This window comes from Actinoplanes sp. NPDC026670 (assembly GCF_040638175.1).
Taxonomy (GTDB): Bacteria; Actinomycetota; Actinomycetes; order Mycobacteriales; family Micromonosporaceae; genus Actinoplanes.
On sequence record NZ_JBEZXU010000001.1, the window covers coordinates 302,699 to 359,604 of the forward strand.

Here is a 56,906-nt window from a genome sequence, read left to right on the forward strand (position 1 = left end):
TCCGCGGCCTTCATCGGTACTCCCCGATCCGCGGCCGGAACCCGAGCCCGACAGTGACGATCAGGCCGGCCGTGAGCAGCACGAACCCGGCCGTCAAGCCGGTCAGTGCGCCCTCCGCACTCTCGGCCTGTGCGTCCACCTGCTGATTGCCGGCGGCCAGCGCGCCGGTGAGCGCCCTGTCCAGCCGGGCGAACACCGCCGGAAGCGCCTGGTCACCGGGCGCTGTCGCCAGCTCGACGGCCTTGTTCCAGTCGCCGCCGTTGTCCGCCGCCCGCACCTGGAGGTGCAGCGTGCGCCACTGGTCGGCCTCGGTGCGGGCCTGCTCGATGAACGCCCGGTCGTCGTCCTCGGCCTGGGCCAGCGCCGTCGCGAGCAGCCCGCCCTTGCCGTCCACCCCGATCAGCTCGTCCATCTTGGCCACGAACTGCGTCTCGAACCCGGCCCCGCCACCGCGGGCGACGAGCGTCAGCGACTCGTTGGCCCGCGCCTGCAACGCCGCCCGGCCCGAGTTGGCCAGCACCGACACCTGCTCGGCCGGGCTGCCGGGCCCGGTCTCCAGCCGTCCGGTCGAGGCGCCGAGCGCGACCAGCGACCAGAGCAGCGCCAGGGCGGTGATCCCGCTCGCCCCGGCCAGCCCCAGGTTGAACGTGCGCCGGCTCCGGCGGGCCACCAGCACCTGCGCCGCGAGCAGCGCCCCGGCCAGCAGAACCCCGAAGAACGCGGTCAGCCAGGGGAGACCGTCGGCCCCCTCCTGCTCGCCGACCAGCCGTCGCTGGGTGCTGTCGAAGACCCCCGCGGCGGCCGGGAGGATCGTCTGCTGCATCAGCCCCGACGCCTCCCGCAGGTAGGCCCCGCCCAGCGGCACCCCGAGACGCTGGTTGGACCGGGCCGTCTCGATCAGGCCGGTGTAGACCGGCAGCTGAGCGGCCACCACCCGCAGCCGGGCCGTCTCGTCGTCGTCGGCGTCCCGCAGCGCGATCGTCAGCGCCGAACTGGCCTGCGCGATGTCGTCGAGATAGCGCGCGCGCAGGCCGGCCGACTCGCCACCGGTCGACAGGAACGCGGTCGCGGCGGTGGCGTCGGCGTCGGCCAGCGACCGGTACAGCGTCTGCGCGTCGACACTGATCGGCGCCTTCACCTCGGAGACGTCGGTGAGCAGCGCGGACCGCTCCCGCACGTCGGCCAGCGCGGCGGCGCCGGTGGCCAGAGCCAGCACCACCAGCCCGGCCGCGACCAGCCAGTAGAGCCGCGGCGTCGACAGCCGGCGGCCACCACTCTCGGGTGGCGCCAGTCGTCTTGCAGGCGCGAGTTGGGTCGGCACGCACACCCCCGGTTGCTCCATGTGGGACGGCCACGATACGGCGACACCGCCACGGTAGGGAACCGCGTCCACACCCTCGGAGACCGTCAGCCGTCGCTGACGGCGGGAATGCCGCTCGGATGAGCGCTCTGAGCGACGGCCGGCGGGCTCAGACTGCCGCGAGGTCCCGGGCCGCCAGGTAGCCGAACGTCATCGCCGGGCCCAGGGTGGCGCCGGCGCCCGCGTAGCCACGGCCCATCACCGAGGCACTCGTGTTGCCGGCCGCGTACAGACCGGGCACCGGGGACCCGTCCTCGCGCAGCACCCGGGCCCGCTCGTCGGTGCGCAGCCCGCCCTTGGTCCCCAGATCACCGGGCACCAGCGAGAACGCCAGGAACGGCGGCCGTGCCAGGGCGCCCAGGCAGGGGTTCGGCCGTTGCCGCGGATCGCCGTAGTACCTGTCGTACGCCGAATCGCCCCGCCCGAAATCCTCGTCCCGCCCGCTCGACGCGAACCCGTTGAACCGCTCCACGGTCGCCCGCAGCGCGTCGGCCGGCACCCCGATCCGCCCGGCCAGCTCGTCGAGGGTGTCCGCCCGGTGGGCGATCCCGGCGTCGAACCAGCGCCTCGGCAGTGGGGCCCGCGGCGCCCGCCCGGCGAACAGATACCGGTCCCGGTACGACCGGTCGGTCACCAGCCAGGCCGGCAGATGCGGGCCGGAGCCGGTGCGCCCCAGCATGGTGTGGACCACGTCGACGTACGGCGCCGCCTCGTTCACGAACCGCCGCCCGGTCCCGTCGACGACCAGGCTGCCCGGCAGGTTGCGCTCGGCCAGGCAGAAGTAGGCCCCGCCGGTCAGCGGCAGCGACGGTCCCCACCAGGCCTCGTCCATCAGGTCCAGGGCCGCCCCGAGCCGCTGCCCCTCCTCGATGCCGAGCCCGGTGTTCCCGGCCGCGCCGACGGTCCACGCGGTGCTCAGGTCCTGATGCTCCCGGCGCATCCGCTCGTTGTGGTCGAACCCGCCGCACGCCAGCACCACCCCACGCCGGGCCCGCAGCACGCCGTCGGGGGTCTCGACACCGGTGACCCGGCCGCCGGACACGTGCAGGGCGGTCATCGGCGTACCCAATCGCACCGGAACCCCCGCCGACCGCAACCCGGCCCGCAGCCCCGCCGCCAGCGCCTGCCCCATGGTGAGCCGCCGCCCCCGGAACCGCCCGGCGGCCAGCTTGATCGCGGTCAGCGCCGACCGTGGATGCCGCAGCCCGAGCGACAGCCAGCGATAGTCGACGGCGGTCACCGCCATCCCGTTCGGCGCGGCCCGGTACGGCGGGGCGAGCGCGCCGACGTCCTCGGCGACCAGGCGGACATCCAGTGGGCGCGGCTCCAGGGTGCGGCCCTCGGCCAGCCCGCCCGGCGCCTCCGGGTGATAGTCCGGGTAGCCCGGCACCCGGGCGAACTCCAGCGGCGTGTGCGCGGTGACGAAGGCCAGCACGTCCGGCCCGTGCTCCAGCAGCGCGTCCCGTCGGGCGGCGGGCACCTCGTCACCTGCAACGTGTTTCAGGTACGTGCTCGCCTCCGGGCCGGGCAGCCACAGGCCTCCGCCGGACCGGGCGGTCGAGCCGCCGTACACCTCGGCGCCGTCCATGACGACAACGCTGAGCCCATGGTGTGCGGCGGTGAGCGCGGCGGTCATCCCGGCCGCGCCGCTGCCCACCACGACGACGTCGAATTCCTCTTCGCGCAACACTAGAACAGGTTATAGTTATCCGGTCGCCGACGCCATTCTCCCGGAGGCCCGCATGTACGTCGTGGTGGTGGGCTCGGGCGCGGCCGGTGTCTGCGCGGCCATCGAGGCTGCCGAATCCGGCGCCGACGTGCTGGTGATCGACCGCTTCACCGGCGGCGGCGCCACCGCCATCTCCGGCGGCATCGTCTACGCCGGCGGTGGCACCCGCCAGCAGCGCGCCGCGGGCGTCACCGACACCCCCGACGCCATGTACGAATACCTCCGCCACGAGGTCCGCGACGCCGTCGCCCCGGCCACCCTGCGCCGCTTCTGCGACGAATCCGCGGACATGCTGGCCTGGCTCGAGGACCGGGGCGTGCCGTTCGATGCGAGCCTGTGCCCGTACAAGACGTCCTACCCGACCGACCGCCACTACCTCTACCAGTCGGGCAGCGAACACGCCTACCCGGACCCGGCCCCGCGCGGGCACCGGACCCGCGCCCCCGGCACCTCCGGCGGCACCCTCCACGCCCGCCTGGCGGCGGCCGCCGCAGCGCGACGAGTCCGTTTCCTCCCGCAATCCCAAGCCGTTTCGCTTCTGTTCTCGGCAAACCCCTCCGCCGGTACGCCCACCGCGCCCCAAACGCACCACGCGGTTCCCGCCGAGCCGGCCCGTCCCGAGCACCACGACCCTCGCGCGGAGGAACCGGGCAACGGCGCGATTCCCGCCCCCTCCCCGGAGAACCAGCCCGCACCCGCGGCTCCAGGTTCCCCCGCACCCGTGGTTCCAGGTTCGCCCGCACCCGTGGTTCCAGGTTCGCCCGCACCCGTGGTTCCAGGTTCCCCCGCACCCGTGGTTCCAGGTTCCCCCGCACCCGCGGTTCCAGATTCCCCCGCACCCACCGTTCCGGGTTCGCCCGGTCCCGCGTCCGCCAGTCCCTCCGGCTCGTCGTCACCGCTGACTCAGCGCGTCGAAGGCAGCGCTGACGACCAGCCGGCGGTGACCGGGGTGGTCTGCCGGACACTGCGCGACGCGCCGGGACTGGCGAGGGGCGCGCACCGGTGGCTGCACCGCTGGTCGGTCAAGCCCGGGATGTATGTGCCGGGCCTCGGGCGGGTGCTGCATCGGGGCGTCGCCTGGATCGAACGGCGATATGGGCGGGAGCTACCGATCCGGGCCGACGCGGTGGTGCTCGCGGCCGGGGGTTTCGTCTTCGACCGGACGATGATGCGGGAGCACGCGCCCACCTACCGCGGGCTGCGGCTGGGCACTCCGGGGGATGACGGATCCGGGATCCGGCTCGGTACCTCGGCCGGCGCGGGCACCAGGTTTCTCGACCGGGTCACGATCTGGCGGTTCCTCACGCCGCCGTCCGCGCTGCTCGGTGGGGTTCTCGTGGACCGGAACGGACGGCGGGTCTTCGACGAGTCCCGTTACGGCGCGGCCATCGGCGACGCGATCCGGGCCTGCCCCGGCGGGAGGGCGTGGCTGCTCGTCGACGCGGATCTGCTCCGTGCGGCCCGGCGGCAGCTTCCCTCGCAGACGCTGTGGTTCCAACGCTGGCAGAGCCGGTGGTTGTTCACCGCCCGCCGGGTCTCAGCGCCGACCCTCGCCGAACTCGCCCGCCGAACCGGAATCGACGAGACCAACCTGACCGAGACCGTGACCGCGAACAACGCCGCGGCCGCCAACGCCGCCAACGCCGGCGCCGCCAACGCCGCGAACTCCCCCGACCGTGCCGCCGCCGACCGTGCCGCCGCCGACCGTGCCGCCGCCGACCGTGCCGCCGCCGATCGCGTCGCCGCCGATCGCGTCGTCGGCGGCAACGACGGCCCCGCCGCTGACGACGCTCGGGTGGGGCGGGATGTCGTCGGTAAGCCTGTGGAGTTTGTTCGAGGACTGGTCAACGGGCCGTTCTCGGCCATCGACGTGTCGTTGCGGGCGTCCCCGGCACCGATGCTCACCCTCGGCGGCCTGACCGTCGACGAGGAGAGCGGTCAGGTGCTGCGCCCGGACGGCACGTCGATCGCCGGGCTCTACGCGGCCGGGCGCACGGCCGTCGGGATTTGTTCCGGCTCCTACGTCAGTGGACTCTCGCTGGCCGACTGTGTGTTCTCCGGCCGACGCGCAGGCCGCCACGCCGCGACCGCACCCGCCGAGGGCGTCCCCGCGCCCGCCGCGCCGTCGGCCTCCACCACTGCCGTGCCCACCGAGCCGGCGGCCCCTGCCACCACCATGCCTGCGGCCTCCGACGCCACCGCGCCTGCCGGGTCGGCGGCACCCACCCCCACCGTGCCCGCGGCTTCCGGTGTCGCCGCCGCTTTGATTCCAGAGTCGGGAGAGAACGATGATCGACGAGACTGAACTCGGGATTCTGGCGGACCGGCTTCGCGACGCGGAGCGGGATCGGGCGCCGATTGCGCCGCTGGTCTCGGATTTTCCGGGGCTCACCGCCGACGACGCCTATGCGATTCAGTTGCACAACATCCGGCGGCGCAGCGCACCGATCGTCGGGCACAAGGTGGGGCTCTCGTCGAAGGCCATGCAGGAGATGATGGGGGTGGACGAGCCCGACTACGGGCACCTGCTGGCCGATATGCGGCTCTCCGAGGACGCGGCCGTCGACGCGGAACGGTTCTGCTATCCGCGGGTGGAGATCGAAGTAGCGTTTCTGCTCGGCGACGATCTGCCCGGTGAAGAATGCACCGAGGACGATGTTCTCGCCGCCACGGCCGCATTCGCACCGTCCATTGAGCTGATCGACAGCCGGATCGCCGACTGGCGGATCAGTCTGCCCGACACGATCGCGGACAACGCCTCCTCCGCCGGATTCGTGGTGGGCGCTCAGCGCGTACCGCCGAAGGAAATTGATCCTCGCGGCATCGCCGCGGTTTTGTGGCGTGGGAATGAGCAGGTGGCGGCCGGGCGGTCGGATGCCGTGCTCGGAAATCCGGTGACCGCGGTCGCGTGGCTGGCGCGGACCGTCGCGAAGTTCGGGGTCCGGTTGAAAGCGGGCCACCTGATTCTGCCGGGGGCGTGCGCGCGGGCCGTCGATGCGCGGCCGGGTGATGAATTCCGGGCCGAATTCACCGGTCTCGGCGAAGTCCGATTGGCATTCGGCGACCGGGAAACCGAAGCCGCTGCGGAAGGAAGGGGTCGGGAATGACGTTGAGCGCGGCGATCGTCGGGTCCGGGAACATCGGGACGGATCTGATGTACAAACTGCTCCGGTCGCCGGTGATCGAGCCTCGATGGATGGTCGGCATCGACCCGGAGAGCGCCGGGCTGCGGCGGGCGGCGGACGCCGGGCTGGCCGTCAGCAGCGCCGGGGTGGACTGGTTGCTGAGTCAGGATCCGCTGCCTGACCTGGTATTCGAGGCGACGTCGGCGGGTGTGCACCGGGCGAACGCGCCGCGCTACGCGGAGGCCGGGATCCGGGCGATCGATCTGACGCCGGCGGCGGTCGGGCCGGCCGTGGTGCCCGAGGTGAACCTCGGCGGGCACCGGGACGCGCCGAACCTGAACCTGATCACCTGTGGCGGGCAGGCGACGATCCCGATGGTGCACGCGGTGTCACGGGTGACGCCGGTCCACTACGCGGAGATCGTGGCCACCGTCGCGTCCCGCTCGGCCGGGCCGGGGACCAGGGCGAACATCGACGAGTTCACCCGGACGACGAGCCGCGGGCTGGAGACGATCGGGGGAGCGGCGCGGGGCAAGGCGATCATCGTGCTGAACCCGGCCGAGCCGCCGCTGATCATGCGGGACACGATCTTCTGCGCGGTGTCGCCGGACGCCGACCAGGCCGCGATCACCAAGTCCGTCGTGGACCTGGTGTCGGCCGTCGCGACCTACGTGCCGGGCTATCGGCTGCTGGACGAGCCACAGTTCGACACGGTCGGTGACCGGGTACGGGTGGGGATCTTCATCGAGGTCGAGGGCGCGGGCGACTTCATGCCGGCCTACGCGGGGAATCTGGACATCATGACCGCTGCGGCTACCAGGGTGGGTGAGGAACTTGCTCGACCTCAGGATCACTGACTCGTCGTTGCGAGACGGGTCGCACGCCAAACGGCACCAGTTCACCGTCGGTGAGGTGACCGCGATCGTGGCCGCCCTCGACGACGCGGGTGTGCCGGTCATCGAGGTCACCCACGGCGACGGGCTGGGTGGGTCGTCGTTCACCTACGGGTTCAGTCACACCCCGGAGCAGGAGCTGATCAGCGCGGCGGTCGGTGCCGCCACCCGCGCGAAGATCGCCTTCCTGATGCTGCCCGGTGTGGGGGTGCTCGACGACATCCGGGCCGCGGCCGGGAACGGCGCCACGGTCTGCCGGATCGCCACCCACTGCACTGAGGCCGACATCGCCGTCCAGCATTTCGGGATCGCCCGTGACCTGGGCCTGGAGACGGTCGGCTTCCTGATGATGGCGCATTCGATCCCGCCGGAACGGCTCGCCGAACAGGCCCGGATCATGGCGGACGCCGGCTGCGAATGTGTTTACGTGGTCGACTCGGCGGGGGCGCTCGTGCTCGACCAGGTCGGTGACCGGGTCGCCGCGCTCGTCGCCGAACTCGGTGCGGACGCGCAGGTCGGCTTCCACGGGCACGAGAACCTGGGGCTCGGGGTGGCCAACTCGATCCTGGCCTATCGGGCCGGGGCCCGGCAGATCGACGGCAGCACCCGCAGGTTCGGGGCCGGCGCCGGGAACACGCCCGTCGAGGCGTTCGTCGGTGTCTGCGACAAGCTGGGCATCCGGACCGGCGTGGACTTCTTCAAGATCGTCGACGCGGCCGAGGACGTGGTGCGCCCGGCGATGGCCGACGAGTGCAAACTCGACCGGATGGCTCTGATCATGGGGTACGCCGGGGTCTACTCCAGTTTCCTCATGCACGCCTACACGCAGGCCGAACGGTACGGCGTGTCCGGCGCGGAGATCCTGGTCAAGGCGGGGGAGCGGCGGCTCGTCGGCGGCCAGGAGGACCAGCTGATCACGATCGCCCGGGAGTTGTCCGCGCGCTGAGCCGGTGGGGTGTCCCGGTGGACGGGCCACCCCACCCGGATCGTGTGTACGCACCGGGTTCTGGTCACTGTCAGTAGTAGGTGACCGAAACCGAGTCGGTCACCGGAAGCGCCTGGCAGGCCAGGATGTAGCCCTCCGCGAAGTCCTCCTCCTCGAGGATCTCGTTGTTGACCAGGGTGACCTCACCGCTCACCACCCGGACCGCGCACGCTCCGCATTGACCCTGCCGGCACGAATACGGCGGATTGAGACCCGCGTCGATGATCACGTCGAGGAGCCGCTTGCCCGGCGCCCACGGCAGCACGTGGGTCTGCCCGTCGATCGCCACCTCAGCGACCGCCGCCGGCCCGCCCGTCGGCTCGGCCTGAGCGCCCGCGGGCTCCGCCTCGAACTGTCCCGTGCCGAACTGTCCCGGCCCGGACCGGTTCGTCGCGGACTGGTCCGCCTCGAATCGTTCGATCCGGATGCGGGAGGCCGGCACGCCCGCCGATTGCAGCGCCTTCTCGGCGACCGCGACGAACGCCTCCGGCCCGCAGACGAAGGCCTCCCTCTCGGTGTAGGGCAGGAGCAGCTCTTTCAGGGAGTCGGCAGTCGGAATGCCCCGCTCGCTGTCCAGCCAGTGGATGACCGGTAGCAGGCCGTCGAGCCGCGCCCCGAAGATGATCGACTCCGCGTCCCGGTTGGCGTAGACGAGAACCGGATCGCCACGCAGCGCCTTGACGATTCCCATGATCGGCGTGATGCCCGAACCCGCCGCCAGGAACAGCAGGTCGTCGTCGAACGAATCAGGCGTGAAAGCCCCGGACGGGCCCGCCATGTCGAGGGTGTCGCCGGCGCGGACGTGGTCACAGATCCAGTTCGAGACCTGGCCGCCGGGCACCCGTTTCACGGTCACCACGGGCAGGTCGTCGACGCCCGGCGCGCTGGACAGCGAGTAGCAGCGTGGCCCGGCCGGGGTCCGAACCGTCAGGTACTGGCCAGGCCGGTAGTCGAAGGTGGTGTCGAGCACCAGGGAACAGGCGTCCGCGGTCTCCGGGATCACCGCGGCGATCCGGACAGGGCGGAAATGCGGCATCAGCTCACCTCCAGACGACCCTCGCGAACCGCCCGGTCGATGCTTGCCCGCAGCTCCGGGCAGGTGGGGACGAGCGCGGGCGGACGTCCGGCGGTGGCCGCCGCCTCGGCGAGCCGGTCGCACGCCGGCCCGGACCACTGCACGCTCGTCTGCATCGCGCTGCGTTTCCCGGCCCGGACCGGAAGCCCGCAGGCCTCACACCGCACCTCGGCGAGCCCACCGGCCAGATACTCCTGCCGCTCGTCCCGGTCCGGTTGGACGAGGCCCCGGCCGTCGCTGTCGGCGGGGGCCGGCTGCCGCTTGTCGCCGGCGGTGAGGGCTGGTTGCTGATCGGTGCTTCCGGCGGCGTTGTGACCGGTGACCCGGTGGCCGATGGCCGTCATGAGGCGGCGGCCCGGGCCTGGTTGGCGGCGACCTCGGCCTCCCACGTCTCGACCGCCCGCGTGGTGTCCACCTCGAACTCGTAGCGCGCCACCATGTCGTCGGTGATGTCCTCGACGTCGACGTAGAACTGCTCATACCACCGGCGGAGCTGGTAGACCGGCCCGTCCTCGGCGCACAGCAGCGGGTTGTCGATGCGCGACTTGTTCTTCCAGATCTCCACATCCTGGAGGAACCCGACGCCGATGCCCTTGGCGAACTTGGCCGCCGCCTTGGCCGCCTGCTCGGTGCTGAGCCCCGGCAGCCGTTTCATGGACAGGCCCCACTGGAGGACGAACGAATCCGGGGTGACCGGGTAGTGGCAGTTGATCAGCACCGACTCGATGTTGATGCCGTGCCAGTCGTTGTACAGGTAATCGATCATGTAGGCCGGTCCGTAGTAGGCCGCCTCCGACCGCAGTGTTGCGTCACCGGACTGGCTGGCCGAGGCCGGCACGTCCGGCCGCGGCCGGGTCTCCAGGAACTGCGCCGCCACGTGCCCCTCCATCACGTTCTTGAAGAACGTCGGGAAGGCGAAGTGGATGTAGAAGAAGTGCGCCATGTCGACGACGTTGTCGATGATCTCCCGGCAGTTGGCGCCCTCGATGAGCACCGAATCCCAGGTCCAGTCGCTCCACTCGTCGGAGAAGGCGCCCTCGATCCGCGGGATCGCCACCTCGGGCGGCGGCGGGTTGCCCTGTGGATCGTTCCAGACGAACAACTGCCTGTTCTGTTCACAGGTCGTCCACGACCGGGTCCGTGCGCGCATCGGGATCCGGTGCGCGTAGGGCACCTCGACACAGCGGCCCTCCCCGTTCCACCGCCAATCGTGGAACGGGCAGGCGATCGTGTCGCCCTTGATCGTGCCCTGGGTGAGGTCGCCACCCATGTGCCGGCAGTAGCCGTCGAGCACGCTGATCCGGCCCTGGGAATCGGCGAACACCACGAGCTTCGTGCCGAACGCCTGGATCGCGTGCGGCTGCCCGTCGCGGAACGTGTCGGCGAGCCCCAGGCAGTGCCACCCCCGGGCGAACCTCGCCGGCGGTCTCCCGGCATCGATGGTGCGCGGTTGCTGGCTGATGCTCATGTCCCACTCCTGGTCCCTAGGTAGAACGTGTTCTAGTATAGGGGTCGCTCGACACGCGGCCAACCAGCCTGGAGGGATCACATGGAAGCGGTCCTCGCCGGAGTTCAAGAACTGTTACCTGTTCTGCGAGAGCGTGCTCAGGAGACCGAGGATCGGCGCGCGCTCGCCCCGGAAACGGTCAAAGCCCTCGCCGAGACCGGCTTCTTCCGCCTCCTGCAACCCGCCCGGTTCGGCGGCCACGAGGCGCACCCGCTCGACTTCCTGACCGCGGTCCGCGACATCGCCTCGGCCTGCGGGTCGACCGGCTGGGTCGCCTCGGTCATCGGGGTGCACAACTGGCAGCTGGGGCTTTTCCCGGACCGGGCCCAGCAGGACGTCTGGGGCGCCGACCCCGGCACCCGGATGTCCTCGTCCTACGCGCCGACCGGGAAGATCACCCGGGTCGACGGCGGATACCGGGTCAACGGCCGCTGGAGTTTCTCCTCCGGCTGCGACCACGCCACCTGGGTGCTGCTCGGCGGCATCGTCCCGCCGGGCGACGACGGCACACCCGCAGACTTCTGCACCTTCCTGCTGCCGGCCTCGGATTACACGATTGAGGACGTCTGGCACACCGTCGGACTGCGTGGCACCGGCAGCAACGACATCGTCGTCGACAACGCCTTCGTCCCGGCGTATCGCGCGCTCAGCTTCAACGACACCGCCCGCTGTGTCTGCCCCGGCCAGGAGCAGAACCCGGGACCGCTTTACCGCATCCCCTACGCCTCGATCTTCACCTACGCGATCACCACCCCGATCATCGGCATGGCGACCGGCGCCTACCGGGCCCACGTCGACTACACCCGCGACCGGGTCCGGGCCGCATACGCCGGAGTCAAAGCGGCCGAGGACCCGCACTCGCAGGTCCGCGTCGCCGAGGCCGCGGCCGACATCGACTCCGCCTGGTACGCCGTGCAGGCCAACATGCGCGAGCTCATGGAACTCACCACCGCCGGCACCAAGCTGCCAATGCCGCTGCGGCTGCGGGTCCGCCGCGACCAGGTCCGCGGGACCGCCCTGGCGATCCGTGCCGTCGACCGCCTCTTCGAGAACTCCGGCGGCCGGGCGCTCGCGATCGGCACCCCGATCCAGCGTTTCTGGCGCGACGCCCACTCCGGCCGGGTGCACGCGATCAACGACCCGGAACGAGCCCTCTCCATGTACGGCCGAGGCGAGTTCGGCCTGCCCCTCAACGACGCGATGGTCTAGCGATGACCGACCGCACCGCAGCGAAGCAAGGGTATGGCCGAGGAGGAGACGAATGACGCTGGCTTTCCACCGCGAGGGCGCCGGATCACCCGTGGTCCTGCTGCACGGGGGCGGACCGGGGGCGTCGGCCATGAGCAATTTCGGCCGCACGATCCCCGCGCTCGCCGGGCACTTCGACATCCTCGCGGTCGACCAGCCCGGATACGGCGGGTCGCTGGGTGACCCGATCACCGGGCAGTACTTCACCCACGCCGCCACCGAACTGGCCGCGCTCCTCGACAAACTCGGCATCGACCGGGTCGACCTGATCGGGAACTCGCTCGGCGGCGGAACCGCAGTCCGGTTTGCTCTGATGCACCCCGGGCGCGCCCGCCGGCTCCTCCTCATGGGACCCGGCGGACTGTCACTGAACGTCTTCTCCGCCGACCCGACCGAAGGGGTCAAACGCCTCGGCGCGTTCGGGCGGAACCCCAGTCGTGAAAGGTTGGCGGCCTTTCTCCGTACCCTCGTCTTCGATCCGTCCTTGATCTCTGACGATCTGATCGAGGAACGTTTCCGGGCCGCTGTCGACCCGGCGGCGATGCGCGCCATGCGCGAGATGGGCGCCTCCTTCAGCAACCCGGAGACAGCCGAGGAAGGGCTGCTCTGGCGCGAAGCCCACCGGCTGCGCCACGAGACCCTGCTCGTCTGGGGCCGTGAGGACCGGGTCAACCCGCTCGACGGCGCCCTGGTCGCCCTCAAGGTCCTGCGGAACGCCCGCCTGCACGTTTTCGGAGGCTGCGGCCACTGGGCCCACCTGGAGAAATTCGACGAATTCAATCGACTTGCCATCGATTTCCTCACCCCCTGACCTGCTCTTCATCTCGTCTATCGCGCCCGCCCCGACTTCTGGTTCTGTGAGAGGGGACACCGCCCGTGAGCAACCTCATCCGATCCCTCGGCTACCTGCGCGTCGAAGCCACCGACCTGCCCGCCTGGCGTGACTTCGGCGTCAAGGTGCTCGGCATGACCGAGGGCCGCGGCCCCGACCCGCAGGCCGTCTACCTGCGCATGGACGAGCTGCCGGCGCGCATCGTGGTGGTGCCCGGCGAACGCGACAGGCTCGCCGCGTCCGGCTGGGAGCTCGCCGACCCGGCCGCGCTCACCCGGCTCGTCGGCGTCCTCGACGAAGCCGGCATCGCCGTCAAACCGGCCGGCGCCGACGAACTCGCCGACCGCCGGGTCTCCCACCTGATCAGCGTCGACGACCCGGCCGGCAACCGCCTCGAATTCTTCTGCGGCGCCGCCCTCGACAGCCGGCCGTCGCTCAGCTCGTACGGCACCCGGTTCGTCACCGGCGGCCAGGGCATGGGCCACGTCGTCCTGCCGGCCCGCGACGACGTCGCGTCGCTGCGGTTCTGGGGCGAGGTCCTCGGGTTCCGGCTGCGCGACTCGATGCGCCTCGTCCCCGAACACCTCGGGCTGCCGCCCAGCGACAAACCCCTGTGGATGCGGTTCCTCGGCTGCGGCCCCCGGCACCACAGTGTCGCTCTCGCCCCGATTCCGGCGCCGACCGGACTCGTACACCTGATGATCGAAACCGAGACCCTCGACGACGTCGGCCGGGCCATCGACCGTTGCGCCCGCAACAAGGCCCCGATGATCTCGAGCCTGGGCCGGCACGCCAACGACGAGATGGTCTCCTTCTACGTCCGGACCCCGAGCGGATTCGACATCGAGTACGGCTACGGCGGCCTCACCGTCGACGACGAGACGTGGGTCGCCCGCCAGACCACCGCACACAGCGTCTGGGGCCACCGGTTCTTCGCCGGCGGCGGGCATTGACCACCCACCCGTCCGTGCCGGTGTCGCCGGCCGCCGGTTTCCGGAGGGTCTTCGGCCACTTCGGAACCGGCGTCACCGTCATCACCACGGCCGACGCCGACGGGCCCGCCGGCTTCGCGTGCCAGGCGTTCGCGCCGCTCTCGCTCGACCCGCCGCTGGTGCTCTTCTGCCCGCAGAGCGGCTCGGACACCTGGCGCCGGATCCGGGCGTCCGGGATCTTCTGCGTCAACATCCTGGCCGCCGACCAGCGCGACGTCTCACGGCTCTTCGGCACCCGCGGCGCGGACCGGTTCGCCGCCCTAGGCTGGGCGCCGGCGCCGTCCGGGGCACCCGTCCTGGACGGCGTCCTGACCTGGGCGGACTGCCTGGTCGAGGCGGTCCATCCGGGCGGCGATCACGCCATCGTCACCGGCCTGGTGACCACGCTCGGGCCGTGCCGCGACGTGACACCGCTGCTCTTCCATCGCAGCCGGTACACCACGACGACCCCGACCTCACCCTACGAACCACCGGAGGTCGTCGACACCCTCCTGTCCTGGCCCCGCCACACCGACTGGATGTGACACCTGGATAGACGACAACTTTCCCAAGGCCTATAGTCTCATGCAAGGCCCGCCGGGGTCGATCGCCGCTGGGGAGGTGTCTGCGTGGGTAGGCTGCGGGAACGAGCAATCGTCCGTGAGGGAGGCCGTTCCGTGAGCGCTGAGTCAGCGATCGAGTGGAACCGCCCACCCGCGGAGGGATTTACCGCCGATGACCTGGATCGGATCCCCGATCTTCCGCCGCACACTGAGCTCATCGACGGAAGTCTCGTTCTGGTGAGTCCGCAGAAGGCGTTTCACTCGTTGATGCTCGACCTGCTGACTCATTCTCTGCGTTCGTCGGCGCCGCGACCGGAGTTCCTGGTCCGGCGTGACATGTCAGTGGTTCTGGGCCGGAAACAGAGGCCGGAGCCCGACGTGGTCGTCGTGCGCGCTGATGCTGAGGCGAGTCTGTCGGCCACGTGGTATCCGGCTGACGCCGTCGTGCTCGCCATCGAGGTCGTGTCCCCCGAGTCCGAGTTCCGTGATCGCTCCCGCAAGCCGCAGCTCTACGCCGAGGCCGGCATTCCGTTCTTCTGGCGGGTCGAGGCGGTCGAGGGCAAGCCGGTTGTTCACGCGTATCAGCGTGACCCGGAAACCGCCGCTTACGTGGCGCTGGGCATCTTCCACGACCGGGTGCTGGTCACGGTGCCGTTCCCGATCGACATCGACCTCACCGAGATCGAGCGCATGTGATGCTCAGTTGCAGTGTGAAAAGCCGCTCTCGAAGACCAGCCCGCCGATCGTTCCGCCCCATCGCACGCACTTGCCCGCGGCCTCGGCGCTGACCGGTCCGGCGTAATACTGGAAGCTGCCCTTGTCGGCGACCGGTGAGCCGCCTTTCACTTCCAGTCCGGCGGACATCGCGGTCTTCTTGTCCAGCGTGTTGGCTTTGATGGTGACCACGCAGTTCATCCCGCCTTCCGCCTGATAGAGCAGGTAGATCGTGCCGCGCAGCACCCCGGCGCCCGTCTCCAGCTTCTTCGAGTCGATCACCTGGTAGCCGTCGCCGCAGAGGCCGACCGGGTCGTCGTAGGGGTTCGTCGCCGGCTCGGTGGACCCGGGGTCGGTGGTCTCCTCCGGGTCGGTCGTCGCGGTGGCGGTCGGCTGGCCGGTGGCGGCCGGCTCGGTTGCCGGGTCCTCGGCCGCGCGTGTGGTGGAGCCGGCCTTCGGGGACGACTTCGGACGGCCGGTCGTCTGGCCGCGCGGCTTGTCGCTCGGGCCATCCAACTGGACCTGTTGCCCGCCGGCATCCTGCGGCTCGATCGCCTGGTTCGGGTTGTCCGGCCCACTGTTGAGGATGATCCCGATACCGGAGAGCAGCGCCACCACGGCTGCCGCCGCGAGCGCCACGGTGACATTGCGCCGCCGCCGCGAAACCGTCGCGCCCGGCCCGGTCACCCCACCCGTCGTGGTGCCGCCGGACCCGTGTCCAGGCGTTTCGTCGAACATCGCCCCAGCCGCGATCCCGCTGCCGGGCGTGCCGCCGAAGGTGGCCCCTGATCCGATTCCGCTCCTGGGCGCGCCGCCGACGGCCGCGGCCCCGACAGATGCGGCCCCGACAGATGCGGTGCCCGGCGTGAAACCTGATCCGTTCGAGGGCTGCCCCGCCGCCGGGAAACCGCCGGTGCCGGCGGGCCGCTGCGTCGGAATCCGGCCATTCGGTGACCCAGCCGGAAGGCCGGCACCAGCCGGAAGGCCGGCACCAGGCGGAAAGCCGGCACCAGGGGGAGAGCCGATACCAGGCGGAAAGGCAGCGCCGGCAGGGAAACCAGCGCCGGCAGGGGGCGCCGGCCGGGAGGGCGCCGCCGCCGCCGCGAGCGCCGCCGAAGCCAACGCCGAAGCGCTGGGAAACCGCCGGCCCGGATCCTTGGCCAGCGCCCGCATGACCACCGCCGCCACGGCGGGCGGCACATCCGGCGGCAGGACCGGCGGCTGACCGTGCACCAGCTGGGCGAGAACGGCGAGCGGATTGTCCCCCACATAGGGCGGCCGCCCGGTGAGGCAACTGAACGCCACGGCGCCGACCGCATACATGTCCGTGGCCGCCGTGACCGGGCGGCCCTCAGCCTGTTCCGGCGCCATGTAGTGTGCGCTGCCCAGGACCACGTTGGTGCCGGTGAGACCGGTGATCCCGGTGGACCGGGCGACCCCGAAGTCGACGAGGACGATGGCGCCGGCCGGCCGTACCAGAAGATTGCTGGGTTTGACGTCGCGGTGAATGATGCCGGCGTCGTGGGCGGCCTGAAGCGCGTCGGCGACCTGCGCGACCGCGGCCATCGTCTCGGCGGGGGAGAGCCGGCCGGCCTGCTGGATCTTCGCCGACAGTGGCGTGCCGTCGATGAACTCCATCACCAGGAAGTCCAGCCGGTGCGCGCCGACCTGCGCGTTCTCGCCGTAGTCGTAGACCTGCACGATCCCGGGGTGCCGCAGCGCCGCCATCATCCGGGCCTCGGAACGGAACCGGGTGATGAAGTCCGAGTCGGACATAAGCGCCGGGAGCAGCACCTTCACCGCGATGTCGCGTTGTAGCAGCAGGTCGTTGCCGCGCCACACCTCACCCATGCCACCGGCGGCGATTCGCTGGGTCAGCCGATAGCGGCCGTTGAGCACGTCTCCCGGTGATAGCACCGGATCATGCTAGTCGGGTCAGGACAGCAGTGTGGGGGTGAGTCGCGCGACATGGGATTCCGGCGAACCGTACATCTGCGCGGTCACCCAGGCCCGCCGCAGGAATCGGTGGGCGTCGTGTTCCCAGGTTATCGCGATGCCGCCGTGCATCTGCACCATCTCGGCGGCGACCGCCCGCAACGTCTCCGAGCAGGTCACCTTCGCGGCGGCGGCGAGCAGCGAGGCGTCGGCGGAACCGTCGGCGACCGCCTGCACGGCTGCTTCCGAGGCCGACCGGGCGGCCTGGACCCGCACGTAGGCTTCGGCGAGCCGATGCTGGAGCACCTGGAACGACCCGATCGGCCGCCCGAACTGGTGGCGCTCCTGAACATAGGCGACGGTAAGTTCGAGGGCACGTTCGGCGGTGCCGAGCTGCTCGGCGGAGAGCGCGGCGCAGGCGATGTCCCGCAGTTCCGGAGTCTGCTGGGAGCGCAACCTGCTCGTCGCCCGGGTCAGGTCCAGCGATTCGGTGACCTCGATCTCACCGTCGATCTCGAACAGGGCGCCGTCCCGCACGACCAGCACGGTGTCGGCCGGGAACACGCATCCCGCCCAGGCGGCGGTCACGGTCCGTTCACCGGAGCAGATCGCCGGCAGCAACCGGGCACGGGCGTCCTCGTCGCCGAATTCGAGCAGCGCGTGCACGGCCAGCACGGTTCCCAGCATCGGCGCCGGGCTCAGCACCCGCCCGAGCTCCTCCAGCACGACCGCGGCCTCACCGAGCGTAGCGCCGGAACCGCCGTACTCCTCGGGCACGGTCAGCCCGGCGACGCCGATCTCCTTGCACAGCCGCGGCCACAGGCCATCCGCCGCGATCTGCCCGCCGAGCAGCCCACGCACCGCCGCCCGCAACGCCGCCCGCTCTTCGAACATCATTCAAAACCTTCCTCTTCGGTACGCTCCACACCCGGCCCCGCCGAACCCTGCCCGTCCCGTGGTGACACCGCGACACCGTCCCGGCGCCGGACCGCGAGGCGACTTCCGGGCGGAGGCGGTTGGTCACCGCCCACCCCGTTCCCGATTCCGCCGAGCTCCGCCCCGGTGAGTTCGGTGAGCAGCCGGCGGCGGTGCCAGTCGGCGGTGCCCCAGGACAGGTGCAGCGCCCGCACCCGGGTGAGGTAGCGCCCGAGCCCGTGTTCCCGCGTGTACCCGATCGCCCCGTGCACCTGGAGCGCCGTCCGTGCCGCGAGCAGTGCCGCCTCCCCGCAGGCGACCTTCGCCGCCGACACGTCCCGGGCCGCGCTGGTGAGGCGCGACGGCGTGCCCCCGCCCGCAGAGGTCAGGGCCACGGCGGCCGCGTAGAGCAGCGGGCGGGCGAACGTCAGCGCCACCGCCACGTCGGCCAGCTGGTGGCGGACCGCCTGAAACGCGCCGATCGGGCGGCCGAACTGGGTGCGGGTCCTGGCGTAGCCGACGGCCATCGCGAGCAGGGCGTTGCCGGCGCCGAGGAGCTGGGCGGCGCAGGCGAGCGTCCCGAGGTCGAGCGCCCGCTGGACCGGGGCGCCGGATTCGACCTCCTCGCCCGGGGCGATCTCGGCCAGCCGCCGGGCCGCGTCCAGGGAACGGTGGATCTTCACGGCGCTTCCCACCCGTACCGCATGGTGATCGGTGAGCAGGAGGAGATCGGCCACATCGCCGTCGGCGGCAAAGGGCAGCAATGGTGGCGCAGCCACCGAGGCGAGGATCCGGCCGTCGGCGAGTTCCGGAAGCCAGCGGCCGGAGGCGAGCAGGGTCGGGGCGGCGGCGACGGATTCGGCGACCGGTCCGGGAACGGCGTGCCGGCCGAGCACCTCGCAGACGATGACCAGGTCGTCGATGCCGGCTTCGAGGCCGCCGAACCGTTCCGGGACGAGCAGGCCGGTCACTCCGGCGTCGCTGAGCGACGACCACAGGTCGCGGCCCGGAGCGGTGTCGCCGTCCGCCCAGGCCGCCGCCACCGCCGGAACGTCCGCCCTGGTCAGCAGGGTGTCCAGCACCTCGGCGAACCGGCGCTGCTCGTCGGACGGGGTGAGCCTCATCGGGGGAGGCCGAGTTCGCGGTGGCCGAGGATGTCGCGCTGGATCTCGCTGGTTCCGGCATAGATCGGCCCGGCCAGCGAGAACAGGTATCCGCCGGTCCAGTCCGGGTCGATCTCCGCGTAGGGGCCGAGCACGTCGAGCGCGGTCTCGTGCAGGGCGACGTCGAGCTGAGACCAGAACAGTTTGGTGGCGCTGGGCGCGACGGGTTCGTCAAGCGAGGCGTAGGCCGCCATCCGGTAGGCCCGCGCCCCGATCCACGCGTCGGCGACCCGGCCGCCGAGGTCACCGTGCACGGCGAGGGCGGCCAGGCGATCGGCCGCGGCCGTGAAGCGTCCCGGCCCGCGCAGCGTCAGCCCCCGCTCGTGCCCGGCCGTGCTCATCGCCACCCGCCAGCCGTCACCGGGCGTCCCGATCACGTCGTCGCCGGGCACGAACACGTCGTCGAGGAAGATCTCGGCGAACCCGGCCGTCCCGTCGAGCTGCCGGATCGGCCGGACCGTCACGCCGGGCGCCCGCAGGTCGAACATCAGATAGGTGAGGCCGCGATGCCGTTCCCCGGCCGAACTGCGGAACAACCCGAACGCCCGGTCCGCGACGACCGCCCGGGAACTCCAGGTCTTCTGCCCGGACAGCACCCACCCGCCGTCGACCGCCTGCGCCCGGGACCGGATGGCCGCGAGATCACTGCCCGCGCCCGGTTCCGACCAGGCCTGCGCCCACACCTGCTCACCACGTGCCATCGGCGGCAGGATCCGCGCGCACTGCTCCGGCGTCCCGTGCGCGAGCAGCGTCGGGGCCAGCAGGAACAGCCCGTTCTGCCCGATCCGCACGGGTGCTCCGGCCGCGTGGTACTCCTCGTCGAACAGCAGCGCGTGCAGCGGCGGAGCGGCTCGCCCACCGTATTCGACGGGCCACGACACGGCGGCCAGCCCGGCCTCCGCGAGCCGCGCCTCCCACGCCCGGTGCGCGACACTCCCGGCCGCGGTGTCCGGCGCGGGCAGCGCGGAACCGGGAACGTTGACGGCCAGCCAGGCCCGTACCGAATCCCGGAATCCGATCGCCTCCGGATCGAGGTCGAGGTTCATCCGGCGGCCTTCTTCATCGCCTTCGCATCCAGCCCGGCCAGCGGATCCGCGCTGACCTCGGCGTTGTGCGAGTGCGCCACATGATGCAGCCCGAACACCGCGTCCATTCCGGAGCGCAGGCCCATCTGGTCCTCACACAGGTTGACCGCGCGTTTCGCGAGCGCCAGCCCGAACGGCGGCATCTCGGCGATCCGCGCGGCCAGCGCGAGGGTCTCGGTCTCCAGCGCGGCGCGCGGCACGATGCGGTTGACCATCCCTATCTCGTACGCCCGGCGCGCCCCGAAACGATCCCCGGTGAACAGCACCTCCCGCGCGAACCGCGGCCCGAGCACCCAGGGGTGGGCGAAATACTCGACGCCGGGGATCCCCATCCGCAGCACCGGGTCGGCGAAGAACGCGTCCTCGGCCGCCACGATCAGGTCGCACACCCACGCGAGCATCAGCCCACCGGCCACGCACGCGCCCTGCACCATGGCCACCGACGGTTTCGGGATCTCCCGCCAGCGCCGGCACATGCCCAGGTAGACCTCCATCTCCCGGGCGTACCGCCGATCCGCCCCGGTTTTGGACGTGTGGTCCCACCAGGTGACCGCCCGGCGCGGGAACGACGTGTCGGCGTCGCGTTCCGGGGTGCCGATGTCGTGCCCGGCGGAGAAGTGGTCGCCGGCCCCGGCCAGCACGATCACCGCCACCTCGTCGTCGTCGACGGCCCTGGTGAAGGCGTCGTCGAGCGCGTACGTCATCGCCGAGTTCTGCGCGTTGCGGTAGCGGGGCCGGTTCATGGTGACGACGGCGACCGGCCCGCGCCGCTCGAACAACACCTCGTCGCTCATGAGTTCTCCCGGAGCAGGTATTTGAGGACCTTGCCGCTCGCGTTGTGCGGCAGCTCGGCCCGGATCTCCACGGACCGGGGGGTCTTGTAGCCGGCGAGCCGTTCACGGCACCAGGCGATCACCGCGTCCGGCGCCGGGTCGTGGCCGGGGCGGGCCACCACATACGCCCGGCCGACCTCGCCGAACCGCTCGTCGGGCACCCCGACCACGGCCACCTCGGCGACCCCGGGCAGCCCGGCGAGCACCCGTTCCACCTCGGCCGGGTACACGTTGAAGCCGCCGCAGATGTACATGTCCTTGATCCGGTCGGTGATCGTCAGGTTCCCGTTCTCGTCGAGCGTGCCCACGTCACCGGTGTGCAGCCAGCCGTCCGGGTCGATCGCCGCCGCGGTGGCCGCCGGGTCGTCGAGGTAGCCGAGCATCACGTTCGGCCCGCGCAGCAGCACCTCGCCGTCCTTCTCGGCGATCCGCACCTCGAACCCGGCGGCGGCCCGTCCGCTGGTGAACGCCACGGTCCGGGTGTCGTCGCCGGGCCGGCACATGGTCGCGACCACGGCTTCGGTCAGCCCGTACGCGGTGAGCACGGTGCTGATCCCCAGCTCGGCCCGGATCCGCTCGATCAGCGCCGGCGGCACGGTCGCGGCCCCGGTGACGGCCAGCCGCAGCGACCCGATCGCGTGACCGATCCGCCCCGGATGGTCGAGCAGCCCGATGTAGAGGGTCGGCGGGCCGGGCAGCACGGTGATGTGCTCGTGCTCGATCAGCTCGAGAGCGCGCGGCACGTCGAACACCGCCTGCGGCACGATCGTCGCCCCGCCGGCCAGGCACGCGAGCAGCCCGGCTTTGAGCCCGAAGCTGTTGAAGAACGGGTTGATCACCAGGTAGCGGTCCTTGACGCCGACCCCGCCGATGCCGGCCCACGCCCGCGCCACGCCCAGCGACTGCCGGTGCGCGCTCATCACGCCCTTGCTGATCCCGGTGGTCCCGGAGGTGAAGAGGATGTCACTGAGGTCGTCCGGGCGTACCGCCGAGGCTCGTTCCGAAGCCGCCTCCGCGGCAGTCTCGCCGGCCCGGTCGAGGAACGCGTCCCAGTGCGGCAGCGGCAGCACGAACGGCGGCAGCGCCGACGCCGGCAGCGACGCCAGCCGGTCCGTGCCGAGGAACGGCCCGGTGACGATCAGGCCTTTCGCGTCGCTGCGGGTGATGATGTCGGCCGCCTCGACGCCGGTGAACCTGGTGTTGATCGGCACCAGGGTGGCGCCCGCGCCGAGGATGCCGAGCGCGGCCAGCACCCAGCGGGCGCTGTTGGGCGCCCAGAGCGCGACCCGGTCGCCGGGCTCGATGCCTGATGCGATGAGCGCGCGGGACACCGTCTGCGTCTCGTCGTGCAGCTCGGCGAAGTTCCACCTGCGCCGATGCGGATCGACGAGCGCCGGCTCCCGGGCGAACTCGCGCGCCGCCTGCGCCACCACTGCCGGAACGGTCTCCATCGGACCTCCCCTTTACCAAGCAAGTGCTTGGTCGGTAGCGTGAGCCTACGCGTGATCGGGGAGGCGACGCCAGTGACCGACGACGATGCGTTCCGCCGGGAGATCCGGGACTGGCTGGCCGCCGAGCTCACCGACGAGGTGCGCGGCACCGGCGGGGTCGGCCGGGAGAACGAGGCCTTCGAGCAGCGGCTCGCCTTCACCAGGCGGCTCGCCGCCGCCGGCTGGGGCACGCTGGCCTGGCCGGTGGCGCACGGTGGGCGCGGCGCGTCCCTCGCCCAGCAGGTCATCTTCCATGAGGAGTACGCGAGAGCCGGCGCACCGAGCCGCGTCGACCACATCGGCACCACCATGGTCGGGCCGACGCTGATCGACCTGGGCACGCCCGAACAGCAGCGCCGCTTCCTGCCGAAGCTCGCCGCGGTCGAGGAGCTGTGGTGCCAGGGCTACTCCGAACCCGGGGCCGGCTCCGACCTGGCCGGGGTCACCACCCGCGCCCGGCTCGACGGCGACCGGTGGGTGATCACCGGGCAGAAGGTGTGGACGTCGCTGGCCCACGTCGCCGACTGGTGTTTCGTGCTCGCCCGGACCGCGCCCGCCCCGGCCGGCGGACCCCGTTCGGCGGGACTGTCCTACCTGCTCGTGCCGATGCGGCAGCCGGGGATCACGGTGCGCCCGATCCGGCAGCTCACCGGGGACAGCGAGTTCAACGAGGTGTTCTTCGACGACGCGGTCACCGAGGCGGGCCTCGTCGTCGGCGAGCCCGGCCAGGGGTGGAAGGTCGCGATGGCCACCCTCGCGTACGAGCGGGGCGCGGCCACGGTCGGCCAGCAGATCGGGTTCCAGCGTGACCTGGACGACCTGGTCGCGGTCGCCCGCAGCACCGGCGCGACCGCTGACCCGGCCCTGCGGGAGCGGCTGACCAGGGCCTGGATCGACCTGACCGTGCTGCGTACGCACACGTTGCGGGTGCTGCGTGACCCGCAGCCGGCCGCGTCCTCGGTGATCAAGCTGCTCTGGACCCGGTGGCGGCAGGGGCTCGGCGACCTCGCCATGGACGTGCTGGCCCGGGGTGACGCCGATCCGGCGGCGGTGGATCGCTGGCAGACGTATTTCCTGTTCAGCCGGGCCGACACCATTTATGGCGGGTCCAACGAGATCCAGCGGGGCATCGTCGCCGAACGGGTGCTCGGGCTGCCCCGCCAGGCCCGCGGATGACCGGCCCCGCCGGCCGTGGCCTCTTGAACGGCAAGGTCGTCGTGGTCACCGCGGCGGCCGGGGCCGGGATCGGGTCTGCGGTGGCGCGGCGCTGTCTCGACGAGGGCGCCCGGGTGGTGCTCGGCGACAGTCACGAGCGGCGGCTCGGTGAGACCCGTGACCTGCTGTCGTCGGCGTATCCGGGCCGGGTGTGGGCGGTGCCGTGCGACGTCACCGACGAGGCCGCGGTCCGGCGGCTGATCGGCGGGGCCGTCACCCGGTACGGCCGGCTTGACGTCCTGGTCAACAACGCCGGCCTGGGCGGGAACCGGCCGGTCACCGAGCTCGACGACGAGGAGTGGCACCTGGTCCTCGACGTCACGCTGACCGGCACGTTCCGGTGCACCCGGGCCGCGCTGCGCCAGATGATCGCGCAGGGCGGGGGCGGGGCGATCGTCAACAACGCCTCGGTGCTGGGCTGGCGCGCGCAGGCCGGGCAGGCGCACTACGCGGCGGCGAAGGCCGGAGTCATGGCGTTCACCAGGTGCACCGCCCTGGACGTGGCGGCGCACGGCATCCGGGTCAACGCGGTCGCCCCGAGCCTGGCCGCGCACCCGTTCCTGGCGAAGGTGATGAGCCAGGCCGAACTCGACGGGCTGGCGCAGCGGGAAGCCTTCGGCCGGGCCGCCGAGCCGTGGGAGGTGGCGACCGTGGTGGCCTTCCTGGCGAGTGACTACGCGTCCTATCTGACCGGCGAGGTCATCTCGGTGAGCAGTCAGCACCCGTAACCCTTTCCATCGATGTTACGGGGCAGTAGATTGTAACGCGTTCTAGTTTCTGGGAGGGGTTCACCAGGAGGACGTGATGCGGCGGATCACCGGCACGGCACTGTTCGGCCTCGGCATACTCTGCATACTCTTCGCGATGGCCCTGGCCTGGGTCATCGTGCCGTCACAGCGGAAGGTCCCGCTCGATCTGGTGCCGCCCGACGTCGTCGTGGAGACCGCCGGCGCGTCGTTCGTGCAGGCCAAGACGCTGCCGAACGGCACACCCCAGGTGGTCGTGGAAAACGCCGGGCTGCGCTCGATCACCGGCATCAAACCCGACTTCGCGGCCGCCGCCGGACTCGACGGCCAGACCCTGGTCTGGAACGTGTATCACTCGACCCGGCGGATCGACACCAACGAGATGATCAACAGTGCCGAGAGCCGGGTCGCGCTCGACCGCACCACCGGCGAGGCGGTCCCGTGGGAGGGGCAGTGCCACGTCGAGGAGCCGGTGCCCTGCACCCCGGGCAACGTGTCCTTCTCCGGCCACCTCTACCTGTTCCCGTTCGGCACCGAGAAGACCACCTACCAGTACTGGGACTCCACCCTGGGCAAGGCGTTGCCGATCGAGTACCAGGCCGAGGAGGACTACAACAACCTGCCCACGTACCGCTTCCAGCAGGTCGTGCCGGAACAGCAGGCCCACATGAACCCGGACAGCCTCGGCGCGCTGCTCGCCTTCCTGGCCCCCGGCGCCACCAGTGGGACCATCTCCTACCGGGCCACCCGCACCCTCTGGATCGAGCCGCAGACCGGCGCCATCGTCGGCTACCGCGAACAGCAGCACCGTGAGCTGGTGCCGGACGTGGGGGAGAAGGTGGTCATCTTCGACGCCGACCTCCAGTACGACCAGGCCACCCTGGACGCGGTCGGCAAGCAGGCGGCGGACGGGCGTTACCAGCTCATGCTGCTCGGTGTGTACGTGCCGATCGGGCTGGTGTTCCTCGGCCTGGTGCTGCTCGCCGTCGGGCTGCTGCTGGCCCGTGGCGGCTCGAGTCCGCGCGGCGGGCACCGGGCGGCCGACGTGACCAGGCCGCTGCCCACCCCCGTTCCGTAGCACCGGCGCCCCGTTCCCGTCGACGCCCAGCGACGGCCGGCAGTCCAGGCCAGCCGTCGCTGACGCGCCTTTCGGCGTGCGGAATGCCGTTGTGGGCGACGGCTCAGACCGCGAGCCGTCGCTGAGCCAGGTAATCCGCTGCGGATTACCGGCGTCAGCGACGGCTCGCGGTCGTAGGCCGGCGGGGCTATCGGGTGCCGTAGAACTCGGGCGGGGTCAGCGGGTCGTTGTTGCTGACGTTGCTGGCCACCTCGCTGGCGCTGGGGTTGAGCGCGGCCATCACAGCGGTGACGCCGATGGCTGCCAGGATGGCCGCGAGGGCTGCGCTGAGCAGCAGGAATTTGAACGGGACCACGGTCGGCTCCTCTACAGGCGTTCGATGATCGTCGCGGTCGACATCGCCCCGCCGGCGCACATGGTGACCAGCGCCGTGGTTCCGTCGGACCGCTCCAGCTCGTGCAGTGCGGTGGTCAGCAGACGCGCGCCGGTGCTGCCGACCGGATGGCCCAGGGCGATCGCCCCGCCGTTGACGTTGACCCGGTCCGGATCGGCGCGGTGCACGGCGAGCCAGGACAGGACCACGCTGGCGAACGCCTCGTTCACCTCGCAGCGGTCCAGGTCGTCGATCTTCATGCCGGCCCGGGCCAGGACCCGGTCGGTGGCCGCGATCGGCCCGTCCAGGTGGTAGTAGGGCTCGGCCCCGACCAGGCACTGCGCCACGATCCGGGCCCGCGGCCGCAGCCCCAGCGCCCGTGCGTGGTCGGCGTCCATCAGCAGCACCGCGGCCGCCCCGTCGGAGATCTGCGACGAGGTGCCGGCCGTGTGCCGTCCGTCCGGCAGCACCGGTTTCAGCCCGGACAGGCCCTCGAATGTGGTCTCCCGCAGTCCCTGATCACGGGTGACCTCGCCGACCGGGACGATCTCCCGGAGATAGCGGCCCTCGGCCCACGCCCGCGCCGCGTTCGCCTGTGACCGCACCCCGAACCGGTCCAGGTCGGCGCGGGTCAGCCCGCGCCGGTCGGCGATCCGCTCGGCGGCCACGTACTGATTGGGCAGATCGATGCTCCACGACTCGGGGCGGGGCAGGCCGGCGTCGCCGAGGTTGGCCCGCAGCGGCACCCGGCTCATCGCCTCGACCCCGCAGGCCACGCCGGCGCTGATCGCGTCGGTCGTGATCAGGCCGGCGATCAGGTGCGCGGCCTGCTGCGCCGACCCGCACTGGGCGTCGATCGTGGTGCAGCCGGTGGCGTGCGGCAGCCCGGCGTGCAGCCACGCGGTACGGGTGATGTTGTTGGACTGCTCGCCGCCCTGGGTGACACAGCCGCCGATGGCCTGCTCGACCTCGCCGTGCGCGGCCATCCGGGTCAGCACCGTGCCCAGCAGCTCGGCCGGGTGCAGACCGGACAGCCATCCGCCCCGCTTGCCGATCGGGGTCCGTGCCGCATCGACGATCACCGGTGTGCCCACGGCGGCCTCCAATTAGAACGTGTTCTCGAATCAACCTACCAAAGGTCTCCGGTCGCGTGTTTGAATCGGTAGAACTTGTTGCTGTAGGAGGAGCCGTGGCCGAGCCGCGCACCCGCATCGACCCCACCGATCCGGACATCTACCTGCACGGCATCCCGCATGCCGAGTTCGCCGAGATGCGCCGTGACGACCCGGTCTGCTGGATCCCGCAGGCGCGTGGCAGCGCCGGGTTCGACGACGAGGGCTACTGGGCGGTGACCCGGCACGCCGACGTGATGGCCGTGTCCCGCAACAGCGAGACGTTCTCCAGCCGGGAGAACACCGCGATCGCCCGGTTCCAGCCGGACATGACCCGCGAGGGCATCGAGATGCAGCAGGCCATCCTGCTCAACATGGACCCGCCGCAGCACACCGCGCAGCGGGCCATCGTGTCGCGGGGCTTCACCCCGCGCGCGATCAACAGCCTGCGCTCCGCGTTGCAGGCCCGCGCCACACAGATCGTCGCCTCGGTCGGCGGCGAGACCGGGGACTTCGTCACCGACATCGCCTGCGAGCTGCCCCTGCAGGCCATCGCCGAACTGCTCGGCGTGCCGCAGGAGGACCGCGGCAACGTCTTCGAATGGTCGAATTCGATGATCGGGTACGACGACCCCGAGTTCAGTGGCGCCGACCCGATGGAGTCCGCGATGGGGCTGCTCGGGTACGCCATGCAGATGGCCGACGAACGCCAGACCTGCCCACGCGACGACATCGTCACCACCCTGGTCAAGGCCGAGATCGCCGGGGAGCACCTGTCAGTCGACGAGTTCGGGTTCTTCGTGCTGATGCTCGCCGTCGCCGGCAACGAGACCACCCGCAACGCCATCTCGCACGGCATGCACGCGCTGCTGTCGAACCCGGATCAGTGGGAGCTGTTCAAACAGACCCGGCCGCGGACCGCCGTCGACGAGTTCGTCAGGTGGGGCAGCCCGATCAACGTCTTCCAGCGGACCACCACCCACGACACCGTGCTGGCCGGGGTGCCGCTCCCGAAGGGGCAGCGGGTCGCCATGTTCTACGGGTCGGCCAACTACGACGAGGCGGTGTTCACCGATCCGCACACCTTCGACATCACCCGCAGCCCCAACCCGCACCTCGGGTTCGGCGGCAGCGGCGCCCACTTCTGTCTCGGCGCCAACCTGGCCCGCCTGGAGATCGACCTGATCTTCAACGCGATCGCCGACCAGTTCCCGGACATCACCCTCGCCGGTCCGGCCCAGCGGCTGCGGTCCGGATGGATCAACGGCATCAAACACCTGCCGGTACGGTACGGCTGACCGCACCCACAGCGGCGCTCAGGTGATCGGGTGGCCGAACTCGGCGGCCAGCGGCTCCAGGTCGGGCGTCCCGAACCGCTCCACCAGGGACGCGAACCGTTTGACCTTGTCCTCGCCGAACCGGCCGACCCGCGCCGAGAACGTCGCAGCCGTCAGGAACCGGGGCGGGGTGCTCTTGCTGTGGAACTTGTCCGCGAACATCACCAGGTCCTCCTCGCCCGTCTCGGCCAGGAAGTCGCAGTCCGGCAGGGGGAGCTGCTGGGTGAGCACGTCGTCGCGGGTGATGCCGACCCCGGTGTGGTGGGAGCAGAACCGGCGCAGCGTCTCCGGCAGCCCGGCCTCGCCGAGCAGCTCGTAGCCGAGCAGCCCGTGCCGCACGTAGTGGTCACCCGGCCGGAGCCGGTGCACGCCGATGTCGTGCAGCAGGCACCCGGCCCGCACCAGAGCCATGTCGAGGTCGCCGGCGCCGGAGGCCTGCTCGGCGATCCGGCAGACGATCAGGCTGTGCGTCCACACCAGCTCGAAGGCCTCCGGCGTGGGGGCGAACCGCTCGTGCAGCGCCCGGATCTCTGAGTCGGTCGGAATTCGCATCAGTCCTACCGTATATCGGGCTTTCGGAGCTCCGGGGTTCGGGCCGCGATCGCCGCCACCGCCGCCACGCACAGCAGCCCGCCACTGACCAGCGCCGCCGTGGCCGAGCTCCCGGCCGCGACCAGCCCGGCGCGCAGGTTGCCGACATCCGGGCCGGCCTGCCCGACGATCTGCTCGGCGGCCGCCGCCCGGCCCAGGAACTCGTCAGGCGTGTGCCGTTGCACGACGGTGCTGCGGGCCACCACGGCCACCGTGTCCGCCGCCCCGGCCACCGCGAGCAGCGCCAGCCCGGCCCACGCGTTCGGCGCGACCCCGAACAGGGCGAGCGCCACACCCCAGGTCAGCGCGCCGGCCAGCATGACCGCGCCGGGCCGCCGCGCCCGGGTGAATGTGCCGGACAGCGCCGACGCCACCACCCCGCCCACCGCGATCGCGGTCAGGAACAGGCCCAGCGTGCGCGGGTCGTCGCCGAACCGTTCCGCGTTGACCACCGGGAACAGGCTGATCGGCATCGCCAGCACGGTGGCGGCGAGGTCGGTGAGCAGCGCGCCGCGTACCGCCGGGTTGGTGTGCAGGAACCGCAACCCGGCCCGCACCCCGGTGAGCCCGGGAGCCGGCGAGGCGGGCATCGGTGGCAGCCGGATCGCCGTCCACAGCGCCACCGCGAACGTCACCGTGTGGACCAGGAAACAGCCGCCGACGCCCACCTCGCTGATCACCAGGCCGCCGAGCGCCGGGCCGATCAGCATCGCGCCCTGGAACGAGATCCGGTTCAGCGCCAGCCCGGCGCCGAGCTGCCCGGCGGGCAGGAGCCGGGACAGGAACGTACGCGAGGCCGGCCCGCCACCGGCGACGAACAGCGACTGCACCGCGACCAGGACCAGCACCAGCGTCGCGGATCCGCCGGTGAACGCCTGCACGGTCAGCAGCACCGCGCAGACCGCCTGCCCGATCTTGGTGGCCAGATAGAAACGGCGCCTGTCGACCCGGTCCACGAGCGCCCCGGCGAACAGCCCGAACACGATGATCGGCAGCGCCTGCGCGAGGCCCGCCGCGCCGGTCCAGATCGTGCTCCGGGTCGACTCCCACACCTGGTAGAGCACCGCCACCACGGCCATCTGCCCGCCCAGGCCGGAGAGCAGCCCGCCGATCCACAGCCGGCGGAAGTCGGGCGACGTGCGCAGCGGCGTCACGTCGAGCAGCGCCCGGCTCACTCCCACGCCGGGTCTCCGGCCAGCCGCTCGCTGATCCGCGCGTGCAGGCTGCGCCGCGCCAGCGCCGCCTCGATGTCGCGGACCACCCGGCTCAGCGGATAGGGGATCTCCGACTCGATCTCGGCGATCGCCGCCTCGGTCGCCCGCCATTCGGCGGCCAGCCTGCGCATCACGGCCTCGGCCTGCGCGGTCAGCTCGACCTTCCGGGTGCGGGCGTCGGCCCCGGCGGCGGTACGGACCCAGCCGCCCGCCCGCATCGCCGACACCTTCTGGCTCATCCCGGAGTGGGTGATCTGCACCGACTCGGCCAGCTCGGTGATCGTCATCGGCCCGCGGTGGTGCAGCCGGAGCAGCTCCATCACCCAGCTCGGTTTGAGCCCGTCGATCCGCGCGTCGGCATAGACCCGCGCGATCTCGGCATCCATCGCGGCCTGCAGCAGCCGCCAGGGCCGCCACACGCTCTCCTCGGTCGGATCAGCCAGCCAGTCATCAGTCATCCGCAAACTGTAACAGCACTTATATAAGCACTGTTGTAAAAACCCGTGTAAGTGAATCGCGGGGCTCTGGCGTAATACAGGCGTGGGACAACAACGGGCGGAGTTCGCCGCCTTCTACGAGAGCGCCCGGGACGACTGCCTGCGCGCGGCGGTGGCCGCCATCGGCGACCGCCAGGTCGCCGAGGACGCGGTCGCGGAGGCGTTCGCCCGGGCCTGGGCCTCCTGGTCCACCGTCGCCCGGCACCCGTCGCCGCGGGCCTGGGTGGTCCGCACCGCCCTGAACGCGCACATCTCCTGGTGGCGCCGCCGTCGCCGGGAGGTCCCGGAACCGGCCGCGCCGGCCGCCGGCCGCGACGACACCGGCGACCACCTGCCCGACCCGCGGGTGATGGCGGCGCTGCGATCGCTGCCGGCCCGCCAGCGTGAGGTGTTCGTGCTGCGCGTCTTCCTCGACCTCGACAGCGACACCACCGCACGGACCCTGGGCATCGCCGCCGGGACGGTCACCGCCCACCTGGCCCGCGCCACCCGAGCCCTCCGGGCACACCTGACGCCCGTCCTCGAACAGGAGCAGAAGCTGTGATCGACCACGACGACGACCTGTACGCCCGGGTCCGCACCGAGTTCGACCAGGTGCACATGGGCGACAGCCTGGACGACATCACCAGCCGTGGCCGGGGCCTGCGCCGCCGTCGCCGTCTGACCACCACGCTGGGCGCCGCAGTGCTGGCCGCCGGGCTCACCGCCGGTATCGCCCTGAGCCGCCCGGCGGCGCCGGAGCACGGCCTGACCGAGGTGGCGGCCTGGACCGTCGACTCCCGCCAGCAGGACACCGTCGTCTTCTCGATCCGGCAGCTGGTCGACGCCGACGAGCTCAGCGCCGCCCTGAAGAAGGCCGGGGTTCCAGCCCTGGTCGAGTTCATCAAGGTTCCGCTGGAGCAGAAGGTCGCCGGCTGCCAGAACGAACAGGACGGTCTGCCGGGCATGTACGACGTCATGCCGCACAGCAATGTCCCCGCGAAGCCCGGCGAGAACACCTACGCCGTCCGCCGTGACCTGATGCCGCCCGGATCCGCCCTGCATTTCGTCATCTTCGAGGAGACCAATCAGATCGACGGCACTCTCCATCGAGTGGTGCGCATGGGCCTTGTCGACGGCGACCCGCAGCCGTGCAAGCTCTTCCCGCCGGACTACACGATCCCGAAGTGAAATGCGGTGGGGCGCCCACCGCGGTGAGCGCCCCACGAAGAAGGGTCAGAGCGAGACGGCGACCCCGCCGATGGTCACGGCGAGCTTTCCGTCCGAGGCGAACGACCAGGCCAGCGCCCCGCTGTACGAGGAGCAGCGCGACCCGTTCGTCCCCGACCAGAACTGGTTGGTGGAGTCCGAGTTGCCGATGATCCGGTCGTTGGTGCCACTGGCGTACCGGCACGACGTGTTGGAGCGGAAGACGCTCGTACCCGCGTCGAAGTTGAAGTTGCGCTCGGTGTTGTCGATGCTCAGGTTGTTGGAGATGGCCAGCGAGCCCGGGTTGCTGTTGTAGGTGAACCCGTGCTTGCCGTTCTTGTACGCGATGGTCCGCCGCACGATGTGGTTGACCGCGATGTCCTCGCCACCGAGTTTGAACCCGTTGCGGTCGCCGTTGCCGGCCGTCGAGCCGTCGCTGAGCGTGCCGTTGTTGTAGGCCAGCGAGTCCTCGATGGTGACCACGCCGATCGCGCCGGTGTCGGTCTTGGTGTACAGGTCCCAGCCGTCGTCGATGTTGTTGTGCGACACCGCGTACCGGAACACGTTGCCCGAGCCGACGGTCAGCTTGGCGGCGAAACCGTCCGCGTCCTCACCGTCGGAGTCCGCGTTGTCGTGCGATTCGGCGCTGAGGATCAGGTTGTTGGCCGGCCACTGCGCGTTCGGGGTGTCCGAGGCGATCCGGGACAGCTGGAGGCCGGTGTCCCGGTTGTAGCGGGTGATCGTCCGCTCCAGGACGTTGTTGCTGCCGCCGACGAAGATGCCGTTGTCGCCGGCCCGCTCCACGGTCAGCCCGTAGACCTTCCAGTAGTTGCCGTTGACCGCCAGGCCGCGGGCGGCCGGGTCCTCGGCCTGCGCCGAGAAGTTCAGCACCGGCTTCTCACCGTTGTAGGCGGCGATCGTCTTCAGCGCGCCGGACGACCCGTTGTTGCCGGCCGGGATGGTCACCGTCGACGAGTACGAGTAGGTGCCACCGCGCAGGTAGATCGTGCCGCCGGCCGCGATCCGGGTGATCGCCGAGGTCAGCGTCGTCGGCGCGGAGATCGTCCCGGCGGCGCTGTCGGTGCCGCCGGGGGCCACGTAGAGAGCGTTGGACGACGGCGGCGGGCTGGAGGACGTCGAGGGCGACGGCGAGGCGGAACTGGCCGACGGGGAGACCGTGGGCGACGAAGTGGGTGTGCTCACTCCGTCGTCGACCACGATGTCGTCGAAACGGCCGGCCGCGTACTCGGTGAGCAGTCCGATCCGGCCCGCCGTGATGGTGCTGTCGGTGGCCGAGCCGACGCTCGTCCCGTTGACCGAGCCACTGATCGTGGTCCCACTGAACGACAGCTTCAGCGTGTAGTACGTGCTCGTCGAGATGGTCTGGCTGAGGCTGCCGAGGACCGTCACGGCGCTGCCGTTCATGGTTTCGAGCTGGACCTTGTTGGCGCCGGTCAGCGAGAGCCGGTACATCTTCGTGGAACCGGCGGCCCGGCCGGTCAGCGCGACCACGCCGGCACTGGATCCGAAGGATGTCGCCTTGACCCGGGCCTGCACCGAGTAGTTCGTCCAGGAGGTGGTTCCGGCGAACTGACGGGCCCGTTCACTGGACGTGTCCGACTGCTGGAAGGCCTGCGTTCCGTCGCTCACGACCGACCATGTGCCGCCCGATTTCGACCATCCACTGGTGCTGCCGGATTCGAAGTCGGCACTGAACAGGGTGGCGGCCTCAGCGGTGCCGATGGAGAGGAACAGGCCGGCCGCCACCAGGCCGGAGAGGCCGGCGGCGCCGAGGGATCGGCGCAGCGTACGGCCCCGGAGTGTTGCTGACATGGGGGATGGACTCCTTGTCGCAAATGGATCCGCCGGACACGCCGCACCGGCCGCGGAACGCATTTACGAACCGCGGCACAATGCAGCGTTGGGGATGGTCCGGCGGACTGCCAAAGGAAATGTTCCGAGATGGAATCTGCCACCGGGCATATCTGCGAGTCAACGGAATCCATTTGCAGGTTTGTTGCAGAAATGGGTCAGCCCAGTGACGCGAGGAACAGATCCAGGCAGCGCTCGGCGTTCGCGGTGATGGTGATCGCCGGGTTGGCCAGGCACGCCGTGCCGGGCAGCAGCGCGCCGTCCACACAGAACAGATTCTGATATCCCGCGACTTTTCCGCTGAAGTCGGTGGCTTTGCCCATCACCAGGCCGCCCAGCGGGTGATACGTGTTCCGCGAACCCAGCCCCATCCCGGTGTTCCGGTCGTAGGACGGCAGCCCGGTCAGCAGCGAGCCCTTCGAACCCTCGGTCGCCCACCACAACCGGGTCGCCAGGTCCCGGCCGGCCTTGTCCGACGACGTCTGCATCTCCGCGTACGGCCAGTAGACCTTCCCGGTGCCGGTGGCCGCGTCGTAGCGGATCTCGCCGCGCTCGGGCGCCAGGCTGGTGATCAGGTGCGCCGAGGTGCCCGGCAGCCACGACGGGACGGGCGCCGCCTCCCAGGCCATCGCGGCCTTCGCGTACGGGTTCGAGTCGTCGTAGAACCGCACGTTCCCCGGCCCGCCCTGCGCGGTGCCGACGGTCTTGCGCAGGTTGAGCCGGGCCACCAGGAAGTCCCCGTTGTTGCCCCAGCCCTTGCCCACCTCGGTGCTCACCAGGCGCGGCAGCTTCCCCAGCGCCCGCGACTTGAGCAGCAGTGACGTGCTGCCCAGCGATCCGGCCGCCAGGAACACGTAGTCGGCCGCGAACACCGGGTTGGACAGCACGCTCCCGGTGTCGTCGATCTGTTTGCAGGCCACCTCGAAGGTCGACGTGCCGGACACCTCACGGATCTCGGTGACCTCGTGCAGCGGCAGGATCCGGGCGTTGCCGGTGGCCACCGCCCACTTCAGGTAGGTCTTGTCGACGCTGTTCTTGGCCCCGGAGTTGCTGCCGAACGGCCCCTCGCCGATGGTGTGGCAGGCCGGCGCCCGCCCGGCCAGCTCGTCCCGGATGATGTCCCAGTTCACCCCGAACGGCACCGGCACCGGCGTCTTGCTGAATTCGCTGATGTACTGCAACCAGGAGCGCGCGCCCACGTACGCCGCATGATTCTGAATGTCGGCCGGGATGGTCGCGGTGCCGATGTTCTGCCGGGCGCGCGGCCAGTAGGTGTTCTCGAACTCGGTGTACGACAGCTGGGCCGGGTAGGCCGACTCCCAGTCGGCGCGGCGCGGCTGTGGCATGAACATGCCGATGACCAGTGATCCGCCGCCCACCCCGGACCCGCACATCACCTGGATGCCGTCACCGACGTGTTTCTGGATGAGCCCGGCCCCACGGGTGATGGTCTTGCTGACGTCCAGCCCGAGCGGCGGGTTGTCGGCGAACCAGGCGCACCGCCAGTCCGGGTTGCTGATCGTGCAGAACGTGGTGCCGCTCGCGTTCAGGTCCCAGCGGCGCCCGCGTTCGATGACGGTCACGGTCATCCCGGCCTGGGCGAGACGCCAGGCGGCGACCGCGCCCCCGAATCCGCTGCCGATGACGATCGCGGTCTTGGCCTGCACATCGAGCGAGCCCACCGCCGGCGTGAGTGCCGCCAGAGAGCTCGCGAGCAGGGTTCGACGTTTCATGGATTCCTCCCGACCACCCACATGGAGAAGAACTGGGATCCGCCCCCGTAGGCGTGGCCGAGCGCCGTCGACGCCCCCGCCACCTGGTGTTCGCCGGCCCGGCCCATCACCTGCATGGCGGCCTCGGCGAACCTCAGGAGCCCGGAGGCGCCGATCGGGTTCGAACAGAGGACACCGCCGCTGGGGTTGATCGGCAGAGCGCCGCCGAGCGCGGTTTCACCTGATTCAACAAGTTTCCAACCTTGCCCTTGTCCTACAAAACCAACATTTTCCAGCCACATCGGCTCGAACCACGAAAAAGGCACATAAAGCTCGGCGACGTCCACCTCGTCGAGCGGATCCTTGATACCGGCCGCCGCCCAGAGCGCGGCCGCCGCCGTCGCGCCCGCCCGCGGGTTGACGTGGTCCTTGCCCGCGTAGAAGGTCGGCTCGGTCCGCATCGAGGTCGCCCGGATCCAGGCCACCTGGCGCTCCGAGGCCTCGGCGGCCTGCTGATCGCCGATGATCACCGCGCAGGCCCCGTCCGACGAGGGGCACGTCTCGTCGTAACGGACCGGATCCCACAGCATCGTGGACGCCTGCACCGACTCCAGCGTGATCTCCGGCTGCCGTAGGTGGGCGTAGGGGTTCAGCGCGCCGTTGCGCCGATCCTTGACCGCCACCAGGGCGCCGACGTGACCGGGCGCACCGGTCTTCTTGATGTAGGAACGGATGTGCGGGGCGAAGTAGCCGCCCGCCCCGGCCGTGATCGGCGCCGAGAAGGGCGGCTGGATCGACAGCGCCCACATCGCGTTCGACTCGGACTGCTTCTCGAACGCCACCGCCAGCACCCGCCGGTGCGCCCCGGCCCGTACCAGGCTCGTCGCGACGTTCGCCGTCGCCCCGCCGACCGACCCGGCGGTGTGCACCCGGAGCAGCGGTTTCCCGGCGGCGCCGAGCGCCGACGCCAGGAACAGCTCGGGCATCATCACGCCCTCGAACAGGTCGGGCGCCTTCCCCAGCACCACCGCGTCGATCTGCTCCCAGCCGACCCCCGCGTCGGCCAGCGCCCGGTCGATCGCCTCCCGGCACAGCCCGGCCATCGACACGTCGGTGCGCCGGGTCCGGTGATGCGTCTGCCCGGTCCCCAGCACCGCGGCTCGCCTCATGACTCACTCCTCAGCACGCAGACCAGGTTCTGTTGCAGCAATGGCCCGGCCGTCGCGTGGGCCGCCGCGGCCGACGCCCGCCCGGACATGACCTCCTCGGCTGCCGCGCCGATCCGCGACAGCCCGGCCGAGAACATCGGGTTGCTCCCGAACGCCACGTTGCGTACCTCGTCCGGCAGCCCGAGCGCCCGGCGCAGCAGCAGCTCCTGATGCGTGAACGGGGCATGCAACGCGGTCACCTGCACACCGTCCAGCCCACCGGCGTCCGCGGCGGCGGCCGTCGCGGACGGCACGGCGGTCAGGTCCCGCTCCCCGAACCCCTGCGGATCGACGCGATGCCCGATGCCCGAGATCCAGGCGGCGCGCCGCCCGCCGACCCGGTCGGCCGCGGCGAGGACGACCGCCGACGCCCCATCCGCGACTCGCGCGACGTCGTGCTCCCGCAAGGGCATGGCGACGTACGGCCGATCGAGCAGCGTTTCCACGGAAGAGGCGTCGTCGCGCGCTGCCGCCACCGCGGCCATGTCCCGCTCACTGAACAACCCGGCGTCGATCCCGAGCCGTGCCTGCAAGGCGCCCACACTGATCGCGTCCGGCCACAGCGGCGCCACCGTGTACGGGTCGAGCTGCAACGCCAGCACCCGGGCCAGCTCACCGGCGGTGCCCTTGCCGAACCCGTAGACCAGCGCCGTCGACGCCTCCCCGGCCAGGATCTTGATGTACGCCTCGTAGAGCGCCCACGCCGCGTCCATCTCCACGTGCGACTCGGCGATCGGCGGCACCGCCCCGATCGCGTCGACCGCGTTCACGAACGAGAACGCCCGCCCGGCCAGATAGTCCGACGACCCCGAACACCAGAAGTCGACGTCCCGCCGTTCCAGCCCGGCCTGCGCGAGGGCCGCCTCGAAGACCGGCACGAGCGTCTCCACCCCGCTGGTCGTGACGCTCACGTCCGAGCTGGCGAAACCGATGACCGCAACGTCGTTCACAGATGCTCCGCAAAGGTCTCGTAGGGTGCGTCCGCTTCCCCGCTCGGCTCGAAGTGGTCGATGTTCTCCGGTGTCGTCGACCAGTCGGCCCGGTCCCGCCACACCGCCGCCACCCGCAGCCCCATCCGCACGTCAGCGGCCGGAACGCCGAGGATCAGATGCGGGATCGGGATGTCCGCCCCGTCCAGCAGCACCTGCGCCACCACGTAGGGCGGGGTCAGCCGCTGCCCCGCGAACGGCACGTTGACCACGCAGAACGTCGTGACCGTCCCCCGGTCGGCCACCTCGACCTCTTCGTCGGTGGCCACCCCGCAGGCCGGGCAGACGCGCGGCGGCACGTACACCTTCCGGCAGGCCGGGCACCGCCGTCCGACGATCCGTCCCTCGGCGAGCCCGCGCAGATAGCCGCTCTCCTCCACCGAGGTGCTGTGCCGGTAGTGCAGCCGTACCGGCGTCGTCATGATCTCGACGACCGCCCCCGCCGAGCCGTCACCGCCACCGCAGACGCCGGCACCGGCTTCGGGGTCCTGCGGTTCGAAGCACTCGATGTCGCGGATATGGCCGACCGGTGCGGCCGCCCAGCGGATCCGCACCCGCATCCCCGTGCTCATCGCGTCCGGCGTGCCGGCGTCGACCGCGTGCAACAGGGGAGTGTCGGCCCCGTCGAGGCGGATCAGCGCCCACCCGAACGGCCGGTCCAGTGGCTGCCCCTCCAGCGGCCGGTCGGTCCACGTCCAGCTGAGCACGGTGCCGGCGGGGGAGACCTCGACGAGTTCGGTGACCGGCTCGTGGGTGTCCGGGTCGTATTCGAGCGGCGGCACGTGCACCCGCCCGTCCGAGGTGCGCCCGCCGAGCACCCGCCCGTCGCGCAGCCCCGCCATGAACCGGCCCAGCACCGGCCCGAGGGAGCGGGTGTAGTCGAAGGCGATGGTCAGCGGCGCCGACAGCGTATCCACGCCAGTGAGTGAAACACGTTACAACTTTGCGCGGCAAGAACGCTGTGGCAGCGGCTTTTACATTGATGGAACGAGTTATAGAGTCTCGGGCATGACCGGCATCGGGACGTGGACCATCGCGGCGGAGCGCCCGCAGCACACGGCCATCGTGGAGCCCGGCGGCCGCACCGTCACCTACGGCGAGCTGGCCGCGGAAGCCGACCGGATCGCCCGCGGCCTGCGCGCCGCCGGGCTGAGCGCCGGCGACACCGTCGCCCTGCTGCTGCCGAACGGCGCCGACATCCTCATCGCCTACTTCGCGGCGGTCCAGATCGGCCTGCACGTGGTGCCGATGAACTGGCATCTCACCGCGGCCGAGCTCGGCTACATCCTGCGCGACAGCGGCGCGAGCGCGTTCCTCACGCATCCACGGTTCGCCGACACCGCCCGCGCCGCCGCCGACGACGCCGGCCTTCCGGCCGGGAGCCGCTACGTGGCCGGGAAGCTGCCCGGTTTCGCTCCGCTCGACACTCTCGGCGCCGGCGGCTCAGGAAGACCCGACGGCCGTACGACGGGCGCGCTCATGGTCTACACATCAGGCACGTCCGGCCGCCCCAAGGGGGTCCGCCGCCCGCTGCTCGGCCTCGACCCGGATCAGGTGCCGCCGGTGTCGCTGTGGTTCTTCGGCCTGTTCGGGCTGCGCCCGTTCGACGGTCACGTGCATCTGTGCTGTTCACCGCTCTACCACACGGCGGTGATGAACTTCGCGGTGATCTCGCTCCAGTTCGGGCACACCGTGGTGGTGATGGACCACTGGGACGCCGGGTCGTTCCTGCGCCTGGTCCAGCAGCACCGGGTCACCCACAGCCACATGGTCCCCACCCAGTTCCGCCGCCTGCTCGGCCTGCCCGTCTCGGTGCGCACCACCTTCGACGTGTCCTCGATGCGCGCGATGATCCACGGCGCCGCGCCCTGTCCACAACCGGTCAAGCGGGAGATGCTCGACTGGTTCGGCCCGGTGGTTGTGGAGTACTACGCGGCCTCCGAGGGCGGCGGCGCCCTGATCACCGCGGCCGAGTGGCTGGAGCGGCCGGGCTCGGTCGGCCGCCCGTGGCCCGGCTCCCGCATCCGGGTGCTCGACGACGACGGCAAGGACTGTGCCGCGGGCCAGCCCGGAACGGTGTTCCTGCAGATGGGGGACGCGACGTTCGAGTATCACGGCGACGCCGAGAAGACCCGTGGCGCGTGGCGGGACCGGATGTTCACCGTCGGCGACATCGGCTACCTCGACGACGACGGCTACCTGTACCTGTGCGACCGGGCCAGCGACGTGATCATCACCGGTGGGGTGAACGTGTACCCGGCCGAGATCGAGAGCGAGCTGAGCACCCATCCCGCGGTCGCCGACGTGGCGGTCTTCGGCATCCCGCACGAGGAGTGGGGCGAGGAGATCAAAGCGGTCGTCCAGCCCGCGCCCGGGGTGACGCCGGGCGACGCCCTGTCCACCGAGCTGCAGGCGTTCCTGGCCGGCCGGCTGGCCCGGTTCAAGCTGCCGCGCACCATCGACTACGTGGACGCGCTGCCCCGCGACCCCAACGGCAAGCTCTACAAACGGCACCTGCGCGACCCGTACTGGACCGGCCGCGACCGCGCCATTTGACCCGGTGTGGCTACCCTCGTCGGGGAGGAGGTCGCGATGGCCGAGTTCCGCAACCCGAGGGAGATCTGCCCGCACTGCCGGCTGCCGGCGGTCCCGATCCTGTACGGGTACCCGGGCCCGTCCGCCGAGGAGCTGATGCACATCGGCCGGGCTGTCGGCGGGGGCTGCGTGGTCGACTCGGCGATGCCGACCCTCAGCTGCCCACGGCGCCACAGGTGGCGCCCGGCCGGTCCGGTGGCTCTGCCGGCCCGGGGCGCCGACGCGATGGAGGATTTCGTGATCGCCGCGGCCCGTACCTATCTGGGCGGTGACCTGGCCGGGGCCGAGCGGGCCTACCGGGAGGCGGTCGCGCTGGTGGGCGGCGCTCTCGGCCCGGCACACGAGGAGACGCTGCTGCTGCGGCACGCGCTGGCCGTCGTGCTCTACGCGGCCGGTCGCACCGCCGAGGGCGAGGACGAGTACCGGGCGATGCGTGCCGCCGCGGGCCGTCCGTTGTGGGCGAGCGCGGTGCCGACCGCCGAGGAGTTCGACCGCTTCGTTGCCGAGACCCGGGACCGGCGCCGCCGGCTCGACGAGGAGTCACTGACCGACGACGATCGGCCGATCATGCGGATCCGCCGGGAGAAAGCGGCGCGGCGGGCCGACCCGCCGGGAGAGAGATAGCTGACAGCGGCCGCTTTCGGGACAGCGCGGCGGGTCTTCCGGCGCCTATGGTGGCGCGATGAAAATCCATCCCTACCTGGCCGGGCTCGCCGCTCTCGCCTGCTTGGCCGGTTGTTCCGGCGAGCCGGTGGCGGCGCCCGCGGCCCAGCAGCCGGCTCCGGCCGCTGCGGTGGCCGCGCCGGCCGAGCAAGCGGTGACGACGGACCTGGAGCTGGTCGCGGCCGCGGCCAAGACCAAGTACGTCTTCCCGGTCAAGGCGAAGAACGTGTCGTACCACAAGACCCACTCCGGCTACCCGGCGACGGACATCTTCGCCGCCTGCGGCAAGCCGTTCCTGGCCACCACCAACGGTGTGGTGCTCGAGGTCAGCCGGGTCGACAAGTACAAGAAGAACGGTCCGGACGGGCCGTACAACGGTGGCAAGTTCGTCTCCATCCTCGGTGACGACGGCGTGCGCTACTACGGCTCGCACCTGAGCGTGGTCGGCACGGGCATCAAGAAGGGCGTCCGCGTCAAGGCGGGCCAGCAGGTCGGCAAGGTCGGCAAGACCGGCAACTCGAGCGGCGTCTGCCACGTGCACTACGGCATCTCCCCGGCCTGCAAGAAGACCGGCGACTGGAAGGTCCGCCGCGGTGTCGTGTGGCCGGCGTCCTACCTCACCTCGTGGCGCAAGGGCGGTGCCAAGAGCCCGGCCGCCGCGGTGAAGGCGTGGAACGCCAAGCACAAGTGCAAGGCCTGAGCTGACCGCGATCCCGTGCGCCGGCGTCGATCGGCGCACGGGGTCCCGGTGACCAGCGGCTCCCAGCCCGGCGGTCGCGTCTCGGCCGGGCCCCCGGCCTGCGCCGCGTGGTGGACGACGGGACCGCGTCGATTTCCGGTGCCGGCCGGCCGTACCGTCAAAGGCCCTTGAACTGGGGTTTTCTCTTCTCGATGAAGGCTCTCGGGCCCTCTTTGGCGTCGTCCGAGGTGAAGACCTGCATGCCGATGCGGGATTCGATGCCGAAGGCGTCGTTCTCGGCCAGGCCCTCGGTTTCGCGGATGGTGCGCAGGATCGCCTGGACCGCGAGCGGGCCGTTGTCGGCGATCGTCCCGGCTACCTCCAGTGCTCTGGTGAGCGCCTGGCCGTCGGGGACGACGTGGCCGATGAGGCCCACGGCCAGTGCCTCCGCGGCGGTCAGGTGCCGGCCGGTGAGCAGGAGGTCCGCGGCGACCGTGTAGGGGAGCTGGCGCGGCAGGCGGACCGCTGAGCCGCCGAGCGGGAACAGCCCCCAGCGCGCCTCGGAGACGCCGAACCGTGCGCTCTCGCCGGCGATGCGCACGTCGGTGGCCTGGAGGATCTCGGTGCCGCCGGCGACGGCCGGGCCCTCGACCGCGGCGATCAGCGGTTTGGTCAGGCGCCGGCCCTTGAGCAGGGCGTCGATGCGGGACAGGTCGACGCCGCCGTTGCGGAAGCCGTCGCCCGGATGATCGCCGGTCATGGCGCGCAGATCGGCCCCGGCGCAGAACGCGCCGCCCGCGCCGGTGAGGATCGCGACCCGGATGTCCGGGTCGGCGTCGACCCGGTCCCACGCGTCGCGCATCACGGCCATCATCTCGGCGGAGAGGGCGTTGCGGACCCGGGGCCGGTTCATCGTGACGATCAGGATCGGTCCGCGCTGTTCGACGAGAGCGTCCACCCGGTTCTCCTCCTTCTGTACAACCCTTGCCCCGGAACGATAACAGGTTCTACTTTGCGTTGATGGCGGCCAATATTGCGGACCTTTTCGAGCACGCGGTCGACGCCTTCGGCGAGCGTGTCGCGGTGGCCTGCGGCGAGCGTGAGATCACCTACGCGGAGCTGGAGGAGACCTCCAACCGATTGGCCCATTTCCTGCAAAGTCGAGGAGTGGGCAAGGGCGCCCACGTCGGGCTGTACGCGGGCAACTCGATCGAGGCCGTGGTGGCCATGATCGCCGTGTACAAGCTCCGTGCCGTGGTCGTCAACGTCAACTATCGTTATGTCGAGAACGAGTTGCAGTATCTGTTCGAAGATGCTGGTTTGGTCGCGCTGATCCACGACCGTCGCTTTTCGCCGAAAGTGAAGGCGGTGGCGTCCGGTATGCGGGCGATAGTGGCGCTCCCCGACGACTCCTCACCGGACATTTCAGACATCTCCTATTCGGACGCGTTGACCGCCGGGTCCTCGAAACGCGACTTCGAGGAACGGTCCGGCGACGACATCTATCTGCTCTACACCGGTGGCACCACCGGCTACCCCAAGGGTGTGATCTGGCGCCACGAGGACGTCTGGCGGGTCCTCGGCGGCGGCATCGACTTCATGACCGGCGTCCCCCTCGAAGACGAGTGGGCCCAGAGCACCCGCGAAGGCATGCCGCCGATGACCAGGTTCTGCCTGGCCCCGCTCATCCACGGCAATGCGCAGTGGGCCGCCCTGGCCGCCCTGTTCGCCGGGGACACCGTCGTCTTCCTGCCGCATTTCGACCCCGACGAGGTGTGGCGCACCATCGAACGCCGCAAGGTCAACGTGGTCGTCCTGATCGGCGACGCGATGGCCCGGCCCATCATCGAGGCCTACCTGGCCGGCAGCTACGACGGATCGTCGCTGGTGGCGATCTCGTCCAGCGCGGCGCTGTTCTCCCCGTCGGTGAAACGGCAGTACCTCCAGGCGCTGCCGGACACCATGGTCACCGACGCGGTCGGCTCGTCGGAGACCGGATTCGCCGGCATCGGGATCGTCGCCGACGTCGACGGCGGCGCGGTCGACGGCCCCCGGGTCATGCCCGGCCCGGACACCATCGTCATCGACGAGCACGGCCGTCGCGCCGGACCCGGCGTGATCGGCCGGCTGGCCCGCGGCGGGCACGTGCCACTCGGCTACTACAAGGACCCGGAGAAGACGGCCGCCCTGCTCACCGAGGTCGACGGGGTCCGGTACGCGATCCCCGGCGACCTGGCCCGGCTCGAGGACGACGGCACGATCACCCTGCTCGGCCGGGGCAACACGTGCATCAACACCGGTGGCGAGAAGGTGTTCCCGGAAGAGGTCGAAGGCGCCCTCAAAGCGCACCCCGACGTGTTCGACGCCCTCGTCATCGGCGCCGCCGACGACCGGCTCGGCCAGCGGGTCGTCGCCCTCGTCCAGCCGCGCCCCGCCGCCTCCCTGGACCTCGGCGAGCTCGACACCCACGTACGCCAGCGGATCGCCGGCTACAAGGCACCCCGCGGCATCTGGCTCGTCGACCGGATCAACCGGACCATCAGCGGCAAGGCCGACTACCGCTGGGCCCACTCCTATGTGAAGGAACACGATGCGGACTGACCTCTGCGAAGTCCTCGGAGTCGAGCACCCGATCGTCGGCTTCAGCCCGTCCGAGCACGTCGTCGCGGCGATCAGCCGGGCCGGCGGGCTCGGCGTGCTCGGCTGCGTCCGGTTCAACGACGCCGACGAACTCGACACCGTCCTCACCTGGCTCGACCGGAACACCGGCGGGCGGCCGTACGGCGTCGACGTGGTCATGCCCAGTCACGAACCCACCGAAGGCGCCGTCACCGACCTCACCCAGCTGATCCCTTCCGGACATCGGGACTTCGTCGAACAGACCCTGCTCCGGCTCGGCGTGCCGCCGCTGGAGGCCGCGTCGAGCCGGCCCGGCGTCCTCGGCTGGCTGCACTCGGTCGCCCGCAGCCACGTCGAGGTCGCCCTCCAGCACCCGGTCCGGCTGATCGCCAACGCGCTCGGCCCGCCACCGGCCGACGTCATCGCCCAGGCCCACGACCACGGCCTGCTCGTCGCCGCGCTCGCCGGCCGGGCCGACCACGCCCGCAGCCACGTCGCCGGCGGCGTCGACATCGTGGTCGCCCAGGGGTACGAGGCGGGCGGCCACACCGGCGAGATCGGCGGCCTGGTGCTCATCCCGGAGATCGTCGACGCCGTCGACGTGCCGGTCCTCGCGGCCGGCGGCATCGGCAGCGGCCGGCAGATCGCGGCCGCCCTCGCGCTCGGCGCCCGCGGCGTGTGGATGGGCTCGGTATGGCTCGGGACCAGCGAATACCGCAGCAGCCCCGGCCTGCGCGAGGCGCTGCTGCGGGCCACGTCCAGCGACACGGTCCGCAGCCGCATCTACTCCGGCAAGCCGGCGCGCCTGCTGCGCAACCGCTGGACCGAGGCGTGGGCGGCGGACGGTGCGCCGGCGGCGCTGCCGATGCCCCTGCAGAACCTGCTGGTCTCCGAGGCCCACGACCGCCTGATGGCCTCCGACGACCCGACGGTGGTCCCGATGCCGGTCGGCCAGATCGTCGGCCGGATGAACGAGGTCCGCCCGGTCGCCGAGGTCCTCGCCGACCTGGTCACCGAGGCCGACGAAACCCTTTCAAAAATCCACAAACTCCTCTAGCGGTACGCCCACCCGCGCCACCACACGCCCACCTCTTCGTGGTCTGCCCGTGCGTGCCGCACCACGCCCGCCTGTTCGCGGTTCGCCCGTGCGTGCCGCGACTCGCCCACCTGCTCGTGGTTCGCCCGTGCGTGCCGCGACTCGCCCACCTGCTCGTGGTTCGCCCAACCGCGCCGCGGCAAGCCCACCTGTTCGCGGTTCGCCCAACCGCGCCGCGGCACGCCCACCTGTTCGCCCGCCCGCGCCGCGGCACGCCCACCTTGCTCGCGGTTCGCCCAACCGCGCCGCGACTCGCCCACCTGCTCGCGGTTCGCCCAACCGCGCCGCGACTCGCCCACCTGCTTGCGATCTTGTGCGCTTGCGTTCGTACCTGAGCCTTCTGCGTAGCCACCTCACCTTGAGAAGGGCAGCCCTCAGACGGATGACGTCTCCTCGGCCGCTACACCTCCGCCGGAAACGGCTCGCCGCCCGCGGATCTTGCACGACTTTCCATGCTCGCGCCGATCTTGCAGCTCTTTCCGCCTCCCAGCGGGAAGAAAGCTGCAAGGTCTCCTCGGCACAGTGGATCTTGCACGACAAACCATGCCCAGACGTGAAGAATCGTGCAAGATTGCTGACAACGTGGAGAACCGTGCAAGATCTATAAGGACGACTGAGGCTGAATTCTTCGCGAATGCGACATTTTCGCCTCGGGCGGTGTCTCCATCGCCTGCATCACCGGTGCGATAGCCGGAAGGCTCGGCGGGAAACATTGCACAGCAGAGGTATCGGCCCTGGACGGCGAAGTCCTGAAGGAGCCCCCGGCAGCCGGAACCTCACCGGATCGCCGGCGTGGGCCTGTGGGGCCAGGCCCTGTCGTCGATGGCCAGCCATGGTGTGGTGGCCAGGGCAGCCGGGGTCAGGCCGGCGAACTCTCTCGTCTCGCGGTGCAGGTGCGACTGGTCGGCGTAACCGCAGTCGGCCGCCACCGACGCTGCCGGCCGGCCCGCCGCGAGCAGGTGGGCGGCGTGGTCGAAGCGGGCCAGCCGGCCGGCGACCTTCGGCGTGACCCCGATCTGGGCCCGGAACCTGGACCACAACCGCTGACGGCTCCACCCGACCTCGCCGGCCAGATCCGCCACCCGCAGGCGGCCCCGTCCGGCGACCGTCCGTGCCCAGGCGTGTGCGACCTCCGGATCGACCGCCCGCCGGGGCGCGAGGGCTGCGGCGGCGAGTGCGAACCGCTCGTCCCACGACCGGGCGGCGCGCAGGCCGGCCTCGATGCGTTCGGTGTGCCGTCCCCAGATCACACCGAGCGGCACCACCGAGTCGTGCCGCCCCCAGATCTCACCGGGCGGCACTACCGAGTCGTGCTGTTCCCGGATTTCGCCGGGTGGCGCGACCGAGTTGTGCTGTTCCCGGATTTCGCCGGATGGCGCGACCGAGTTGTGCTGTTCCCGGATTTCGCCGGGTGGCACGGCCGAGTTGTGCTGTTCCCGGATTTCGCCGGGCGGCGCGACCGAGTTGTGCCGTTCTCGGATTTCGCCGGGTGGCACGGCCGAGTTGTGCTGTTCCCGGATCTTGCCGGGTCGCATCACCGGGTCGTTGAGCTCGGCGAATCCGCCGTACAGGCCGGCGGCGACGGCGGGTGCGAGCCGGATCTGCAGGCATTCGACGCGGGCCCAGCCGGTCGCCCGGATCCGGCCGGGCAGCAGTCCGGCCGCGACGCTGCCGTGCCGCTGGCCGCCGGGAGTGTCGTAGACGGCGCCCTCGCCCCCGCTCAGGTCGATCAGGAGCGTGACCGACGGGTGCGCGACCATCGTGACATCCCAGAACGCGGGGGAGCGCTGCCGGAACCCGGCCATGCTGACGCCCGGCAGCCGGAAGCGCGGCACCGCTATGTCCACGTCGGACCACCGCACGACCACGATTCTAGTCCGCGCCGAGCAGCAGTTCGGCGGTCGAGGCTGGATCCTCGATCATCGGCAGGTGGCCGACTCCCGGCAGCAGTTCGACCCGGGACGTCGTATACCGGTGCGCCGACGACGGCTCCCAGCGGGGATCAGCGGCCCCGAAGATCACCAGCGCTGTCCGGCCGAGCGCGGCGAGCCGGTCAGGGACTCCGCGTTCGGCCAGGTAGGCGGTGTTCGCCCGGAGCACCGCGGACATGGTCCGGTACGTGATGCCCCGCAACTCGGCGACCATGTCATCCGGGATGACGACAGGCGGTATGACGATAGGCGGGATGACGACAGGCGGGGCGGCGTCCGCGGTGGAGGCCGGCGAGACGGAGGCCGGGGCTGAGGCCGGTGGTGCGACGGCCGGGGTGGAGACCGGCGGGGTGGCGTCCGCGGTGGAGATCGAGCGGGCGGGGGCCGGTGGGGCGACAGCCGGGGTGGAGGCCGGCGGGGTGGCGTCCGCGGTGGTGATCGAGCGGGCAGGGGCCGGGGTGGAGACCGCGTGGGCGGGGGCCGGCTGGGCGCACGTGGCGAGGATCGCCCGGCGGATCAGGGTGTCGGTCCGGATCCGCCACAGCAGCGGGCCGAACGCCGGGCCCAGCAGGACACGCAGGATCAGCGGCTGTGGGCGGAACGCGGAGAGGTCCGGCCCGGTGCTGATCAGCGCCATCGGGCCGACCAGGTCCGGGCGCTGTTCGGCGAGGGACGTCGCCACATAGCCGCCGCTGGAGTGCCCGGCCACGGTGACCGAACGCAGACCCAGATCGTCGAGCACCCCGGCGACCCGGGCGGCCTGGCCGGGCACGTCGTAGGACGGCGCGACCGGTGACCGCCCGCAGCCCGGCAGGTCGACCCGGATGACGTGCCGTCGTGCGGCGAGCGCCGGAACCACCGGCCCCCACGTGGCGCTTCCCGCTCCGGAGCCGTGAATGAGCAGCAGTGGCGGCGCCGCTGACGGCCCGTCCCGGATCACCTGAATGCCATGTCTCATACCGGGACGGTGCTCCGCCCGTACCCCAAAGGTCTTGAATGAATGTCGGTGTCAGGCCGACCAGTTCGGATCGCGGCCGATGAAGCCCATCAGGCGGGTCTGCGGGTCGGCGCCGGCCGGAACCGGGACGGCCGGACCATACTGCCCGGAGGCCCGCAGCATCTCGTCCATCGGTTCCATGCCGGCGACCAGGGTCGCGCACATCTCGGTCTCCAGGGTCTCGTCCTGGCCGGTGGCGCGGGCCAGGTCCCAGGTGTGCATGAACACGTCGGTGGTGTAGAAGCGGTCGATCGCCTGGTCGAGCGGCAGCGTCCCGAGGTGTGGGTTGGTGAGCTCGCGGTCGCCGGGGTCGTCGAGGAGCGCCTGGACCGCGGCGGCGTGCACCTGCCAGGCGCGGACCGGATCGGTGTCGACGCCGGGGCCGGCGGGCAGGGTCACCCCGGCGCCCGAGGAGAGGAACCCGGAGAGCCAGTCGACGAGGTGGCGGACCACGTCACGGGCGGTCCAGCCGGCGACCGGCGCGGGCGCGTCCCAGTCCTTGGCGCCCTCGACACGGGCGGTGAATCCGGCGGCGATCTGGCGGTGACGTTCGGCGGCGGTCAGGTCGGCCAGCGACATCGGGGGCATCCTTCCAGCTTGGCGTGAGTTTCAACTGTTGGGTTGAAAGCTTACCGCCAGGGCCGGCGTCCAGGCGAAGAAAGAGCGTGTGAGAGCCCGAACCGGACTTTCACACGCTCTCGCATTTCCTGCGCGAGGCGAAAGCTTTTTCGCACAAGGCGGAAGTTTTCCAGGTTGCGGCAGAATCTACATACCGCCGAAGATCAGATCGTGCGGATATTCTCCGCCTGCGGGCCCTTCGCGCCCTGCGACACCTCGAATTCGACCCGCTGGTTTTCCTCCAGCGAGCGGAATCCGCTCGTCGCGATCGCGGAGAAGTGGGCGAAGACGTCGGGCCCGCCGCCGTCCTGCGTGATGAAGCCGAAGCCCTTGTCGCTGTTGAACCACTTCACGACACCGGTGGCCATAAAAAGTCTCCTTGCCGACCATGAGGAGCGCCACACCGTGCGGCACTCCGCGCCGCCGCGTTGATGACCCCCGGAACCCGGGCAGAGACGAATAAACACCCGTAGGATTCGGATAACCCATCGCGTGTCTGGATAACGTCTGCTTCAAGAGGAATTCTTGGAAATCAAAACTGCAACACGCCCAACCTAACACACGATTCGGGGAAATGCCCGGGTGAAGCTCCGGCCGCAGCGTAGGGTCGAATTCCGGTTATGCAGGTGGTGGGAGGTGCCATGTTCGTCCTCCGGAGGCTCCTCGCCGCGGCGGTTGTCGTGATCGTCGGTGCGACCGCGGCGCCACCGGCCCGGGCCGCCGGCATCCCCGACGAGGCCCTGCTCCAGGCCGCTGATCTGGGCGGCGTCACGCCGCACCCGGCCGACGCCGACGACTGGCCGCAGCTCCGCCCGCCCCGCCCGTGCGGCGCCACCCTGCCCGCACCGGCCGCCGAGCGGGCTGTCGGCGCCGTCATCGACGTCGACAAGGCGCCCGAGGCGATCATGGAGTATCTGGCGCTCCACCAGAATCCAGAGCGCTACCTGCGCAAACTCCGTAAGGCGGCGCGGAGTTGCCCGGACTGGCGGATCGAGCAGGACCGCACGGACGGCCTGACCCTGCGCTGGACCCAGAAGTGGGACCACGTCGGCGAGGAGATCACCCACCACACGTTCGTGGCGGTGGCCCGCACCGGCCGGGCCGTCGTCGTGGTCGCCGACACCGGCTGGGAGACCTCCGACGGCGACCCGGCCGTCGCCGAGCGCCTGCTGGTCAGCGCGGTCCGGCGGGCGTCGGCGATTCGCTGAACTGGGTGCGGTACAACTCCTGGTAACGGCCACCGGCGGCGAGCAGCTCGGGGTGGGTGCCGCGTTCGACGACCCGGCCGTCCTCGACCACCAGGATCTGGTCGGCCGCCCGGACCGTCGACAGCCGGTGCGCGATCACCACCGCGGTCCGCCCGTGCAGCGCCTCACCCAGCGCGGCCTGCACCGCCTGTTCCGAGGTCGAGTCCAGGTGGGCGGTCGCCTCGTCGAGCACCACCACCCGCGGCCGGGCGAGCAGCAGCCGGGCGATGGTGAGCCGCTGCCGTTCCCCACCGGACAGCCGGTAGCCGCGTTCCCCGACGACGGTGTCCAGCCCGTCCGGCAACGACTCGATCAGGTCGGCGACGTGGGCGCGGCGCAGCACGTCCCACAGTTCGTCCTCGGTCGCGTCCGGCCGGGCCAGGAGCAGGTTGGCGCGTACCGACTCGTGGAACAGGTGCCCGTCCTGGGTGACCATGCCGAGGGTCCGGCGCAGCGAGGCCGCGCTCAGGTCGCGCACGTCTACCCCGCCCAGCCGGACCGTGCCCTCGCCCGCGTCGTACAGCCGGGGCAGCAGGCTCGCCATCGTCGACTTGCCCGCGCCGGACGACCCGACCAGCGCCACCATCTGCCCCGGCGCCGCCGTGAACGACACGCCGTGCAGCACCTCCTCACCGCCGCGGGTGTCGAGCGTCGCCACCTCCTCCAGTGACGCCAGGGACACCTTGTCGGCGGCCGGATACGCGAACCGCACGTCGTCGAACTCCACCGACACCGGCCCGTCCGGCACCGGCTGGGCGTCCGCCTTCTCCTCGATCAGTGGCTTCAGGTCGAGCACCTCGAACACCCGCTCGAAACTGACCAGGGCGCTCATCACCTCGACGCGGGCGCTGGCGAGGCTGGTCAGTGGCGCGTACAGCCTGGTCAGCAGGATCGCCAGGGACACCACCGCGCCCGGATCCATCCGGCCCTGCAGCGCGTAGAACCCGCCCAGGCCGTAGACCAGCGCGATCGCCACCGCCGACACGCTGGTCAGCGCGGTCAGGAAAGTCCACTGGGCCATCGCCGTGCGAACCCCGATGTCGCGTACCCGGCGGGCCCGGGCGGCGAACTCGGCCGACTCTGCGGCTGGATCGCCGTACAACTTGACGAGCGTCGCGCCGGGCGCCGAGAACCGTTCGGTCATCTGCGTGTTCATCGCCGCGTCGTGTTCGGCCGCCTCCCGCTGGAGCCCGGCCAGCCGCCCGCCCATCCGCCGGGCCGGCAGCACGAACACCGGCAGCAGCAACAGCGCCAGCACGGTGATCTGCCAGGAGATCCCGATCATCACGACCAGCGTCAGGATCAGCGCCACCAGATTGCCGACCACCCCGGACAGCGTGTCACTGAACGCCCGCTGCGCCCCGATCACATCGTTGTTGAGGCGGCTGACCAGCGCCCCGGTCCGGGTCCGGGTGAAGAACGCGACAGGCATCCGCTGCACGTGATCGAACACCCGGGTCCGCAGCTCCAGGATCAGCCCCTCCCCGATCCGCGCCGACAGCCACCGCTGCACCAGCCCGAGCCCCGCCTCGGACAGCGCGATCACCGCGATCGCCACCGCAAGCGTGATCACCAGCCGCGTTTCCCGGGCCTCGACGATCGCGTCGACCACCTGCCCGGCCAGCACCGGGGTAGCCACCGCAAGCACCGCGGTAACCACACTGAGCAGCAGAAACGCCGCGAGGATGCGGCGTTGTGGCCGGGCCAGCGCGAGAATGCGCTTGAGCGTCGCCCGCGAGAACGGCCGCTTGTCGTCCTGCTGATTCATGGCATGCCACATCGAATTCCAGGCAGCGACTTCCATACTCATGCCCCGAAGGTCCCACTTAACCTGCGGTTGAGGTCAACCCCTCCTTTCTGGTACGGCCACACCTCCCCCAACCGCACCCACCCTGCTCTCTCCGCTACCCCGCGACGCAGTCCCGGCGCCGGCCCCCAGCGCGCCCGCCGGGCCGGTCACCCACTCCCGGCTACCGCCCCGTTGCCGGTCATGTGAGCCTCCGACCCCTGGCCGGCGCGTGGATCTTGCCAGCGTCGTGTGGCCATCCGCCCGGATTCCTGCCACCTGACGTGTCGGGCGCCGTCGACGGGCCTCGCCGCAGCGGTGACGAGCGCACACGTAGGCGTTGCGTGTGCTCGCATAGTCGTCCCGGCGTGGCTGAACGCTCACGATCGGCCGTGCGTGTGCTCCTGTCTCTGCTCGGGCGAGGACCAGAGCACGCGATCGGCCAATGTGTGCGCTGGTCGACGTTGCCGACGCGCGCCGCAGGCGCACGGAGCGGGCCGCAGCCCCTCACCAGCCGTCGCTGAGCGCGGTATTGCCGTCTGTATTCCGGTGGTGGGCGACGGCTGGTGGTCTCAGCCGTCGCTGAGCGCGGTATTGCCGTCCGTATTCCGGTGGTGGGCGACGGCTGGTGGTCTCAGCCGTCGCTGAGCGTGGTTTTGCCGTCTGTATTTCGGTGGTGGGCGACGGCTGGTGGTCCGGGTCGGTGAGGGCTCCGAATGGTCTCGAGGTCCGCGGTGTCTCGTCACCGGCCGGTGGTGATCTCGGGGATGGCGGGCAGCAGCGCCGGGACCGTGAAGTGTGGGGCGTCCTGGGGCTCCCACCAGGTGCGCTGGGCGGTTGTGGTGTGTTCGGCGCCGGTCCGGCGGTCGGTGTAGGTGAGCTCCCGCTCGCCGGTCGCCTTCACGATCAGGCGGCCTCGTTTGACGCCGGCCGGGTAGTCGTTCCAGTTGACGCCGGCCTCGGACCAGAGGAGTTCCTGCATGCCGCCGCTGTGGACGCCTTGCAAACGCCGGTGCGGGAAGTGGGCCTGCGCGGCCATCGCGATCGAGTTGCGGACGGCGTCCCGCTGGCGCCAGATGAAGTAGTTCGCGACGTCGGCCCGGTCGGCGATCGTGAAGACCCGTGCGTCGAAGGTGGCCGGGCGGCCGGGACGGCGGGTGCACAGGGTCGCGGTGGCCAGCGCCGCCACTGTGGAGACGATCTTCTGGACCTCGCCGCCGAACCATGGCTGGGTGTTCCGGCCGCCGAAGTCGGAGAGCAGCAGACTGATCTCGTCGGACTGGGTGTAGGCGAAGACCGTTCCGGCGACCTGTTCGCAGAGTTCCCGGGCGACCTGGTCCATGTCGGCGATGAAGTCCAGGTCGAACGGCTTGACCGAGTCGCGCAGATAGGTGTGGAAGGCCCGTCCGTCGGCCCGGATCAGCGTGTAGGTGCGCGGCGGCAGAACGGTCCGGGTGACCCGTTCGTAGGTCTTCATCCGGTTGCCGAGGGAGTCGTCGACGGGCATCGGGCGAGCGTTGCACGACCGCCGTGGACTCCGAAAGCGGATAACGAAGGGCGCGGCGGGGGGGGGGCGGCGGGGGGGGCGCCCCCGCGAATGGGGGCAGGGGGGCGGCGGCCCCCCCCGCCGTCTTCCACCCCCACCTACTCCGCGGGGGGGGGGGGGGGGGGGGGGGGGGCCCCCCCCCCCCCCCCGCTATTCGGGGAACGGGTCCAGATGGGGAACGGGCCGGGACGAGATCGGGACGGGATCAGGTCGGGCGAGATCAGGTCGGGCGAGATCAGGTCAGACGGGATCGGGTCGGACTGCGGGAGCGGGCGGTCAGGTGGCGGTGCAGGAGACGCTGGGCCAGGTCCAGTTGCCGTTGGGCTGGACGGTCAGGCCGAAGTTGTTGCCGCTGCCGTTCGGTTTGGCGACCATCTGCTGGGCCGAGGGCCAGGTCGCCGTGGTGTTCCAGGTGTTGATCACCTTGGCCGGGGACGGCAGGTTGAGGGTCACGGTCCAGTTGCTGGAACCGGTGACGGCGACGTTCAGGTTGTAACGGTCGCCCCACGACTGTCCGGCGGAGAGCGTCGCGGTGCAGGTAGCGCTCCCGCCGCCACCGCCACCTCCACCGGAGCCGTCGGGGGCGACCGCCCGTCCTGTGGCCGGCGAGATCATGCCGGCGCACAGGCCGCGGGAGGCCAGGCCCTGGGCGATGCGCGGGATGGCGGCGACCGTGTTGGCCGGCCAGTCGTGCATCAGGATGACCTGGCCGTTGGTGAGCCGGGCCGCGGCGGCGACGATCGCGTCGGTGCTGGCGTTGTTCCAGTCGGCGGAGTCGACGTCCCAGATGATCTCGGTGAGGCCGTACTTCTGTTCGACCGACCGCAGCGTGGCGTTGGTCTCGCCGTAGGGCGGGCGGAACAGTTTCGGTGTGCCGCCGCCGCCCGCGGCGATGGCGGACTGGGTACGGGAGATCTCCGAGTCCATGTTGGCCTGGCTGAGCTGGGTCATGTGCGGGTGGGTGTAGCTGTGGTTGGCCACCCACATGCCGGCGTCGACCTGGGCGCGGACGAGCGCCGGGTTGGCCGCGGCGTACTGGCCCTGGTTGAACATGGTGGCCCGCAGCCCGTTGTTGCGCAGCGCCGTCAGCAGGTTGCGGGTGTTGCTGGTGGACGGCCCGTCGTCGAAGGTCAGGCCGACGTAGCCGTTGCAGGCGGCGGCCCGGGACGGCCGTGCGCCGGGGTCGGCGATCACCAGCCCGACCGCGGCGAGCCCGGCGGTCAGCGCGACGGCCATGAAACGTCTCCAGGTGGCGGTGGGGGCGGCGGGGCTGGGGATGGGGATTCTGGACATGGCTTTTGTCCTTTTCGGAGACGGCGCGGAGCGGCGGGGAGACGCCGCGGGGACGGCGGGAAGGCGGCGGGAAGGCGGCGGGAAGGCGGCGCGGGGACGGCGGGAAGGCGCCGCGGGAAGGCGGCGCGGGGACGGCGGGAAGGCGGCGCGGGGCTGGTGCGGAAGGCAGCGGGAAGACGCCGCTGGGACGGTGTGGAGGCGGCGGCCGGCGCTGCGGGGACGGTGGCGGAAGCGATGGGGGCGCCGCGGGGACGGCGACCGGGGACGTGGCGAGCGAATCGACAGTCAGCGATTCCTCTCGCCAGCGAGTATTAGGTCGCCCGCGCCACAGTGTCAACAACTTCCGGAAACATTCCGGAAGCAAAAACGCCCGACGATCACGCAAAAGACGAGGTGGTTAACGTTTCAATGCCACACCGAAGAAGGTTGACCGATAATGTTACGGACCACAACCCCGAAACTTACGAAAGCCTGCCGAACGCCCGGTCCACGTCCGCCGGGGTGAGCCCGAAAGTGGCCAGCTCATAGGAGTGCGCGGGTTTGGGCGTACCCCGCAGAATCGCCTCGCGCACCGCGATCCGGGCCGGACCGCTCAACCGCGACCCCAGCCTCTCGTAGATCATCTCGATGGTGCCCATCGGGTCGCCGGCCAGGTCGGCGTGCCGCACGTCGATGAACCGGGACGGATCGTGGCGGGCCCGGTCGGCGCGGAAGCGCCGCAGCCCGCGCGACCACAGCGAGAGTTGCGCCTGCCCGACGACCGGCCCGGCGAAGACCGTCGACCAGCCGGCCGACGCGCGTTCGTTGAGGCTGCACACCGACGCGATCACGGTGCCCGGATCGCGGTGCGTCTGGATGACGACGGCGTCCGGGTAGGCGGCGAACAGGGCGTCGAGCGCGAACAGGTGGCTCGGGTTCTTCAGCACCCACCGCCGGCCCCGGTCGTGCAGGCCGATGAGCTGGAGGTTGCGGCGGTGACGGGCGTAGGCGGCGGTCCAGTCGTGGGAGTCCAGCCAGGCCGAATAGCCCGGAATGTGCGCCGTGCACTCGAACGACACCGACGTCATCGACTGGCACAGCAGCCGCCAGCACTCCTCGACCTGCTCCGGTCCCATGTGGTGCACCCCGGCGAGGTCGACGCTCCCGTACGCGTCACGCAGCGCGAGGAAGATCGGGTGCGACTCCCATTCGGCGCGCGGCGGGCGCGGCTGCGGGATCTCGGTCAGCCACAGCTCCGGGCCCTGGTGGGCGGGGTCGGCGGTGAGCAGCCGGTGCAGCGCGGTGGTGCCGGTGCGCGGCAGGCCGGTGACGAACACCGGCCGCTCGATCGTGACCCCGGCATGCTGCGGAAACTCCCGCCAGGCGGCTTCGGCGAGCAGGCGCGAGACCAGAGCGCCGCGCAACAGGCCGCGAGTCCGCTTACTGCCGGCGGGGGTCAGTCCGGCCTCTTGGGCGTACGACCGGAGCAGCACCCGGAGCCCGTCGGCGTAGTCGTCACCGCCCCCGAAGTCGTCCAGCCCGGTGAGCCGGCTGGCCGACGCGTGCAGTTCGTCGAAGCCGCCGACATCGGTCCGGGCGGAAGTCGTCAATGGTGGAACTCCCCGCAGTTCACGTCCAGGCACGCGCCGGTGATGCCGCGCGCGAGATTGGAGGCGAGGAACAGGATGGCGTCGGCGATCTCGTCCGGTTCGGGCAGCCGCCGCAGATCCGTCGTGGCGGCGACCTCGTCGTAGATCTGCCGCGCCGGCACCCCGCGCTGCGCCCCCTGGAACTCGAACCACCCACGCAACTGGTCGGCCCAGATCCAGCCCGGCGCGACCGAGTTGACCCGTACCCCCTTGGGTCCCAATTCGCTTGCGAGATTCTGCGTCGCCGCCAGCAGGGCGGCCTTGGTCAGCTTGTACGGCCCGAAGGGCCGCCGTGAGTGCCGCAGCACCGCCGAGTTGACCACCACGATCGCGCCCCGCGACTCGATCAGAGCCGGCGTGACGTGCCGGATCGTGCGCAGCGCGGCGAGCACGTTGACCTCGAACGACGTCCCCACGTCGGCCAGATCCACCTTGCCGAGACTCTGCATCGGCGGCATCGCGAACGCGTTGTGCACCAGCACGTCGATCCGCCCGAACCGCTCCAGGGCGGCGGCGGCCAGACGCTGCACGGCCGCGTCGTCGGTCAGGTCGGTGGGCACCGCGAGCCCGCCGGTCTTGCCGGCGAGTTCATTCAAGATTTCTGGGGTACGGGCGGCGAGCACCACTGAAGCGCCCTGCCCGGCGGCCCGCAC

General features: G+C 71.1%; 49 protein-coding genes and 3 pseudogenes (1 of these 52 cut by a window edge). 21 read left to right on the plus strand and 31 right to left on the minus strand.

The features are described from left to right. Nucleotides 1-10: 10 nt before the first annotated feature. Nucleotides 11-1,321, minus strand: a complete 1,311-nt coding sequence (locus tag AB0E94_RS01275) for a hypothetical protein (protein WP_360320587.1) — start codon at nucleotides 1,319-1,321, stop codon at nucleotides 11-13. 148 nt (nucleotides 1,322-1,469) lie between these two features. Continuing rightward, nucleotides 1,470-3,050, minus strand: coding sequence for an FAD-dependent oxidoreductase (locus tag AB0E94_RS01280; RefSeq protein WP_360320590.1), 1,581 nt, complete (start codon nucleotides 3,048-3,050; stop codon nucleotides 1,470-1,472). Nucleotides 3,051-3,102: 52 nt separating this feature from the next. Between AB0E94_RS01280 and AB0E94_RS01285 the strand changes: the two are divergent. The 4 genes and pseudogenes from AB0E94_RS01285 to dmpG form a co-directional block, all read left to right on the plus strand. Beyond that, nucleotides 3,103-5,175 (plus strand): annotated as a pseudogene (locus AB0E94_RS01285) (FAD-dependent oxidoreductase); the annotation flags it as partial. A gap of 202 nt (nucleotides 5,176-5,377) precedes the next feature. Continuing rightward, nucleotides 5,378-6,196 carry a 2-keto-4-pentenoate hydratase gene (locus AB0E94_RS01290; protein WP_360320593.1) on the plus strand — a complete coding sequence of 273 codons (819 nt, stop codon included), beginning with the start codon at nucleotides 5,378-5,380 and terminating at the stop codon, nucleotides 6,194-6,196. After that, complete coding sequence (locus AB0E94_RS01295) at nucleotides 6,193-7,071, plus strand: acetaldehyde dehydrogenase (acetylating) (protein WP_360320596.1); 879 nt, start codon at nucleotides 6,193-6,195, stop codon at nucleotides 7,069-7,071. The genes AB0E94_RS01290 and AB0E94_RS01295 overlap by 4 nt, the downstream gene beginning before the upstream one ends. Further along, entirely contained in the window at nucleotides 7,049-8,053 is a 1,005-nt protein-coding gene (dmpG, locus tag AB0E94_RS01300; RefSeq protein ID WP_360320599.1) for a 4-hydroxy-2-oxovalerate aldolase, read from the plus strand. The genes AB0E94_RS01295 and dmpG overlap by 23 nt, the downstream gene beginning before the upstream one ends. 70 nt (nucleotides 8,054-8,123) lie before the next feature. Here dmpG and AB0E94_RS01305 read toward each other — a convergent pair whose 3' ends face one another. The 3 genes from AB0E94_RS01305 to AB0E94_RS01315 form a co-directional block, all read right to left on the minus strand. After that, nucleotides 8,124-9,128: a ferredoxin--NADP reductase gene (locus AB0E94_RS01305; RefSeq protein ID WP_360320602.1), complete on the minus strand. Its 1,005-nt coding sequence runs from the start codon at nucleotides 9,126-9,128 to the stop codon at nucleotides 8,124-8,126. Next, the gene (locus AB0E94_RS01310) at nucleotides 9,128-9,355 is read right to left on the minus strand and encodes a hypothetical protein (protein WP_360320836.1); all 228 of its coding nucleotides are present in this window, start codon (nucleotides 9,353-9,355) and stop codon (nucleotides 9,128-9,130) included. Before AB0E94_RS01310 ends, AB0E94_RS01305 begins: the two co-directional genes overlap by 1 nt. A 152-nt stretch (nucleotides 9,356-9,507) precedes the next feature. Continuing rightward, nucleotides 9,508-10,635, minus strand: a complete 1,128-nt coding sequence (locus tag AB0E94_RS01315) for a Rieske 2Fe-2S domain-containing protein (protein WP_360320605.1) — start codon at nucleotides 10,633-10,635, stop codon at nucleotides 9,508-9,510. Nucleotides 10,636-10,716: 81 nt separating this feature from the next. On the opposite strand from AB0E94_RS01315, the gene hsaA reads away from it, so the two are divergent. The 5 genes from hsaA (at nucleotide 10,717) to AB0E94_RS01340 (ending at nucleotide 14,984) form a co-directional block, all read left to right on the plus strand. Continuing rightward, nucleotides 10,717-11,883 carry a 3-hydroxy-9,10-secoandrosta-1,3,5(10)-triene-9,17-dione monooxygenase oxygenase subunit gene (hsaA, locus tag AB0E94_RS01320; protein ID WP_360320608.1) on the plus strand — a complete coding sequence of 389 codons (1,167 nt, stop codon included), beginning with the start codon at nucleotides 10,717-10,719 and terminating at the stop codon, nucleotides 11,881-11,883. A 52-nt stretch (nucleotides 11,884-11,935) separates the two neighbouring features. Beyond that, a complete protein-coding gene (hsaD, locus tag AB0E94_RS01325) occupies nucleotides 11,936-12,733 on the plus strand; it encodes a 4,5:9,10-diseco-3-hydroxy-5,9,17-trioxoandrosta-1(10),2-diene-4-oate hydrolase (protein ID WP_360320611.1) in 798 nt (265 codons plus the stop codon). Between the two features lie 65 nt (nucleotides 12,734-12,798). Next, nucleotides 12,799-13,707, plus strand: a complete 909-nt coding sequence (hsaC, locus tag AB0E94_RS01330) for an iron-dependent extradiol dioxygenase HsaC (RefSeq protein WP_360320614.1) — start codon at nucleotides 12,799-12,801, stop codon at nucleotides 13,705-13,707. Nucleotides 13,708-13,721: 14 nt separating this feature from the next. Next, entirely contained in the window at nucleotides 13,722-14,270 is a 549-nt protein-coding gene (gene hsaB, locus AB0E94_RS01335) for a 3-hydroxy-9,10-secoandrosta-1,3,5(10)-triene-9,17-dione monooxygenase reductase subunit (protein ID WP_360320617.1), read from the plus strand. 132 nt (nucleotides 14,271-14,402) lie between these two features. Then, a complete protein-coding gene (locus AB0E94_RS01340; RefSeq protein ID WP_360320620.1) occupies nucleotides 14,403-14,984 on the plus strand; it encodes a Uma2 family endonuclease in 582 nt (193 codons plus the stop codon). Nucleotides 14,985-15,668: 684 nt separating this feature from the next. Here AB0E94_RS01340 and AB0E94_RS01345 read toward each other — a convergent pair. The 6 genes and pseudogenes from AB0E94_RS01345 to AB0E94_RS01370 all read right to left on the minus strand — a co-directional run. Continuing rightward, nucleotides 15,669-16,919, minus strand: a pseudogene (locus AB0E94_RS01345) (serine/threonine-protein kinase); the annotation flags it as partial. An 18-nt stretch (nucleotides 16,920-16,937) separates the two neighbouring features. Beyond that, nucleotides 16,938-17,831 (minus strand): acyl-CoA dehydrogenase family protein, encoded by an 894-nt coding sequence (locus AB0E94_RS01350; RefSeq protein ID WP_360320623.1) that lies wholly within the window; start codon nucleotides 17,829-17,831, stop codon nucleotides 16,938-16,940. Continuing rightward, complete coding sequence (locus AB0E94_RS01355; RefSeq protein WP_360320626.1) at nucleotides 17,831-18,976, minus strand: acyl-CoA dehydrogenase family protein; 1,146 nt, start codon at nucleotides 18,974-18,976, stop codon at nucleotides 17,831-17,833. Before AB0E94_RS01355 ends, AB0E94_RS01350 begins: the two co-directional genes overlap by 1 nt. After that, on the minus strand, nucleotides 18,973-20,061 hold the full coding sequence (locus AB0E94_RS01360) for an acyl-CoA dehydrogenase family protein (RefSeq protein WP_360320629.1): 1,089 nt from the start codon (nucleotides 20,059-20,061) through the stop codon (nucleotides 18,973-18,975). Before AB0E94_RS01360 ends, AB0E94_RS01355 begins: the two co-directional genes overlap by 4 nt. Then, entirely contained in the window at nucleotides 20,058-20,894 is an 837-nt protein-coding gene (locus AB0E94_RS01365) for an enoyl-CoA hydratase (protein ID WP_360320632.1), read from the minus strand. The genes AB0E94_RS01360 and AB0E94_RS01365 overlap by 4 nt, the downstream gene beginning before the upstream one ends. Continuing rightward, on the minus strand, nucleotides 20,891-22,384 hold the full coding sequence (locus tag AB0E94_RS01370; protein ID WP_360320635.1) for a FadD3 family acyl-CoA ligase: 1,494 nt from the start codon (nucleotides 22,382-22,384) through the stop codon (nucleotides 20,891-20,893). The genes AB0E94_RS01365 and AB0E94_RS01370 overlap by 4 nt, the downstream gene beginning before the upstream one ends. A gap of 39 nt (nucleotides 22,385-22,423) precedes the next feature. On the opposite strand from AB0E94_RS01370, the gene AB0E94_RS01375 reads away from it, so the two are divergent. The 3 genes from AB0E94_RS01375 to AB0E94_RS01385 all read left to right on the plus strand — a co-directional run bounded on the left by AB0E94_RS01375 (nucleotide 22,424) and on the right by AB0E94_RS01385 (nucleotide 25,462). After that, nucleotides 22,424-23,599, plus strand: a complete 1,176-nt coding sequence (locus AB0E94_RS01375; protein WP_360320638.1) for an acyl-CoA dehydrogenase family protein — start codon at nucleotides 22,424-22,426, stop codon at nucleotides 23,597-23,599. Then, nucleotides 23,596-24,366 (plus strand): SDR family oxidoreductase, encoded by a 771-nt coding sequence (locus tag AB0E94_RS01380; protein WP_360320641.1) that lies wholly within the window; start codon nucleotides 23,596-23,598, stop codon nucleotides 24,364-24,366. Before AB0E94_RS01375 ends, AB0E94_RS01380 begins: the two co-directional genes overlap by 4 nt. 76 nt (nucleotides 24,367-24,442) lie before the next feature. After that, nucleotides 24,443-25,462 (plus strand): DUF3068 domain-containing protein, encoded by a 1,020-nt coding sequence (locus tag AB0E94_RS01385; protein ID WP_360320644.1) that lies wholly within the window; start codon nucleotides 24,443-24,445, stop codon nucleotides 25,460-25,462. 187 nt (nucleotides 25,463-25,649) lie between these two features. Here the strand turns inward: AB0E94_RS01385 and AB0E94_RS01390 are convergent, their stop codons facing one another. Both AB0E94_RS01390 and AB0E94_RS01395 read right to left on the minus strand, forming a co-directional pair. Beyond that, the gene (locus tag AB0E94_RS01390) at nucleotides 25,650-25,817 is read right to left on the minus strand and encodes a hypothetical protein (RefSeq protein ID WP_317787020.1); all 168 of its coding nucleotides are present in this window, start codon (nucleotides 25,815-25,817) and stop codon (nucleotides 25,650-25,652) included. Between the two features lie 11 nt (nucleotides 25,818-25,828). Continuing rightward, nucleotides 25,829-26,929: a steroid 3-ketoacyl-CoA thiolase gene (locus AB0E94_RS01395; protein WP_360320649.1), complete on the minus strand. Its 1,101-nt coding sequence runs from the start codon at nucleotides 26,927-26,929 to the stop codon at nucleotides 25,829-25,831. 95 nt (nucleotides 26,930-27,024) lie between these two features. Here AB0E94_RS01395 and AB0E94_RS01400 point away from each other — a divergent pair, with 95 nt between their 5' ends. Continuing rightward, nucleotides 27,025-28,245: a cytochrome P450 gene (locus tag AB0E94_RS01400; RefSeq protein WP_360320652.1), complete on the plus strand. Its 1,221-nt coding sequence runs from the start codon at nucleotides 27,025-27,027 to the stop codon at nucleotides 28,243-28,245. 18 nt (nucleotides 28,246-28,263) lie between these two features. Here AB0E94_RS01400 and AB0E94_RS01405 read toward each other — a convergent pair whose 3' ends face one another. The 3 genes from AB0E94_RS01405 to AB0E94_RS01415 are packed head-to-tail and all read right to left on the minus strand — an operon-like array spanning nucleotide 28,264 to nucleotide 30,547. Continuing rightward, nucleotides 28,264-28,836 carry an HDIG domain-containing metalloprotein gene (locus tag AB0E94_RS01405; protein ID WP_360320655.1) on the minus strand — a complete coding sequence of 191 codons (573 nt, stop codon included), beginning with the start codon at nucleotides 28,834-28,836 and terminating at the stop codon, nucleotides 28,264-28,266. Between the two features lie 5 nt (nucleotides 28,837-28,841). Next, complete coding sequence (locus AB0E94_RS01410) at nucleotides 28,842-30,056, minus strand: MFS transporter (protein WP_360320658.1); 1,215 nt, start codon at nucleotides 30,054-30,056, stop codon at nucleotides 28,842-28,844. After that, nucleotides 30,047-30,547: a helix-turn-helix domain-containing protein gene (locus tag AB0E94_RS01415; protein WP_360320661.1), complete on the minus strand. Its 501-nt coding sequence runs from the start codon at nucleotides 30,545-30,547 to the stop codon at nucleotides 30,047-30,049. The genes AB0E94_RS01410 and AB0E94_RS01415 overlap by 10 nt, the downstream gene beginning before the upstream one ends. 82 nt (nucleotides 30,548-30,629) lie before the next feature. On the opposite strand from AB0E94_RS01415, the gene AB0E94_RS01420 reads away from it, so the two are divergent. Then, nucleotides 30,630-31,130: a sigma-70 family RNA polymerase sigma factor gene (locus AB0E94_RS01420; RefSeq protein ID WP_360320664.1), complete on the plus strand. Its 501-nt coding sequence runs from the start codon at nucleotides 30,630-30,632 to the stop codon at nucleotides 31,128-31,130. Further along, nucleotides 31,127-31,756, plus strand: a complete 630-nt coding sequence (locus tag AB0E94_RS01425) for a hypothetical protein (protein WP_360320667.1) — start codon at nucleotides 31,127-31,129, stop codon at nucleotides 31,754-31,756. The genes AB0E94_RS01420 and AB0E94_RS01425 overlap by 4 nt, the downstream gene beginning before the upstream one ends. A gap of 45 nt (nucleotides 31,757-31,801) precedes the next feature. Here AB0E94_RS01425 and AB0E94_RS01430 read toward each other — a convergent pair whose 3' ends face one another. From AB0E94_RS01430 to AB0E94_RS01450, 5 genes are all read right to left on the minus strand, one after another. Beyond that, complete coding sequence (locus AB0E94_RS01430) at nucleotides 31,802-33,607, minus strand: cellulose-binding protein (protein ID WP_360320670.1); 1,806 nt, start codon at nucleotides 33,605-33,607, stop codon at nucleotides 31,802-31,804. Between the two features lie 197 nt (nucleotides 33,608-33,804). Beyond that, nucleotides 33,805-35,379: a GMC family oxidoreductase N-terminal domain-containing protein gene (locus tag AB0E94_RS01435; RefSeq protein ID WP_360320673.1), complete on the minus strand. Its 1,575-nt coding sequence runs from the start codon at nucleotides 35,377-35,379 to the stop codon at nucleotides 33,805-33,807. Continuing rightward, the gene (locus AB0E94_RS01440) at nucleotides 35,376-36,527 is read right to left on the minus strand and encodes a thiolase domain-containing protein (RefSeq protein ID WP_360320676.1); all 1,152 of its coding nucleotides are present in this window, start codon (nucleotides 36,525-36,527) and stop codon (nucleotides 35,376-35,378) included. The genes AB0E94_RS01435 and AB0E94_RS01440 overlap by 4 nt, the downstream gene beginning before the upstream one ends. Then, a complete protein-coding gene (locus tag AB0E94_RS01445) occupies nucleotides 36,524-37,516 on the minus strand; it encodes a lipid-transfer protein (protein WP_360320679.1) in 993 nt (330 codons plus the stop codon). Before AB0E94_RS01445 ends, AB0E94_RS01440 begins: the two co-directional genes overlap by 4 nt. Then, on the minus strand, nucleotides 37,513-38,472 hold the full coding sequence (locus AB0E94_RS01450; RefSeq protein ID WP_360320682.1) for an OB-fold domain-containing protein: 960 nt from the start codon (nucleotides 38,470-38,472) through the stop codon (nucleotides 37,513-37,515). Before AB0E94_RS01450 ends, AB0E94_RS01445 begins: the two co-directional genes overlap by 4 nt. A 91-nt stretch (nucleotides 38,473-38,563) precedes the next feature. Here AB0E94_RS01450 and AB0E94_RS01455 point away from each other — a divergent pair, with 91 nt between their 5' ends. Genes AB0E94_RS01455 through AB0E94_RS01465 form a run of 3 tightly spaced genes read left to right on the plus strand, consistent with a single transcriptional unit; the run spans nucleotide 38,564 to nucleotide 41,513 of the window. Then, entirely contained in the window at nucleotides 38,564-40,111 is a 1,548-nt protein-coding gene (locus AB0E94_RS01455) for an acyl-CoA synthetase (protein ID WP_360320685.1), read from the plus strand. Between the two features lie 36 nt (nucleotides 40,112-40,147). Then, nucleotides 40,148-40,774, plus strand: coding sequence for a tetratricopeptide repeat protein (locus AB0E94_RS01460; RefSeq protein WP_360320688.1), 627 nt, complete (start codon nucleotides 40,148-40,150; stop codon nucleotides 40,772-40,774). 58 nt (nucleotides 40,775-40,832) lie between these two features. Beyond that, nucleotides 40,833-41,513 carry a M23 family metallopeptidase gene (locus AB0E94_RS01465; protein ID WP_360320691.1) on the plus strand — a complete coding sequence of 227 codons (681 nt, stop codon included), beginning with the start codon at nucleotides 40,833-40,835 and terminating at the stop codon, nucleotides 41,511-41,513. 157 nt (nucleotides 41,514-41,670) lie between these two features. Here AB0E94_RS01465 and AB0E94_RS01470 read toward each other — a convergent pair. Then, nucleotides 41,671-42,471 (minus strand): annotated as a pseudogene (locus AB0E94_RS01470) (crotonase/enoyl-CoA hydratase family protein); the annotation flags it as partial. Nucleotides 42,472-42,512: 41 nt separating this feature from the next. On the opposite strand from AB0E94_RS01470, the gene AB0E94_RS01475 reads away from it, so the two are divergent. Further along, complete coding sequence (locus AB0E94_RS01475; protein WP_360320694.1) at nucleotides 42,513-44,093, plus strand: acyl-CoA synthetase; 1,581 nt, start codon at nucleotides 42,513-42,515, stop codon at nucleotides 44,091-44,093. Then, nucleotides 44,083-45,168 (plus strand): nitronate monooxygenase family protein, encoded by a 1,086-nt coding sequence (locus tag AB0E94_RS01480; protein ID WP_360320697.1) that lies wholly within the window; start codon nucleotides 44,083-44,085, stop codon nucleotides 45,166-45,168. The genes AB0E94_RS01475 and AB0E94_RS01480 overlap by 11 nt, the downstream gene beginning before the upstream one ends. 815 nt (nucleotides 45,169-45,983) lie before the next feature. On the opposite strand, the gene AB0E94_RS01485 is transcribed toward AB0E94_RS01480, so the two are convergent. The 4 genes from AB0E94_RS01485 to AB0E94_RS01500 all read right to left on the minus strand — a co-directional run bounded on the left by AB0E94_RS01485 (nucleotide 45,984) and on the right by AB0E94_RS01500 (nucleotide 49,121). Further along, a complete protein-coding gene (locus AB0E94_RS01485; protein ID WP_360320700.1) occupies nucleotides 45,984-47,069 on the minus strand; it encodes a helix-turn-helix domain-containing protein in 1,086 nt (361 codons plus the stop codon). 10 nt (nucleotides 47,070-47,079) lie between these two features. Then, nucleotides 47,080-48,096 (minus strand): alpha/beta fold hydrolase, encoded by a 1,017-nt coding sequence (locus AB0E94_RS01490; RefSeq protein ID WP_360320703.1) that lies wholly within the window; start codon nucleotides 48,094-48,096, stop codon nucleotides 47,080-47,082. A gap of 51 nt (nucleotides 48,097-48,147) precedes the next feature. Next, nucleotides 48,148-48,714 carry a TIGR03086 family metal-binding protein gene (locus AB0E94_RS01495; RefSeq protein ID WP_360320706.1) on the minus strand — a complete coding sequence of 189 codons (567 nt, stop codon included), beginning with the start codon at nucleotides 48,712-48,714 and terminating at the stop codon, nucleotides 48,148-48,150. Between the two features lie 203 nt (nucleotides 48,715-48,917). Continuing rightward, nucleotides 48,918-49,121, minus strand: coding sequence for a cold-shock protein (locus AB0E94_RS01500; protein WP_109592778.1), 204 nt, complete (start codon nucleotides 49,119-49,121; stop codon nucleotides 48,918-48,920). 273 nt (nucleotides 49,122-49,394) lie between these two features. Between AB0E94_RS01500 and AB0E94_RS01505 the strand changes: the two genes are divergently transcribed. Continuing rightward, on the plus strand, nucleotides 49,395-49,961 hold the full coding sequence (locus AB0E94_RS01505; RefSeq protein ID WP_360320710.1) for a hypothetical protein: 567 nt from the start codon (nucleotides 49,395-49,397) through the stop codon (nucleotides 49,959-49,961). Here the strand turns inward: AB0E94_RS01505 and AB0E94_RS01510 are convergent. The 5 genes from AB0E94_RS01510 to AB0E94_RS01530 form a co-directional block, all read right to left on the minus strand. Then, complete coding sequence (locus AB0E94_RS01510; RefSeq protein ID WP_360320713.1) at nucleotides 49,927-51,810, minus strand: ABC transporter ATP-binding protein; 1,884 nt, start codon at nucleotides 51,808-51,810, stop codon at nucleotides 49,927-49,929. The genes AB0E94_RS01505 and AB0E94_RS01510 overlap by 35 nt on opposite strands. A 718-nt stretch (nucleotides 51,811-52,528) precedes the next feature. Further along, complete coding sequence (locus AB0E94_RS01515) at nucleotides 52,529-53,293, minus strand: tRNA(His) guanylyltransferase Thg1 family protein (RefSeq protein WP_360320716.1); 765 nt, start codon at nucleotides 53,291-53,293, stop codon at nucleotides 52,529-52,531. Nucleotides 53,294-53,608: 315 nt separating this feature from the next. After that, nucleotides 53,609-54,625, minus strand: a complete 1,017-nt coding sequence (locus AB0E94_RS01520) for a polysaccharide deacetylase family protein (protein WP_360320719.1) — start codon at nucleotides 54,623-54,625, stop codon at nucleotides 53,609-53,611. A 461-nt stretch (nucleotides 54,626-55,086) separates the two neighbouring features. Then, nucleotides 55,087-56,214, minus strand: a complete 1,128-nt coding sequence (locus AB0E94_RS01525) for a sulfotransferase (protein WP_360320722.1) — start codon at nucleotides 56,212-56,214, stop codon at nucleotides 55,087-55,089. Then, nucleotides 56,211-56,906 carry the 3' portion of an SDR family oxidoreductase gene (locus tag AB0E94_RS01530; protein ID WP_360320725.1) on the minus strand. Its footprint extends 66 nt past the window's final position, so the window shows 696 of its 762 coding nt (coding positions 67-762); its start codon lies beyond the right edge, outside the window; it ends in the stop codon at nucleotides 56,211-56,213. Before AB0E94_RS01530 ends, AB0E94_RS01525 begins: the two co-directional genes overlap by 4 nt.

Coding starts and splice junctions, on each gene's coding strand:
- AB0E94_RS01290 (WP_360320593.1), top strand. CDS start 5,378: ATGATCGACGAGACTGAACTCGGGATTCTGGCGGACCGGCTTCGCGAC.
- AB0E94_RS01295 (WP_360320596.1), top strand. CDS start 6,193: ATGACGTTGAGCGCGGCGATCGTCGGGTCCGGGAACATCGGGACGGAT.
- AB0E94_RS01305 (WP_360320602.1), bottom strand. CDS start 9,128: ATGCCGCATTTCCGCCCTGTCCGGATCGCCGCGGTGATCCCGGAGACC.
- AB0E94_RS01315 (WP_360320605.1), bottom strand. CDS start 10,635: ATGAGCATCAGCCAGCAACCGCGCACCATCGATGCCGGGAGACCGCCG.
- hsaA (WP_360320608.1), top strand. CDS start 10,717: ATGGAAGCGGTCCTCGCCGGAGTTCAAGAACTGTTACCTGTTCTGCGA.
- hsaD (WP_360320611.1), top strand. CDS start 11,936: ATGACGCTGGCTTTCCACCGCGAGGGCGCCGGATCACCCGTGGTCCTG.
- AB0E94_RS01350 (WP_360320623.1), bottom strand. CDS start 17,831: ATGTTCGAAGAGCGGGCGGCGTTGCGGGCGGCGGTGCGTGGGCTGCTC.
- AB0E94_RS01355 (WP_360320626.1), bottom strand. CDS start 18,976: ATGAGGCTCACCCCGTCCGACGAGCAGCGCCGGTTCGCCGAGGTGCTG.
- AB0E94_RS01360 (WP_360320629.1), bottom strand. CDS start 20,061: ATGAACCTCGACCTCGATCCGGAGGCGATCGGATTCCGGGATTCGGTA.
- AB0E94_RS01365 (WP_360320632.1), bottom strand. CDS start 20,894: ATGAGCGACGAGGTGTTGTTCGAGCGGCGCGGGCCGGTCGCCGTCGTC.
- AB0E94_RS01370 (WP_360320635.1), bottom strand. CDS start 22,384: ATGGAGACCGTTCCGGCAGTGGTGGCGCAGGCGGCGCGCGAGTTCGCC.
- AB0E94_RS01380 (WP_360320641.1), top strand. CDS start 23,596: ATGACCGGCCCCGCCGGCCGTGGCCTCTTGAACGGCAAGGTCGTCGTG.
- AB0E94_RS01385 (WP_360320644.1), top strand. CDS start 24,443: ATGCGGCGGATCACCGGCACGGCACTGTTCGGCCTCGGCATACTCTGC.
- AB0E94_RS01405 (WP_360320655.1), bottom strand. CDS start 28,836: ATGCGAATTCCGACCGACTCAGAGATCCGGGCGCTGCACGAGCGGTTC.
- AB0E94_RS01415 (WP_360320661.1), bottom strand. CDS start 30,547: ATGACTGATGACTGGCTGGCTGATCCGACCGAGGAGAGCGTGTGGCGG.
- AB0E94_RS01430 (WP_360320670.1), bottom strand. CDS start 33,607: ATGTCAGCAACACTCCGGGGCCGTACGCTGCGCCGATCCCTCGGCGCC.
- AB0E94_RS01435 (WP_360320673.1), bottom strand. CDS start 35,379: ATGAAACGTCGAACCCTGCTCGCGAGCTCTCTGGCGGCACTCACGCCG.
- AB0E94_RS01440 (WP_360320676.1), bottom strand. CDS start 36,527: ATGAGGCGAGCCGCGGTGCTGGGGACCGGGCAGACGCATCACCGGACC.
- AB0E94_RS01455 (WP_360320685.1), top strand. CDS start 38,564: ATGACCGGCATCGGGACGTGGACCATCGCGGCGGAGCGCCCGCAGCAC.
- AB0E94_RS01460 (WP_360320688.1), top strand. CDS start 40,148: ATGGCCGAGTTCCGCAACCCGAGGGAGATCTGCCCGCACTGCCGGCTG.
- AB0E94_RS01465 (WP_360320691.1), top strand. CDS start 40,833: ATGAAAATCCATCCCTACCTGGCCGGGCTCGCCGCTCTCGCCTGCTTG.
- AB0E94_RS01475 (WP_360320694.1), top strand. CDS start 42,513: ATGGCGGCCAATATTGCGGACCTTTTCGAGCACGCGGTCGACGCCTTC.
- AB0E94_RS01480 (WP_360320697.1), top strand. CDS start 44,083: ATGCGGACTGACCTCTGCGAAGTCCTCGGAGTCGAGCACCCGATCGTC.
- AB0E94_RS01490 (WP_360320703.1), bottom strand. CDS start 48,096: ATGAGACATGGCATTCAGGTGATCCGGGACGGGCCGTCAGCGGCGCCG.
- AB0E94_RS01495 (WP_360320706.1), bottom strand. CDS start 48,714: ATGTCGCTGGCCGACCTGACCGCCGCCGAACGTCACCGCCAGATCGCC.
- AB0E94_RS01500 (WP_109592778.1), bottom strand. CDS start 49,121: ATGGCCACCGGTGTCGTGAAGTGGTTCAACAGCGACAAGGGCTTCGGC.
- AB0E94_RS01505 (WP_360320710.1), top strand. CDS start 49,395: ATGTTCGTCCTCCGGAGGCTCCTCGCCGCGGCGGTTGTCGTGATCGTC.
- AB0E94_RS01510 (WP_360320713.1), bottom strand. CDS start 51,810: ATGAGTATGGAAGTCGCTGCCTGGAATTCGATGTGGCATGCCATGAAT.
- AB0E94_RS01515 (WP_360320716.1), bottom strand. CDS start 53,293: ATGCCCGTCGACGACTCCCTCGGCAACCGGATGAAGACCTACGAACGG.
- AB0E94_RS01520 (WP_360320719.1), bottom strand. CDS start 54,625: ATGTCCAGAATCCCCATCCCCAGCCCCGCCGCCCCCACCGCCACCTGG.